This window comes from Novosphingobium marinum (assembly GCF_013408095.1).
Taxonomy (GTDB): Bacteria; Pseudomonadota; Alphaproteobacteria; order Sphingomonadales; family Sphingomonadaceae; genus Novosphingobium; species Novosphingobium marinum.
Map to the genome: position 1 here is coordinate 339,060 of NZ_JACBZF010000002.1, position 54,296 is coordinate 393,355.

The following is a 54,296-nucleotide window of genomic DNA, read 5'->3' on the forward strand; positions in this document are numbered from 1 at the left end:
ACCAAAGGATAGCAATCATCGAGCGGCCGGCCCTGCCATTCGGTCACCGTTTCCAGCACGGCGTCGGTGATCGTGGAGATCAGATCCGGCGACACGTTAATGCCGTACAGCTCTTCCAGGTGCCCCCGGATCTCACGCACCGTCATGCCGCGTGCGTACATCGAGATGATCTTCGTATCGAAGTCCGGGAAGCGGCGCTGATACCTGGCGATCAGCTTGGGATCGAATGTACCCGAACGGTCGCGCGGAATATCCAGCGTCACTTTCGACGTGCCGGTCAGCATCGTCTTCTTCGAGCTGCCGTTGCGCCGATTGGCGACGCCGGCCTCCGCTTCCGATTCGAGATGATCGTCCAGTTCTGCCCTCAGCATCCGTTCCGACAGCGCCTTCTTCAACTCGTCAATCAGTCCGTCCCGGGCGAATAACTCTTGCGGGTCACGTCCGTCCAGCTGGTCCAGTAACTCCTTGTCGATTGCCATATCGATGGTCCTTTCCATTCCATCTATATGACCTCGCGCACAAAATTACTGACAGTCCCCGACCGGAACGCCGGCACGCTTGCCGCTGTTCACCTCGGCATTCTTCACCCACTCCAGCAGCGTGTGACCCGAGCAGCCAATCATGGCCGCTTTGGATGTGATCGCTGCCCAACGGGAGGGATGCTCGCTCTCTTGATCCAGCGCCAGGCGAACAGCCCGTTCACGCACCTCAGGTGAAAACTTGTTCGTTGTCTTGCTCATCGTAGACCCTTCCTCTCAGGAGTTAGGGCCTCCGGCAATCCCGCAGCGGTTCAAGAACGTATGGCCCGCCCCGTCTGCAAGGACTATTTTGAGGCTGGCAACTGACTGGTCTGCATCAACGTATACGGCATATCAGCGTTGCGCTGTCGCCAAGATGGAGCTTCGCACGCTCTGAACCTCATAATGGGGGTGGCAGCAAAGTGCCGTTCTTGGTACCAGGCTTTCAGGGCGTCGATTTACCGTCAGGCCATCTTCAAAATTCCTCCCGCAGACATCGTGGTCACACAACCGGTCGAGGACCGGTGACCAGGATACTCAGATCGGCATTGCAGCACGGTCGATCGAGAACGTGTCTCCGCGACGCAGTGTGACCCAAGCGATCCGGGCCAGCTTGTTGGCCAGTGCCACCGTCACCGTGTTGTAGTGGCATCTGGCAAGCAAGCCGAGCAGCCAGCTCCCCAGCGGCGTCTCGCTCTTGGCAAGCGATGGCAGTGCAGCTCTTGCACCATGGATCAAAAGGGTTCGCGGGTACCTGTTTCCGCGTTTGCTTATTCCTCGAATCTTCGGTTTCCCGCCTGTCGTGTATTGCTTCGGTACCAAGCCCAGCCAAGCGCTGAGATCACGGCTCCGTTCAAAGGTCGACGCATCTCCGACTGCGGCTGCCAGGGCTGTCGCATTGAGCGAACCGATCCCTGGGATCGTCAAAAGCCTGCGCGCCAGTTCATCGGTTCGGGTGAGTTCTAGAAACTCCATATCAAGCGCCGCGATCCTGTCGTCCAGCGTCTTCCACTCCTCGCGTGTTTCCATCATGAACCGACGGATCCGACCCTCGGGAAGACGATCCGTATCGGCTAGCATCGCATCGAGTGCCCTCTCGAACTTCTGGCGGCCTTGGGGCACTACGATCCCGCGTTCCATTAGGATCGCTCGCGCCTGATTTATCAGGTTCGTACGCGCTCCCACGAGCCGCGACCGCACGCGATGGAGCGACTGAACATCGAGCTGATCCTGGGTCTTCATCTCGACGAACCGCATGGTCGGTCGCGTTGCGGCTTCCGCGATCGCCTCTGCGTCGCGATCATCGTTCTTTTGCGCCTTTACGTAGGGACGGACATATTCCGGCGACATCAACCAGACGGTATGGCCTTGAGCCGCCAGCAACCGACCCAGATGATGCGCCCCGTAACAGGCCTCCATCGCGATCACGCATGGCGCCAGCTTCGCTGTGAAGCCTGGAATTGTGGACGGGCGCATGAGTCTGCGCAGCACGACTTTGCCAGTCGTATCAAGCCCGGCAGCACTGCAGCTGTTCTCGCCCAGATCGACTCCAAGTGTACAAATAGTCATGGCTCGCTCCTTTCCTTTTCACCAACAACCGCATCCTATCAGATGCTGGAAAAGGGGCGGGCCATTCCATAATTGGTGGCGGGAAACGAGAATGAAGATAGTGTATATCGATGGCTCGATGTCGGCGTTCACAAGCCGAACTCGTTTTCGCGGGACATGTTCCGCAAAGGTCATGACAAAGCTGACGCAGGTTTATCCCGATGCGGAAATTGTCTACCGCGACCTCGCTGCTGATCCGCTTCCGCATCTTAGCGCGCATACGCTTCCGGCTATTTTCGGGCAGGCTGAAAGCGAAGACTGAGACACGGCGATCGAGCCTGGTCTGAGCAAGGAAGCTCTTGCGCAGTTCATGGATGCCGACGTTGAATAGCCCCTAGATTTGTGGACGCCTTCTTTCCTAAATTTGAGGACAGGAGGCGACGATGGGGAAAGCTAATTTCAGTGACGAGTTCAAGCGTGATGCGGTGGCCCAGATCACCGAGCGCGGCTACCGGGTGGCGGAGGTTTCCGAGCGGCTCGGGGTCAGCCAGCATTCGCTGTATGCATGGAAGCGGCAGTTCGCACGGCGGCCCGAAGATGGGTCGAAGGATGCCGAGATCCGCCAGCTGAAGCGCGAGCTGCTGCGGGTGACCGAGGAGCGCGACATCCTAAAAAAAGCCACCGCGTATTTGACCTTTGGCCACTTCGTTCCACCAGGGATGCAAAGTGAGATACGCGTTCGTTGCCGAGCATCGCACGCTGTTCCCGGTGCGCGCGATGTGCCGGTGTCTGCGCATCCAGCCCAGCGGCTTCTACGCCTGGTTGAAGAAACCGCTGAGCAGACGGGCGAAGGAAGATGCTCGGCAGACCGAGCTGCTCCGGCAGGCGTGGGAAGACAGCGGCAAGGTCTATGGCTACCGCAAACTGCACGACGACCTGCTCGATCAGGGCGAGACTTGCTGCCCGAACCGCGTGGCGCGTCTCGCCAGTCTGGCGGGTATTAAAGCGAGGATCGGCTACAAGCGCAGGCCGGGCAGCTATGGTGGCAAGCCATCCAGGGTGGTCGACAATACGCTGGCCCGCCAGTTCGATGTCGCGGCACCCGACAAGACATGGGTGACCGACATCACCTACATCAGGACGCAGGAGGGCTTTGCCTATCTGGCGGTGGTGATCGACCTTTACTCCCGCCGAGTGGTGGGCTGGTCGATGCAGAACCGCCAGATGATCCAGACCTGGCGATCAAGGCAGGCAGACACCTATGCGAGGAATTGCTTGTAACATCGGGTGACTGGCGAGACACGGTTGGACCTGTTCTATAGCTTCTCGCGAAGCGCTTCATAAGGCGTTTTTCCTTTGAACGCGCCGTGCGGTCGATGGAAATTGTAGAAGCGCTCCCATTCATCGAGGCGTTCTTCGAGATCGACGTCGCCCTTGTAGGTGAGCAGCTGATAGAACTCCTGGCTGTCGGAGCGATGCGATCGCTCGACCTTGCCGTTGAGCTGAGGTGAACTGGGTTTGATGTAGGCGTGGCGGATTCCGAGGTCCTCGACGTGCCAGTGGAACTTCGCCTGGAACTCATGCCCATTGTCGGTGCGTATTTCCCGGATGCGGAAGGGGAACTTGTCGATGATGTGATTGACGAAGTCGATGGCGTTGGCCTGAGTATGCCGCTTGTAGACTTTGAGGGCGCGCACGCGGGTTGCATCGTCGATGGCAGTGTACTGGAAACGGCGGACCTTCTTGCCGCGCTTCCCGATTAGAGTCAGGAACTTGACATCCATCTGGATGTGGTGGCCCGGCACCTGCTTGTTATACCGCTTGGTATGGATTTTGCGAACGCGCGTGCCGCGTGGAAGTCGGTTCAGGCCGTGACGCCTGAGGATGCGATAGACGGTTGCATCCGACATTCGAACCGCATGATAGCGCGCCATGTACCACATGATCCGCTCGGGCCCGAGATGGTACTTCCTTCGGAGATGAAGAACTTTCTCCTCGACCTCCGGTGGCGTCTGGTTGGGCGACGATTTTGGAATGGGTTTGGCATTGGCCAGTCCAGCTTCCCCGTCTCGCTTATAGGCGCGCTTCCATCTGTAGAAGCTGGCCCGCCCAATGCCAAAGTAGCGGCAGGTCTTCGCCACCTGGCCGGTACGCTCGGCGTGCCGGAGCACCCGCAGCTTGCGTTGGATCTCGCGCTGATCTTCTTTCGTCATTCGAAACACCTCCTGCCCGATTAGGGCGATCATAAAGGTGTCTCGCGAGTCCCGGCATGGCTACAAGCGAGGATCGGCTACAAGCGCAGGCCGGGCAGCTATGGTGGCAAGCCATCCAGGGTGGTCGACAATACGCTGGCCCGCCAGTTCGATGTCGCGGCACCCGACAAGACATGGGTGACCGACATCACCTACATCAGGACGCAGGAGGGCTTTGCCTATCTGGCGGTGGTGATCGACCTTTACTCCCGCCGAGTGGTGGGCTGGTCGATGCAGAACCGCCAGATGATCCAGACCTGGCGATCAAGGCAGGCAGACACCTATGCGAGGAATTGCTCGAACCCCTTCAAGACCATTGGGGCAGGATTGCGATCCGGTCTGCGTATCGCTCGTGTGAGGTAAATGGCTTTTGCAATGCGATGCAGCGCAAGAAGAAGGCCGGCTACACCTGTGCTTCGAACGAGAGCAATTTCGCGGGGCACATCTGGGATCGCCTCGATGTGAACGGACACATGGGGGCGATGGCTTGTGTGGTCGTTCCCAGTTTCTGGGCCAATCACCAAGAGCAAGGCGATTGGCAGATACTCGCTCGATGGATCCACGAGCACCTCCCTTACTCAACGCTCTATTTCTTTCCGACCTATTGGGCATTCAATATCGGCTGGCATGAAAGCCCCAAAAAGAGCATCAAGAGCTACGCAGAGCCTGCCGGAACATTCACTCCCTGACGGAGAAGCAAATCAAGATTCGAGTCCCGAAAAAGGCATCGAACCAATGCATTAGACGGTTTTTGCGGGCCTTTTGCGGGCTCTTTGCATAAACCGAATTACCTAAATACCTGAAAATATTCAGAAAAATAGGCCGAATGTGATGCCTCTTCTGGCACCATTTGTTCTTCTCACGTTCTCCCAAAAAATCTATAAAATCCGCAGAGATCCTAGGGATTTGGCTCTTGGATCGTTCCGGAACGTCCCGCGAAATCTCGGGGGTTCCCGACATTTTTGCGGGCCTTTGCGAAAACTACATTGGGGAAAAGGCCCGCACATGCCTCTGACCGAAACCAGGCTTCGCGCCCTCAAAGCAAAAGACAAGCCCTACAAGGTTGCTGACCAGCGCGGCCTCTATGTCGAGGTTACGCCCGCTGGCAGCAAGCTATGGCGATTCAGATACCGGATCGGCAAGATTGAGAAGAAGCTCTCCATCGGCAGTTACCCCGAAGTCAGCCTCAAGCAAGCGCGAGACGCGACCTACGAGGCGCGTCAGGCTGTCGCTTCAGGTGGCGATCCAGCACTGGAGAAACGCAAGCGGAAGATTCGCGAGGAGTTTCTCACCGCGCAGACGTTTGAGACGGTCGCGCGCGAGTACATCGAACAGTTCATGGTCCAGAATGGTCGTGCCGAAGCCACGATCATCAAGGCCAACTACTTCCTCGATCAGCTGGCGCCTGCCATCGGCAACCGACCGATGAATGATATCGAGCCATTCGAGGTGCTCGCTCCGCTCAAACGGCTCGAAGCCACTGGCAAGCACGAGACTGCCAAGAAGTGCCGCTCATTCGCTGGCCGAGTATTTCGCTACGGTGTCGCCACCACCCGCTGCAAAGCCGACCCGACCAGTATGCTGAAAGGCGCACTCGTCACGCCGAGAGCGACACACTACGCGGCGATCCTTGAACCCAGCGAGCTGGGCGGGCTGCTGCGCGCAATCGACGACTATACCGGCTACATTGTCACGAAGTTCGCCTTGCAGATCGCTCCGCATGTGTTCGTACGTCCCGGCGAACTCCGGCACGCCGAATGGCATGAGTTCGACCTGATCGACGGTGTCTGGAAGATCCCAGCCGGGAAGATGAAGGCGCGCCGACCGCACGCGGTCCCGCTTTCGAAGCAGGTTGTCGGCCATCTCACCGACCTTGCCGAATTGCTCGGCTATGAGGGATACGTGTTACCGTCTGCCAGAAGCTCTAAGCGCCCCATGAGCGAGAACACGCTGAATGCTGCGTTCCGACGCATGGGCTTTTCGAAAGAGGAGGTCACCGCTCATGGTCTGCGGGCGACAGCGTCAACGCTCCTGAACGAGTCTGGCCTTTGGAATCCCGATGCAATCGAGCGGGCCCTTGCGCATGGAGACAGCAATGCAGTGCGCGGCATCTACCACCGCGGCAAGCACTTCGACGAGCGGGTGCGCATGGCCCAGTGGTGGAGTGACCACCTCGATGAGCTCAGGGCGGGAAGCAAGGTTATCAAGGCCAAGTTCGCGTAGGTTAAGGCAATGGTGGCAAGTGGGCTGATGCAACCACTTGTGGTTTAACGGAAGTGCAAAGCGCTTTGTGGGATCACCACCACAATTGATCCCCTGCTCTCCCGAACTGTGATGTGCTGACCTGAAATTGAACGATTTGAAGCGCACATAGAAGGTATCGCCAGATTGTTCGCATTTCCCGTTCGGGAAAATAACGATGCGCGATTGGGCTTTTAGCTAAAAATATCCTGTTCGGGTAAGTTCTCTTGCAATTGATCGGCAATCAGCATAGATTTCCCGTTCGGGAAAGGTAAAGCATATGCTCGACGTTGCCACTATCGGCCAGATCATTCGCGATGAACGCAAGGAGCTTGGACTGCGCCAAGACGAACTGGCTGCAGCAAGCGGAGTGGGCTTGCGCTTCCTTGTCGAGCTGGAGCGAGGAAAACCCACCGTCCAGATGGGCAAGGTGCTTGATGTACTTGCGGCCCTTGGATGCGAACTACAGATCAAGCGGCCCGACGGGATCGTGATCGCCGGTCAAATGGATGAGTCCAAGAAGGACAAAGCAGAGTGACGCTGCCGATCTTGGACACGCTGGCTGTCTGGTGGGGCGAGCGTCAGGCAGGCGAACTCTCCATCGACAAGGGCGGTGCGATGCATTTCGCCTATTCGCCGGACTGGCTGGCTGACGAAAAGGCCCCGGCACTTTCCCAAGCAATGCCAAAGCAGGAAGAGCCATTTGGCGATCATGCCTGCAAGGCTGTTTTTGGCGGTCTGCTTCCCGAAGAAGGCCAGCGCACGGCTATCGCTCGGGCACTTGGGGTTTCGCCCGATAATCCATTTCGTCTGCTTGAGGCCTTGGGCGGAGATGTTGCCGGTGCTCTCGCATTTTTACCTCAAGGAGAAGAACCGCTCCAAGAATTCTCCAAGTCCCCTCCAGAACCACTCCAGAAGGGCGCACTAGCAGAACTGCTCGATCGATTGCCTTCCGTACCCATGCTCGCAGGCGAGGGCGGCGCGAGGCTCAGCCTTGCAGGGGCTCAGAGCAAGCTGCCTGTGGTGCTCACTGCAGAAGGAGGCATCGCGATCCCACGTCCGGGCGAGCCCTCCACCCATCTGATCAAACCCGAGCCGGGCCGCTTTCCCGGCTTGGCCGCGAATGAAGCCTTCTGCCTCGCATTGGCGCGTGCCTTGGGCATTGATGCGGCCCATGCAGAGTGGCGAACTGCTGCGGGGAAGCCGTTCCTGCTGGTTGAACGCTATGATCGGATCTCGGTTGAAGGAAAAGCACGCCGACTGCACCAGGAAGATTTCGCTCAAGCACTCGGCGTGCCCTCGAACCGAAAATACGCTGCAGAAGGCGGCCCGACGTTCCGTGATAGCTTCGCGCTTCTACGCAGCGCGGCCACTCGCCCAGCGCGTGAAGTGCTGAAGCTAGCTGACGCTGCGATCTTCAATCTCATCATCGGCAATGCCGATGCGCACGCCAAGAATTACAGCCTGCTGAGACTTGAGAACGGCGAGGTGGTCCTTGCACCGCTTTATGATCTGGTCGCTACGCACATGTGGAAAGAACTTTCTTCAAAGCTCGCAATGCGATTTGGCCGTGCGGCAACCTTGGAGGGGCTCGACAGCGGGAATGTGGCGCGCTTCGCGGAAGAGGCTGGGCTGGGTGCGCCTTTCATTCGCCGCCGGGTGGCTGACCTTGCTGAAGCGGTGAGGGCGGAGACTGAGAAGGATGTTCAGGTGCCCGGAAATCCGCCTGAGGAAGTGGTCGTGCCGCTCGCAGAGGCATTATCGGCTCGTGCCAACATCGTTGCCTTGAGGCTCTTGGAGACATGAGGGTGCGGATCGGCGGTGCTAGACTGACGTTTCAAAAAACAAGCGGAATGATCGATGCAAATTTTCTCCATTACATTCTTGCTAAATACTTCTCTGTAAATTCAATTAACCGCCATTCAGATGGCAGGGGGCAATCCTGACGTCATTTCAGACCAATCCTTACAAGCTCAGCGACCTCATGCGCGAATGTCATGAGGGCAAACTGCAGCTGCCGGATTTTCAGCGTGGATGGGTTTGGGACCAGGATCGCATCACCGACCTTTTGGCTTCGATTTCCGAGGGCTTCCCCGTTGGTGCGCTCATGGCACCATTTGTTCTTCTCAATTAGCGCGTTTGGCTGGTTCAGGAGTGCACGTAGCTGTCCAGTGTGTCGTGAAGAAACCTGATCCTGCTTTCCTGGTATTCCGATGGCGAGATGCCGGGAGCGCCTCCGGCCTTGAGACCGCGCTGGATCATCGTGAAGTTCTGTTCGTCCTGGTCGAATATTTCTCCCAGCCCGCCAAGCTGCGGGGCCCTGGTCCAGCTATCGCCGGGATCGAGCCAGACGACCTCCGCCGGGTCGGGGCGGGGCTTTTCGTGTGGCGCTGCGTACAGGAGGTAGACTTCGAGGATTGACCGGTCAGGATCGCTGCCGAAGGGACGCAGGCGGTACACGATCGGCGTCCCATGCCCGACCCAGGGCATCAGGTTCGGGAAGACGTGATAGTTGATCGCATCGATGATCTCGCTCTTCGAATAGGCGCTGTAATCGGCACCGGTAAGGTCCGAGAGCATGCCGCGGATCGACTGCGCCATCATCTCCCGGGGGTCGATATCGCCATCGGCGGCTTCTTCGGGGCAGTTTGGCAGGAAGGCACGCAATGCCGCAACGGAGTCCGCCGTCGATGCGTTGGCCATCCGCGGGCTTGGCGCGCCGATGCTGGCGATCATCCTGCTGATATGGGGCGGCCAGACGTCGAGTTGCCCGTTGGTGTCTCCGGTGAAGGGAAGGGCCTGCGGATGGACTTCGGCCACGTGGTAGCCTTCGAGGAAAGCCTCGAGGCCTACCTTCCAGTTGCAGTCGATCACCTTGGCGACGTGCGCCCCGATGAAGCGTCTGGCCAGTTCCTCACCCAGCTTGTGCGACGAAAGGACGCCCAGGAACTGTTCCAGCGGCGGCGCGTCGGGATCCATCGTGATGAATACGAAGCCGCCCCACTTATCGACCTTGACCGGAACGAGCGTGGCCGTGCGCCCCCTGAATTGCGGAAAGTCCCACGAGGACGGCTGATCGACGAGCTTTCCGGACAGGTCGTAGGTCCAGCCGTGATAGGGGCAGCGCAACCGATCCGACGACGTGCATGCGCCAGCCGGAAGCAACTGCGTCCCGCGATGGAGGCAACTGTTGTAGAATGCGCGGATCGAGCCATCGTCGGCACGCAGAACGATGATGGAGTTGTCGACGATGTCGTAAACGATCTGGTCGCCCGGCTCGGAAATTTCCTCTTCGCGGCAGGCCATCTGCCAGACCTTGCGCCAGACTTTCTCGACTTCCCGCAAGTGCCATTCCTGCGAAAAGAAGCGCGCCTTGTCGATCTCGCGAACAGCGGTGTTATAGGGCGATTGCTCGAAAAGGTATTCCGGCGCGCCATCGTCATCTGCCTGCAGGACTTCGCCGACGCTGGGACTTTGTTCGGCATTCAGGTCCATTGTGACCCCCCGCGATTGCAATTGCAGCCAGACAAGGAATATTACCTTATAGTGTAAAGTTCAACCGGGCGGTCCGATGCGGGGTGATTTCGCCTGACAGCTTTCAGCGCGGCAGGGGCATGCTAGACTGGACGCCTGTGCAGCGAATTCTCTCGGAGTACTGACATAGCTTCGGATAGCGCGAAAAGAACGGAAGCCGCCAAGCCGGAAAGCGGACAGGGCCAGACTGGCGGCACGCGCAAGCCATACCGCAGCAGGGCCATCAGCGAGCGACGCGATCGCATCCTGAAAGCGGCGATGGCGCTGATCGCGGCAAGGGGCGTCGACGGCTTCAGCCTCGCCGACCTCAGCAGGCGCGCGCGCGTCGCGCAGAAGACCCTGTACAACAGTTTCGGTAGCAAGGAGGCGCTGATTTGCGCTGCGTTCGACTTTTTCCTGGAAGAGCAGGCCGTGCGCTTTCCCGCCACCGAAAAGCGAACGATGGCAGGGATCCTCGATCAATTGTACGAGCGCTGCTGCGACTTCATGCAAAACCGCGAGTGGGTGCGCGCGTCGAATTTCCTCTACTTCTCGTTCACCGTCGATGAAGAGATATACGGGACGCTGAAGGCGATGGCGTTGATCTATTTCGACCAGTTCCACAAGGTCTATGGCGATCATCCCGATTTCGTGACGAACAATCCGACCGAGTACCTCCGGCTTCAGATGGCCAATGCGGCGCATGGCACCGTCCACGACTGGCTGATGGGTCGCATTTCCGACCGCGTCTTTCCGGACGCGGTGTGCCTCGGCGTAGTCACGGCCATGATGTCGTTCGTTTCCGGAGACCTGCGTCGCGAAGCAGGACGGCTTGTCGAGCGATATGCGGCAAGGCTGCGCGACCAACCGCTACCTTCTCAGGACAGCGAGGCAAGCGCCTCGGGAGAATAGGGGAGCAATCCGGATGTCTCGCCGATCCTTATCTTTTCGACCCAGTTCGGATCGACCAGCATCGCTCGGCCGACGCCGATGAGATCGAAATCGCCGCGATCGAGCATTGCGATCACCCTTTCCAGGCTCTGCGGAGCGCTCGGTTTGCCATAGAGGCTTTCGATGAGTTCACGGTCGAGGCCGACCGAGCCGACGGTCATCACCCCCTTGCCGGTGAGGCGTTTGACCCAGCCGGCAAGGCTCAGTTCGCTGTCCTGAAACTCGGGTTCCCAGAACCGCCTTTGCGAACAGTCGAAGACGTCCACGCCCGCATCGACCAGCGGCGTCAGCAGCGTTTCGAGCTCGCCCGGATCGCTGGCCAGCCGCGCTTCGTAATCCTGTCCTTTCCATTGGGACAACCTCAGGAAGATAGGGAAGTCGGGGGCGGTTCGGCTGCGGCATTGCCGCACGATTTCCTCGCAGAAACGCACGCGTTTTCGCAAACTTCCGCCGAAGGCATCGGTCCTTCGGTTGGTTTCTGCCCAGAGGAACTGGTCGATGAGGTAGCCGTGCGCGCCGTGAATCTCGATACCGTCGAAACCCATTCGCCAGGCCGTTTCGGCTCCTTCGCCAAAGGCTTCGATGACGTCTTCGATCTGGGCGACGGTCATTTCCGGCTTGGCCTTCACCAGCGGCTGGCCCATTCCTCCCGCCAGGCCGGAAGGTCCGACATGACCTTCGTGAAGCGATCCGCTTTCCTGGTAGAGGTTTTCCAGTTCGGCCTTCACGAGCAGCCCCACGTGCCACAGCTGCGGCATCATCCGGCCTCCCGCTGCGTGGACCTGTGCGAGGATATCGGCCCAGCGGGCCAGCGCTGCTTCTCCGTGAAAGTCAGGACAGTCGGGATCGTTGGCCGCGCCCGGATGATTGACGTGGGTGCCCTCGGATATGATGAGGCCGGCGCCGCCTTCCGCACGGCGGCGATAATAGCCTGCCATGCCATCGCCAGGCACCCCGCCCGGAGAAAAGCAGCGAGTCATCGGCGCCATCACGAACCGGTTCGGAACCGTCATCGTACCGACGGTGAAGGGAGAGAAAGGATCGGTCATCGGATTATCGGCGAACGTCGGGGTCCGGCAGGCGAAGGCGCTGCAATGCGGTTCGCATCACACAGAACCTCATCAGGGCAGCCGCGTCCGCACGACAACGGCATCGTGAAATGCATCGAGATCGACCGGACAGTCGGCAAGGTCGCCTTCGATCGTCGCCCTTCCCGAAACGCACAGGTCGGTGATCAGCGTTTCGAGCGCTTCTCCGCTCTGTAGCGTCACCACCTGGCAAGCCGCGGGCCAGTCCATGGCGAACACGCAGTCGGCACTGTCTTCGGGATCGATCCCCCTCTGGACCGTTGCCTCTCCGGTTTCGAAGAACTGGATCCTGAACCCTGGCAGCGGCCCGTCGCGAAGCTGCATCGCGGGAGCATCCGAATATCGCTCGAGAAGCGTGAAGTTACGCGCTTCGCCTCGCCGGGCCGAGGCGGCCGTCGCGTCACGCGCTTCCTTTTCGAGGATGTCGAACCAGTCTTCGGAAAGATACGGTACCGTTTCCACCAGGCCCCCTCCCAACCCTGCAGTGACCCAATATTACCTAGCAATGTAAAAATTGATAGACCCAATCGGACACCGTGTTATCTTCCTGGCAGCGCAACCGACGCCGCTCGTCTGAGCGGGGAATTCCTTCCCCCGAAACGTTGGTTCGGAGGGCAGAGGCCAGATGACACAAGTGCGGACGAAAACGGACCTTGCCCGATCCTACCTCGATGACGGGGTGATTTGCGTGCCCGGACTGCTCGATCCGGAGAGCCTCGATCTGGCCGAAGAGGCATTTGGCTGGAGCCTCGACAATCCCAGTCCCGCCGCGCAGCGTCTGTTTCCCGACGCCGGCACGGTCTTCTACCAGGACCTGTTCAATACCTTGAGCTGGCCGCACTACATGCCACTGGTGCAGCGCGCGGGGCTCGGTCCCCTGATGGCTCGGCTCTGGCAATCGCGCGAAGTGTGGTTCTTCTTCGAACAGGTCTTTCACAAGGTCGGCGCGGGCCGCCGGACCCCATGGCATCAGGACACCTCCTATTTCCCGGTAGAAGGCGAACACCTGTCCGTGGTCTGGATCAGCCTCGACCGCGTTTCGAAGGAGCAGGCGCTCGAATTCGTGAGAGGATCGCACAAGGGCACGATCTTCAACGGTGCGGCTTTCACCGGCGATGACGATACCGCCCCGCTTTACGACGAAGGCGCGATGCCGCGCCTCCCGGACATCGAGGCTTCGCGCGCGGCGTACGACATCGTGTCGTGGGCGACCGAACCGGGCGATGGGATAATCTTCCACCCAAGCGTGCTTCATGGCGGAGGACAGACCGATGCCGGTGAGGAACGCCGGACCGTTTCGCTTCGCTTCTTCGGCGACGATTGTCGCTTCGTATCCCGACCGTCGGTCAGCAAGCAGTCGGCGGTCGGCTTCAACCGCAACGAGACCGGATCGCGCAACGTCGAGGAGTTCTACGAGGGGCTGTCCCCCGGCGACCTCTTCCGACACCCCGATTTCATCGCGCTGGAGGCAGCCTGAAATCTCGCCATCGGTCCTGTTCTCGCGCTGAGCCATGACAGCCCGGCGCGGCGGCGCTATGCGCAGGCCGGCATCAACGGGGAGAATCGCATGACCGTGCCGCAATCAAGGCCGCGCCGCAGTGTCCTGTACCTGCCGGCCTCGAACTCACGCGCGATCGAAAAGGCCCGGACCCTCGATTGCGATTGCGTCATTCTCGACCTTGAGGATGCGGTCGCTCCCGATGCGAAGGCCGAGGCGCGCGAGAGCGCGGTGGGTGCGGTACGCGACGGCGGCTTCGGTCGGCGAGAGCTCGTCGTTCGCGTCAACGGGATCGATTCGGACTGGAGCGCCGAGGACTGCGCGGCGCTCCGCGAGGCCGCACCGGATGCGGTGTTGTTGCCGAAGATCGACGATGGAGAAGCATTGCGGGCCTATCGCGCGATGCTCGGAGGCGACATCGCGTTATGGGCGATGATCGAGACCGCCCGGTCGATGTTGTCGCTCAGGGAAATCGCGCAGGCATCGAACGACTTCGGAGTGACGTGCTGGGTCATGGGGACAAACGACCTGGTAAAGGAGCTCGACGCCGTTCCGCCTGCCGATCGCTCGAGCCTCATGCCGTTCCTCGCCATGTCGGTGGCTGCGGCGCGCGGCTACGGGATCGAGATCATCGACGGGGTCTACAACGCGTTCGACGATATCGCAGGCTTCGAACGCGAATGCGCTCAGGGTGTAGCGCTGGGGTTCGGCGGCAAGACCCTGATCCACCCGCGCCAGATCGATCCGTGCAACCGCGCTTTCTCGCCGTCGGGCGAGGAAGTGGAATGGTCGCGCAAGGTGGTCGCAGCGTTCGACCGGCCCGAAAATGCCGACAAGGGCGCGCTCAAGGTCGAGGGTCGCATGGTCGAGCGGCTGCACCTGGCGCGCGCGCAAAAGGTGCTGGCCGTCACCGGCGAAGCCTGAGCGAACGCTACCTCAGTCTCCGGTAAAGCGCGGTTCGCGCCTTTCGAGCAGGGCGTTGATCCCTTCCATGTGATCGTCGCCGAGGTGCATCAGCGGCTGGGTGGAAGCGGCAAGGTCCAGCGCGGCATCGTATCCCAGCGTCTGGCCCTGCCGCATCATGCGCTTGGTAAGGCGTAACGCGTGCGGGGGCATCCTGGCTATGCGCTCGGCCAGTTCGAATGCCGAGTCCAGCAGCGCGTCCTGGCCGACCACGCGACTGACGAGGCCCCACTCGCAAGCGGTCCGCGCATCGATTATGTCTCCGGTGTAGAGCAGTTCGGCAGCGCGGGACGGACCGACGATCCGGGGCAGGATCCACGTCCCGCCGTCTCCCGGCACCAGGCCGATTTTTAGGAACGTCACGCCGAACCGCGCCTCGTCAGAAGCGATGCGCATGTCGCAAAGGCAGGCGACGTCGCAGCCCAGACCGATCGCCGGGCCGTTGACCGCGGCTATCAGGGGAACGTCGAGCCCGTGGATCGCGCGGGCGATGCGGTGGACGTTGGTTCGATAGAAGTTGCGCAGGTCCACTGCGCTGCCGCCGAACCCTTCGGTCCGGTCGCGCATTGCCTTGACGTTGCCACCGGCGGAGAAGGCGCGGCCCGCTCCGGTAAGGATTGCGCAGCGCACTTCGATATCGTCGTTCAACGCCTCGCAGGCTGCGGCGAATTCGGCTCCATCGCCTTCGGCACCCAGGGCGTTCAGCGTGTCGGGCCGGTCGAGTGTGAGTATCGCGACGTGGCCGCGCTTTTCGATCCTGAGAATAGCCAATTCGGTCTCCCTAGCCGCAAAGCTCCGGCTTAGCGGCAAGAGGAGCGATCAGGAACCGCCGGTTACTCGCCGGCGTCAGGATTTTCGCGCTTCCACTGCTTCTTGATCTTCTTGGCAAGGCTCCACTTGTGGACTTCGGTGGGGCCGTCGTAGATTCGGAAAGCGCGGATTTCGCGGAAAACCTGCTCGACGATGGTTTCCTCGGTCACGCCGGTCCCGCCCATTACCTGCACGCAGTTGTCGGCCACTTCCATCAGGGCTTCGGCAACCCAGGCCTTGGTCATGGAGCTTTCGGTCGTGCCGAGCGATCCGGTGTCCAGGACGCTGGCGCACCAGTCGATCATCAGTTCGGCCTGCTTGAGCAGTATCTTGTTGTCTGCGAGCTTGAAGCCCACGCCCTCATGGTCGATCAGCAGCTTGCCGAAGGCCTTGCGGCGGCAGGTGTAATCGACCGCGATCTCCTGCGCACGAATGCACGCACCAAGCCAGCGCATGCAGTGCGAAAGGCGGGCGGGCGACAGGCGGACCTGTGCGTAAGTGAAACCCTCGCCGCTCTCGCCGAGCATCTGGGTCGCCGGCACGCGCAGGTTGTCGATCGTCACGTTGGCGTGGCCGCCGGGCATCGAATTGTCGATCGTGTTGGGGACCCAGTCGATCCTGATCGCGGGGTCGGGGAGGTCGACAAGGAACATGCACGCGCCCTCGTCCGACTTTGCCATGACGATGCCGACCTTTGCGCCCTGTGCGCCGGTGATGAAGCGCTTTTTGCCGTTGATGACCCAGTGATTGCCGTCAGGCTTGCAGGTGGTGAACATCATCGAGGGGTCGGAACCGGCGCCGCCCTCTTCGGCGGGCTCGGTCATGAAAAAGGCCGAGCGCGCATCGCCGGACACCATCTTCCTCAGGAATTTTTCCTTCAGTTCCGGGCTGCCGACCTTGCCGAGCAGGTACATGTTGCCTTCGTCGGGCGCGCAGGTGTTGCAGGCTAGCGGCCCGAGCGGGGAAAGGCCCGAGCGAATGAGGACGACAGCGGTTTCGCGCTGCGAAAGATGCGAGCCGTCCTCGAGGATGTGCGGGGTGAGGACGCCGGCCGCGCGGGCCTTCTCGCGAAGTTCGGTGACCAGTTCCTCGGTTGGAGCGCCGTGATGGTCGCGACGGGAATCCTTCTCGTAGGGTATCACGACCTCGCGAACGAACCGCTCGACCTTGTCCGCGATCTCAGCGGTCTTCTCGGGGCCCACGCCTTCGTACGGTCCGGCGACTTCCATGATGATACCTTTCTTTTTCGTGTTTGGGCACGGTCGGAGTTGCGCAGCCGATAGGGTCGCGCCGCGCCGGCCGATACTGGTCATTTTGCAAGCCGCCGAACGCGGCCCGGGGCCGACAGGATACGGCCGGCCCAACAAGACTACTCGCGGGGAAGCGCTTTCTTTTCCTTGTCCGAACTCAATTCGGCGAGGATGTCGTCGGCGGGCGAGGATTTCGTCCCGTCCGGGAGTGCTCCGGCATTCGGTCGACGACCGACGATTTCGCCCATGATGTCGTCGGCCGAGGAGGTCCTGCCGCCGATCCCGGCTTCGAGGAGCTGGCGATCGAGGTCGGCGCCCGATTCCAGCGCCTCCAGTTCCTCGCCCGCTTCCAGCCGGGCGGCCATCTGCGCCTGGCGCTCGCGGATGCGGTCGAGCGAATTGACCGCGCTGCCCAGCTTTGAATTCACGCCGGAATGGGTCGAGGCGATCGCTTTCTGCGCCTTCTGCAGCGATTCGGTCGCCTTCACGCTTTCGACTTCGCGCTTCATGGCGGAAATGCGCTGCTCGGTCTCCTTCACCGTGCGCATCATCGCCTGCTGCTGTCTCTGCATCTGGTCGAGATCGGCCTCGTCGCGAGCGAGGTCGGTGCGCGTCGTCGCCACCCGCTCGGCAAGGCCGCGCGCAAGGTCCTCACGCCCGGCGTCCATGGCGGCGCGCGCATTATCGATGTCGCGCGATTCCTTGGAGCGCAGGTCCGCGATCCGCTTCTCGGTTCGCTTGGCGGTGGCCATCATGCCCGCAAGGTCGCTGCGCGCCTTGCGCAGCGCACTGTCGGCATCGCGCAGTTCCTGGTCGAGGATTCGCAGCGCCTGGCTGTCGACGACCGATTCAGCCGCCTCGTTCGCGCCGCCGCGAACGGCGGTGAAAAGCTTGCCCCAAACGCTCATGCCACTTCCCCCATCCGGGCTTCGTCGCCACCGGCTTCGATCCATTCGCCGACCCATTCCGCGGCATCGACCGCATTGGCGGCCAGTACCGCCACTTCCTCGACCAGCGCCTCGGCATCGGAAAGCGCAGAGAGAGAGCCGAACAGCTCGTACCATTCCGCACCGCCGACTTTCGTGAGGCCGAAAGTGGACAGCGGGATCAGCTTGTGGACCGAGAGCAACATCCGCTCGAACGACTCGCGGTTGGGAATATCGGCGGCAGGCGCGATCAGCACGCTCGCGAGGATCTGCTCGCCGCTCGCGGTCAGCAGCACGTCGAGGTCGCCTCGCTCCTTCAAGGTGACGCGAAGCACTTCGCTTTCCCCTTCGACCGTGACGTCCACATCCCCGAGAGCCTCGGGATCGGATGCGAAGAGTTCGGTCATGCCGGAGATGTCCCAGCCATGCGCCGGAACCGGCCAGTCTTCCTTCATCTTTGCTCCCTCGTCATGACAGCCCGCTTGCATGGGCCTTGCATCGCGGCCACTCTCTACATGAGGGCCAATCCTAAGCAAAGCATGACCTGATGCCGATCATCCGAACTATCTGGCAGCGCGTGTACATTGCCTTCGCGGAGCTTTCGTGGGCGGCGCTGGGGGCGGCATTCCTGCTTCACGGCATCGCGACATGGATCCTGCTGGCGGCGACGGGGGAAACCGACCTGACGGGCCATGCCGTCACGTTCCTCTATTACTACGTCACGACCGCGACGACCGTGGGATACGGCGACCTCTCGCCATCGGGGCAAGCGGGGCGCCTCGCGACGCTGATTTTCGTGCTGCCGGGATCGATTGCCCTGTTTACGGCCTTTCTGGGCAAGGCGGTCGCCGATATAGGTGCTTTCTGGAGGCGTAACTTGAACGGACTTGGCGATTTCGGCGACCGCGCGGGCCACACCATCGTTGTTGGATGGCAGGGCATGCGCACGCGCAAGCTGGTAGAGGGACTGCTCGACGATGCGCTTTCCGGAGAGAAGCCGATCCTGCTCGCGCCCGGTCTCGAGCACAACCCGATGCCCCAGCGCATCGATTTCATCCTTGCCGACAACCTGTCCGACGCGCTCAGCTTCAGGCGCGCCGGGGCGGAAGGGGCATCGGTGATCGTCGTGCGCGGGAAGGACGATGACGAGACCCTGGCTGCTACCCTGGCTGCCCGCGCCGCAGCGCCCGATGCCCGGGTGGTTGCGCATTTCGAGGATGAGGGCGCGGCAAAGCTCATTCGGCGGCAAGTCCATGGAGCAGAGGCGATAACCTCCGTATCCACAGATCTTCTCGTCCGCTCGGCGCGCGATCCCGGCGCGTCGCAACTGGCGGACCTCATGTTCTCGTCGCGCACCGCCGATACGGCATACTCGCTGCAAGTTCCCTCCGGCATTGCCCCGGTTGCGTACCTCGATGCGCTGGCGGCGCTCAAGCACGGCCATGACATGACGCTGATCGGGCTCAACAAGGCCGGCTCCGAAAAGGTCGATCTCAATTGCGCGAGCGACTGCACGATCGAAGGCGGCGACACGATCTTCTACATCGCGGACGAACGGTGCGATCCCCGTTCGCTCGACTGGGCCGGGGTGACGAAGCAGGTGGCAGCATGATCCGCAGCCTGTTCGGCGGCCGAAAGAAGGATTCGCTTCCCGAGGAGCGCGGGCCGTTCCGCTGCGCGATCAACGGGGCGTTCCATCTCGACACGCTGGGATTGCAGGCGTCGCTCGCGTCCGGCGAGCCTGCGATGGGCGCGCCGGAGAGCGGCAACTTCGTGGTCACTGCGATCGGCACGGCGCAGCTCGATGCGGGAGCGGAACTGACCCGGTATTACGACGACGAACACCGGATGCTGCAGGTGATCGCCCCGCCCGGCGCAGGACCTGAATCGATCGCGGACGTCAGCTTCTATGCCCCCTGGGACAGCGTCGTCCCGGCCGGACAAGGCGAATGGGACCGCTGGACCGGCGCGCGTGGCCTGATCGGCGCGCCGGAGTACGATGCGGACGGCATCCTGTTCACGCGCTACTGGGGAGAGGGCGAGGACCATGCGGACCTCGTCGAATTCGTCGAGAAGGTGGACGATGGCGAAACCGCGCGTGAAATCCACCAGCGTTGCATGCTCTACGCCCGACCCGTGGGGAAGGGGGAGGAGATGTTGCTCCTCAACATCGAACGGGACCTTGCCGTCACCGCGCGGCAACAAGGTTCTTCCATCGAGTTCCTGATCGGTTACGGTCTGGGCGCGGCCGACGTCCATCGAGTCTGAAAGATGGTCCTGAGGCGGATCGAGCGAGGGGGAAAGACATGTACGGATACGTAGCGGGCCTGCCGGCCTTCCTTGCCTACTTCGGAAGCGGCATTGTCCTCATTGCCTTGTTCGGCGCAATCTATTCGATGGTTACGCCGCACAAGGAATTCGCGTTGATGCGCGGTGGCAATGCGGCGGCGGCGGTTGCCTATGTCGGTGCGCTGATCGGCTTCAGCCTTGCGCTGGGATCGGCGGCTGCCAATTCGGTCTCGATCGTGGATTTCGTGATCTGGGCGGTCATCGGTGCCCTCGTGCAATTGCTGGCCTTTGCAATCGCCGCGCTGACCCAGAAGGGACTTTCGGCGCGCATCGCTGCCGGCGAAATGGCGGCAGGCGTCTGGGCGGGCGGTGTCGCGCTCGTCGTTGGGCTGCTCAATTCCGCCTGCATGACATACTGACCCTTGGCGGAGGAGCCGAAAATGGACCCCAACCGCAATCGCCGCCGCTTCACCAGCCGCAAGCGCCCGCGTCTCGTACTTGGCGGCATCGCCGTGGCGAGCATCGGGCTGTCGGGTTGCGGGCAGGAACCCGAGGTCACCGATGCGCGGTTCACCACGGTCAGCGAATGCACGAAGGCGGGATACCCGTCGGACCTGTGCCAATCGTCCTACAGCGCCGCACTTTCTGAGCATCAGCAGAGCGCGCCCGCCTTCCAGACGCGGGATGAATGCCGCGAAGAGTGGGGCGAGAACTCCTGTCAGCAGGTCTACCGCCCGACCGGCAGCGTCTTCATCCCGGCGCTTGCGGGCTTCGTACTTGGGCGCATGGCCCAGCGCGACTACATGCGCTACGGCTCGGCGAACTACTACGGAGGCGGCTACTACGGCACACCGATCTACCGCAATCGCGGCGGCGGGACAGTCACGGTCGGACGCGGCACCGGCGGGACGATCACCAAGACCCCGGTCAACGTGAACACCACGACGGTGGCGCGAAGCGGTTTCGGCGGGCGCGGCTTTTCGCGCGGCGGTTTCGGCGGCTGATCTGCCCGGCGGCGGCAATGCGGCGTATTCCGGTACCTGCAAGGCCCGACTGGCGGGACAAGGCCGCCGAGGCGGGGTTCGGCTTCCATGAAATGTACGGCGAACCCTATTGGGTCGACGACGCCGCTTATGCCTTCACACTAGCGCAGATCGAAGACGATATCGAGGCGCCCTCGGAAACGCTTCACGAGATGTGCATGGCGCTCGTCGAGGAAGTCGTCGCGGAGCCGAGGCTGCTCGAGCGCCTGAGCATTCCGCCTGACCGGCACGACCTGATCGTCGAGAGCTGGAAGAACGGCGACCGCCACCTCTACGGTCGCTTCGATCTTGCCTATCGCGGGGACGGGCCTGCAAAGCTGCTCGAATACAATGCGGACACGCCGACTTCGATCTTCGAGGCTGCCTATTTCCAGTACAACTGGCTTGTCGACCAGATCGAGGCTGGCGCGCTTCCCGACGGAACGGACCAGTTCAACTACCTGCAGGAAAGCCTCATCGAGGCATTTTCGACCATTCCGGCCGACCGGACATTCCACTTCGCCTGCTGGGAAGCGAACGAGGAGGATCGCGGCACCTGCGGTTACCTGATGGATTGCGCCGCGCAGGCCGGCCATGCGGTCGAGATGATCGATATCCGTGCAATCGGCGTGGACACGCAGGGACGCTTCAGCGACCGGTCCGACAGGACCATCGATCGCTGCTTCAAGCTCTATCCCTGGGAGGACATGCTGCGCGAACCTTTCGCCGCGCACCTGAAGCCGGGCATCTTCATCGAGCCGGCGTGGAAATCCATCCTCTCTAACAAAGCGATCCTGCCTCTGCTTTGGGAACGGCACGAAGGGCACGCGAACCTGCTTCCCGCCTACTTCGAGGGAGACCTCCGCGCCCGTGACCTGCCGCTTGCCGTATCGAAGCCCGTATTCTCACGCGAAGGGGAGAACGTGGTGGTGCTGGAGGACGGCAAGCCGGTGGAAAGCGTGCCCGGCGACTATGGCGACGAACCGCGCATCGTGCAGGCCTTCGAGCCGCTGTTCGAGGCCGAAGGCAATTACGCCGTGCTGGGAAGCTGGATCATCGGCGACCGGGCGGCGGGCCTGGGCATGCGCGAGGATGCCTCGCGCATCACGCGCAACCTGTCGCGCTTCGTGCCGCACGTGATCGAGTCGGAGTGATTTGCTTGCAGGCAGGGCTGCTTCGCGGCAGGATCGGTGAATGCGGCAGGCCTCGACCATCCTCGATTTCGACACGAAAGGCCGCGGCTTTCTTGAAATAACCGGGGCGGTGGGCGGCTGGCTCGACCGCACCGGCATCAGAGAGGGCGTGATCCACCTGCTTTGCCGCCACACCTCGGCGTCGCTCCTCATCCAGGAGAACGCCGCGCGCGCGGTTCGTACCGATCTTGCAGCGTGGTTCGACAAGCTCGCGCCGGAAGGCGACGACTACGCACACGATGACGAGGGACCGGACGACATGCCCGCGCACCTTCGCGCGACGCTTACCGGCGTGAACCTGTCGATCCCGGTCATGGGCGGGCGGATGGCTCTTGGCACGTGGCAGGGTATCTACCTTGCCGAGCATCGCCGGGCGTCACACAGGCGTCATATTGCGCTGAGCATGATTGGCGATTGAACGGGGCGGGAGGGGGACATGTCGGGTCGAGGCGGGGAACTGATAAAGCGACATAGGCTGTCGACGCGCATCTGGCACTGGACCAACGCCGTGACCCTGCTCGTCATGCTGATGAGCGGGCTCATGATCTTCAATGCGCATCCGCGCCTCTACTGGGGCGAATACGGTGCGAACTACGATGCGGCCTGGCTGGAGATTGGTCCGGTCGGGAACGAGGGACGTCTCAAGATCGGCTCGATGGTGGTCGAGACAACCGGTGTACTCGGCCGGTGGGAGGACCAGGACGGCAATATCCAGCGACGCGCCTTTCCCTACTGGTCGACCATTCCCTCGCGATACAGCCTCTCCGATGCACGGCTCTGGCACCTTGCCTTCGCGTGGGTCCTCGCCCTTGGATTGCTCGCCTACCTCCTGTGGTCGCTTTTCAACGGGCACCTGCGCCGCGACATACACATCACGGGCCGCGAGTGGCGGCCGTCGCACATCTGGCACGACGTGAAGGAACACGCGCGGCTGCGCTTTCCAACCGGTGAGGCCACGCTGCGGTACAATGTCCTGCAGAAGCTTGCCTATGCCGGCGTGATCTTCGTCCTGTTGCCGCTCGTCATCGTTACGGGGCTGGCGATGTCGCCAGGGACCGACGCGTGGGCACACTGGATCACCGGGGTGTTCGGGGGAAGGCAGACCGCGCGATCGATCCATTTCATCGTCGCATTCGCGCTCGTCGCCTTCTTTCTCGTCCATATCGCGATGGTCGTGCTTGCCGGTCCTTTCAACGAAGTGCGTTCGATGATCACGGGCCGCTATCGCCTGCCCAAGGAGAAAGGCGAATGAAGCGTCATGAGCTTGTCCTGTCGCGTCGCAAGTTGCTTGGTGCCGGAGCACTGGGAGCGGGCGGCCTCCTCCTTTCGGGATGCGACAGGCTGAATTCCAGTCCCGGCTTCCGTTCGCTGCTGAGCAATGCCGAAGACATGCACATGGGAAGCCAGCGGCTATTCAACCGCAATGCCCTCGCGCGCGAGTATACCGAGGCGGACATGTCCCCGCGCTTTCGCGCCAACGGCAATCGGGGCGTGACCGATGCTGCCTACCGTCAGGCGTTCGCCGGCGATTTCGCTGACTGGGCGCTGGTTGTCGATGGAGCGGTGAGCCGCCCCCTGCAGCTTCCGCTTGCTGCCCTTCAGTCGATGCCGCAACGCGAGCAGATCACCCGGCACGATTGCGTCGAGGGCTGGAGCGCCATCGGCAAGTGGCAGGGTCCGCAACTTGGTCGCGTGCTCGAAATGGCGGGGCTTTTGCCGAGCGCGCGGTACATCGTGTTCCACTGCGCCGATAGCTTCGGCTCGACGCCCTATTACGAGTCGATCGATCTGGTCGATGCCTTCCACCCGCAGACGATCCTGGCCTGGCGCATGAACGGCCAGATGCTGCCCGAGGAGCACGGCGCTCCCGTCCGCGCGCGAATCGAGCGGCAGCTAGGCTACAAGCACGCCAAGTTCGTCATGCGGATCGAGGCGCGCGAAGGCATTTCGGGTCTTTACGGCGGCAAGGGAGGCTACTGGGAAGACGCTTCCGACTACGCCTGGTACGCCGGGATCTAGCTGGCGAGCCGCAGGCCAGGCGAGGCTGCTTCCGCGTCCGCCAGGGGTTGGTCGGGCCAGATGCCGCGCGTATCGTAGACGATCTTGGTCGCGCGCTCGGCGAGCGGTACGACGCGGAAAATATCGTGGTCGACCAGCACGATCATGATCTGGCAACTTTCCAGCGCATCGTCGATGTCGATCAGCTTCGCGCCGGTATCGGTGAACTCGATGGGAAGCTCTGCCGCGTAGGGTTCGACCACGTGGATGCGATCCCCGAAACGGCGGGCGAGCGTTGCGGCGACAAGGCGCGCGGGACTCTCCCTGAAGTCGTCGATGTTGGCCTTGAACGCGAGTCCGAGGCAGGCAACCCGCGCCAGCGGGTTTGCCTCGACCAGCTTTTCGGCGTGGCGGATGACGTGGCGGATCTTGCCGTCGTTTACCCCGCGCGCGGTGCGGATCAGCGGGGTTTCCTCGGGCGCACCGTGGACGATGAACCACGGATCGACCGCGATGCAGTGTCCGCCGACGCCGGGGCCGGGCTGGAGGATATTGACGCGCGGATGCCTGTTAGCGAGGCGGATGACTTCCCAGACGTCTAGTCCCATGCGATCGGCAACGATCGAAAGTTCGTTCGCGAAGGCGATGTTGACGTCGCGATAGGCATTTTCGACGAGCTTGGTCATCTCGGCCGAGCGGGCGTCGGTCGTCACGCATTCTCCGCGGACGAACCGCTTGTAGAAGGCCAGCGCCTTGCGCGCGCAACGCGGAGTGATCCCGCCGATCGACCGGTCGTTGCCGGCGAGTTCTTCGAGGATGCGGCCGGGCAGGACCCGCTCGGGACAATAGGCGATCGAGATATCGGGAATCTCGCTGGTGAGACCCGGGCAGCGCAAGTCGGGCCGAGCCTCGGTGATAAGGTCGCGCAACGCCTCGGTCGTACCGACAGGCGAGGTCGATTCGAGGATAATTACGTCGCCCTGCTTCAGAACGGGGGCGATCTTGCGGCCAGCGTCGAGCACGTAGGAGATGTCGGGGGCGTGGTCCTTGTCGAACGGAGTCGGCACCGCGATCACGAAGACATCGGCTGCGCAAACCTCGGTCGAGGCGGAAAGCAGCCCTCGAGCTACAACGCCCTGCACGAGGCCGTCGAGGTCGACTTCCTCGATATGGATTTCGCCGCGATTGATCGTGTCCACCACCTTTTGCGACACGTCGAGCCCCATGACCCGGCAGCCGGCGCGGGCGATTATGGCGGCGGTGGGAAGTCCGATGTAGCCGAGCCCGACGACGCAGACGTCAGGTTTGGTTTCCGATTTCATTGGCGATGAGCTCCACGATCCGTTCGGAGGCATGGCCGTCCCCGAACGGGTTGTGGGCGCGTGCCATGGCCTCGTAAGCGGCCTTATCGTCGAGCAGGGTTGATATTTCGGTAACGATGGTCTCGGCGCAGGTTCCGACGAGTTTGGCGGTTCCCACGCCAACGCCTTCGGGACGTTCGGTCGTCTCTCGCATGACGAGCACCGGCTTGCCGAGCGCGGGGGCTTCTTCCTGCACGCCGCCCGAATCGGTCAGCATGACTTCGCATAGCGCCAGCAGCCGGGCGAAGTGCGGGTAATCCAGAGGTTCGATCATCGCGACGTTGCCGAGCCCTGCCAGAGCATCGTCCATGACGCGGCGGACGTTAGGGTTGGGGTGAACGGGAAAGATCAGCGCAACGTCATCTCGAGCGGCGATGCGGCGGATCGCATCCGCGATAGCTTCGAGGCCGCCGCCGAAGTTCTCGCGCCGGTGGCTGGTCACGCCCACGATGCGTTTGCCGGCAAAGCGCGTTTCCAGATCGGCGAGGCCTGACGCGAGTTCGGGCGACGCCTCGATCCGCTTCGTCACCCATTGCAGGGCGTCGATCACCGTGTTGCCGGTGACGTGCACTCGTGCCGGATCGACGTTTTCCTGGCGCAGCGCCCTTGCCGAGGTTTCGGTCGGCGCGAAATGCAGATCGGCGATGCCGCCGATGACCTTGCGGTTCACCTCCTCGGGCCAGGGATGGTAGATGTTGCCCGAACGCAACCCGGCCTCGACGTGGTCGACGGGCAGCTTGCGATAATAGGCGGCAAGCGCGCCGGTCATTGCCGTGGCGGTATCGCCCTGCACCATGACGCGGTGGGGCCTGACCTCGTCCATGACCCTGCCCAATCCCGTCAGAAGGTTCGCGGTCAGCGCATCGAGTGTCTGGTCGGGCTGCATCACGTCGAGGTCGAAGTCGGGAACGATCCCGGCGATGTCGATGACCTGGTCGAGCATGTCGCGATGTTGGCCGGATACGCAGACGACACATTCGAAGCGCGGGTCGGCCTTCAGCGCATGGACCACCGGGAACAGCTTGATCGCTTCGGGACGTGTGCCGAAGACGACGAGTATGCGGGTGGAAACGTTCGAAGGGGCCTTGCTCATGGAATCGCGCAATACAGTCCTAACGTTAACCGCGAAATAAGAGGCGGCAGGTAAGCAGGCTCCGACCGGCGCGCGTGGCGCGTTAACCGAAAGGCCTGCCTTGACCTACATGTATTCTCCCGGTGACGCAGCCAGCGCGACTCCCGCCGTCATCGGAGAGGCGACGGCCACACGCGTCGCGGTGATCGGACTGGGCTACGTCGGACTTCCGCTCGCCGTGGCGCTGGCAGGAAAATTCGACACCATCGGCATAGATATCGATGGCAGACGGATCGAGGAACTGGCCGGCGGCCACGACCGCACCGGCGAGATCGAGCGCGAACGCCTCGACGTTTCCGAGCTTGCCCTGCTCGCCGATCCGGTCGGCTGCCCGCCGTGCGATTTCTACATCGTGACAGTGCCGACGCCCATCGATGGCGCCAATCGCCCCGACCTGCGGATGGTGGAAGCGGCATCGCGGACGGTAGGCGCGATGCTTCCCGCAGCCGTGGCGGAAGGCCGGGTACCCGTCGTGGTCTACGAAAGTACGGTCTATCCCGGTGTAACCGAGGAAGTCTGCGGACCGCTTCTGGAAGCGGCGTCCGGCCTCGAATGCGGGACCGACTTCTTCCTCGGCTACAGCCCCGAACGCATCAATCCGGGCGACCGCGAACATACGATCGACAAGATCACCAAGGTCGTGTCGGGTCAGACGCCCGAAGTGCTCGACCGGGTGGCCGACCTCTATGGCGCGATCACCAGCGGCGGCGTGTTCCGTGCCGCTTCGATCAAGGCCGCCGAAGCGGCCAAGGTGATCGAAAATGCACAGCGCGACATCAACATCGCCTTCATGAACGAGATCGCCCAGATCTTCAGCCGGATGGATCTGTCTGTCTGGGATGTCCTCGCCGCGGCACGAACCAAGTGGAACTTCCTTCCTTTCGCGCCCGGACTTGTCGGCGGACATTGCATAGGGGTCGATCCCTACTACCTCTCGCACCGCGCCGAGCAACTGGGGCTCGATCCCCGCGTGATCCTTGCAGGACGCGGCATAAACGACACGATGGCGGGTTGGGTCGGGCGAAAGCTGCACGAGGTACGCGGCGAAAAGGCGGGTTCGGTCCTCGTGCTCGGCCTGACGTTCAAGGAAAATATCCCCGACCTGCGCAACTCCAAGGTCGCGGACCTCGTCTGTACGCTCGGCCGCTTGGGCCATGGCGTGACCGTTCACGATCCGCATGCCGACGCGGACGAAGCGATGCACGAATACGGCATCCCGCTGGTGGCCGATGCGCTTGAACGCAGCTATGACCTTGTCGTGCTGGCAGTCCCTCACGGCGCTTATGTCGGCCTCGACACGGCACAGGTGCGAGCGTTGGTGGCCGAGGGCGGCACGCTGGCCGACCTGAAGGGCGTGATCGAAGGCGCCGACTGGACGCTTTAAAGCAGGAGATTTCGTGAAGGTACTCGTCACCGGCGCGGCCGGCTTCATCGGCTACAGCCTTGCGCAGCGGCTGCTGGCGCGCGGCGACATCGTGATCGGTGTCGACATGGTCAACGACTATTACGATGTCGCGCTCAAGGAAGCGCGCGTGACCGGACTTCGCGAGGCAGGGGGCAACCGGTTCAGCTTCCACCGCCAGGATTTCGCCGACATGGCCGGCCTTTCCGAAGCGCTAGAGGGCGTCGCGTTCGACCGGATTGTTCATCTGGGCGCGCAGGCCGGGGTTCGGTACTCGATCGAGAACCCGCACGCCTATGTGCAGGCCAATCTCGTAGGACACCTCAACCTCCTCGAAGTCGCGCGGCATCGCGAGGTGGAGCACATGGTCTACGCCAGCTCTTCCAGTGTCTACGGTGGCAACACCAAGCTGCCGTTCGCCGTTGAGGACAGGGTCGATCACCCGCTGTCGCTCTACGCCGCCACCAAGAAGGCGGACGAACTGATGAGCGAGACTTACGCGCACCTCTATCGCCTGCCGCTAACGGGGCTGAGGTTCTTCACGGTCTACGGGCCATGGGGGAGGCCGGACATGATGATGTGGATCTTCACTAAGAAGATCATGGCCGGAGAGCCGATCCCCGTCTTCAATCACGGCGACATGTACCGCGACTTCACCTTCATCGACGACATCATTTCGGGCGTCGTCGCCAGTCTCGACAATCCGCCCCACGACGACGGCGAGGAGAAGGCGGGCGGCAGCTTCAAGTCACACCGCCTCTACAACATCGGCAATCACAAGTCCGAGCACCTGATGAAAGTCGTCGAGATCCTCGAGGCCGAATGCGGACGCAAGGCGGACATCGAGTACCTGCCCATGCAGCCGGGCGACGTTCGCCAGTCCTTTGCCGATATCGAGGCGATCCGCCGGGACCTCGGCTACGAGCCCACGACGAGCATCGATGTCGGCGTTCCGAAGTTCGTCGCGTGGTACAAGGAATACCACGGCATCTAGGCACTGGCGCTACATCGACGGGAACAGCTTCAGGCGGCGGGGCGACCCCGTCCAGGGGAACCGCAGTTTCGCGTCGGTCTCCATCCGGTTCCTGCCCTTTGCCTTGGCAAAGAACAGCGCGGTTTCCGCGCGCCGCATCGTCTCGTCGAGCGTCGCTCCGATCAACGCGATGCCGACGCTGGCGGTGATCCGGTAGCTGTTTACATCCGGCGTCCCGCGTGCCGCCGACAGTGCACAGATCGTGCGGTCGCAGATATCCTCCACTTCGATTGCCGAGGTCCGTGGCAACAGGACGCCGAAGGTCTCGCCGCCGACGCGGGAAATGATGTCGTCCGATCGCAGCGATCCGCGAAGGAAGCGAGCGAACTCGCGAAGCGCCGCGTCGCCTGCCGCGTGGCCGTGCTCATCGTTTATGGCGCGCAGGCGATCCACGTCGAACAGTGCCAGACAGCCGCCCGTACGCTTGCCGACAAGGTATTCAAGCATCGAGGTGAAGGCGCCGCGATTCGTGAGGCCCGTTAGGGGATCGGTTAACGATGCTTCGAACAGGCGCTCTTCCAGCGACTTGCGCATGTCGATGCTGCGCATCACTGCGAGGACGCCGTAGATCGAACCGCTCTCGTCGCACAGGCCCTGCATGCGCAGCTCATACCAGAGCCTGCGAGCATCGGACGTGACGACGGGTATTTCGATCCAGTCGCCGGTTCCGGTGTCATGGAGCGCGCCGGCGAGTTCGGCTTCGATCTCCGGACGGGCGGAAGGATGCGCGATATCGCGCACATGTGGCCCTATCAGCATCGACGGGATCGATATCCCGAGTTGTTCGATCGCTGCCGAGGCATGGACGATGTAGCCGTCCAGGTCGGTCTTGAAGATGATGTCGGAGGGAGTTTGCGCCAGCAGCCCATACAGGGCGCTGCTCTCCCTGTGCGTCAATTCGATACCCACGTCGTTTTGCCCCCCAGCAGTAACGACATTGATTTTTCGGACCATGCAGCGCTTGCCCTCGCTGCGAAGTCATCGTCGATATGGCTTAACGTCCCTGTATATTTGAAGACATACAGACGAAAAGGACGTTAAGTCCCGAGTTAGTTTTGTTAGCTACATGTAATAACACCCCAAATTGCTTCTTTACCGCATTAACCATCTTATCGATTCGTGAAAAGATGTTTCGATGTTCGAAGCTTTATTTGGGGGGGTACGGGGGAGTTCCGGGTCAAAGTTCCACCATGATGCGTACGCGATGGGGTTCGACGCCGAAGGCGCGCGCAATCTCTCGCCTGCTCGAAGACAGCACTTCCTCCGGGACCGTGCGGTCGTGGCCGGAAGCGAGCTCTGCCGCAGTGACGCCCAGGAGTTCCGCGAGGGGCTCGATCCGGCTTTCCACCGGACGGCTCCGGCCGTGTTCCCATGCCCAGACCGTCGGCCTGCTGACGCCCAGTTCGCTGGCGATCTGGGAAAGCGACAGGCCGCGATCGCTGCGCAGCTTTCTGAATCGCTCTGCAAAGGGAGCGGCGATGACCGGACCCGCTGGCCCGATGTCGACGTCGGATGCCACCGCGCTTCGCAGCCGTGCGGCGCTGAGGACGGCCGGAGATACGGGTTCGGTGAAACGGCAGCCGTATAGCCGGCCGCTTGCCCACACGATCTCGGCGCGGGTCGGGCCGGCTTCGGGAAGATCGACCTCGATCGATTCGCCCTCGTCCAGCGACACCCTGCTTTCGAGCAGCAACCCTGTTTCCGAAACATTGTGGATCAGGACGCTGGTCGCGGTGCCCGACGGCAATTCGCCGGCCGCTTCCAGATGCAAGGTGCGACGTTCGGCGCGGGGCATCCCGCGCTGATCGTCTTCGTCGTCAAAGTGACCCTGAATTGCCATGCCGTCCTTCGTGAAAACTTTCCCGACGAAGGTCGGCCCGGGACGGTTAAGTTTTCGTTAGCTCACGCGCATGCCAGCCGATGTACGGCGCGCTTCGTCGCTGGGGATAGCCGCTGCGCGTATGCGGGCACTTGCTTGTGCAGCCTGAAGGATCGCGGCAATGACCTGTCATGACCATTCTCAGTGACAGATGGATTCGCAACGAAGCACGTCATACCGGCATGATCGAACCCTTCGTCGAGCGTCAGCAGCGCGAGGGGTGCATCAGCTACGGCCTGTCGTCGTACGGTTACGATGCGCGCGTCGCGGACGAGTTCAAGGTGTTCACGAACGTCGACAACGCCGTCGTCGATCCGAAGAACTTCTCGTCCAACAGTTTCGTGGACCGAAAGACCGATGTCTGCGTCATCCCGCCGAACAGCTTCGTTCTGGCGCGCACCGTCGAATACTTCCGGATACCGCGCGATGTGCTCGTCATCTGCCTCGGCAAGTCGACCTACGCCCGGTGCGGCATCATCGTGAACGTCACGCCGCTCGAACCCGAGTGGGAGGGCCACGTGACGCTCGAATTCTCGAACACGACGCCGCTGCCTGCAAAGATATATGCGAACGAAGGGGCCTGTCAGTTCCTGTTCCTGCGCGGGAACGAGCCATGCCAGATCAGCTATGCCGATCGTGCCGGCAAGTACATGGGCCAGCAGGGCGTTACTTTGCCAAAGCTTTGATACCGGGGAACTGCACCCGGCCCTGAGTATTTCTCTCCTGACCCATTTTCGGGAGAGGAGCACCATGTCGAAATTCGCAGCAATCGTCGGGCGCGTCCTGCTTGCGCTGATTTTCATAGTCTCGGGCGCGAGCAAGCTTTTCGACGTCGCCGGGACAAGCGAGATGATCGCGTCTGCCGGACTGCCCGGCAGTCTCGCCATCCCGGTCGGAGTTTTCGAGCTTCTTGCCGGACTGTGCCTCGCCCTCGGATTCATGGTCAGGCTGGTGGCGCTGCTGTTGATCGCTTTCACGATCGTGGCGACGGTTCTGTTCCACAACGAACTCACTAACCCGGTGCAGTCGGCGATGGCCCTGAAGAATGTCGCGATCATCGGCGGGCTTTGCCTGGCCTTCGCGCACAGCCAGATGTGGCACCACTACTATTCGATCAAGCGGGACCGGGCGGGCGAACTGGCGGTAAGGGACGCCGAACGGCGCGCCCACGAAGCGGAGTTGCGCGCCGCCCGGGCCGAAGGGGCAGCCACCGCTCGCCACACCGGCGAGCACGTTACCGTGCGCGAAGACCTGGATGGCGATGGCATTTCCGAACCCCGCTCGCGGAAGAGGCGCTGGTTCGACTGGTAGGGTGCGAAGTCCGGTTCCCGAGGCGTCAATCCGGGTAAGTACGCAGGTGGTCGGGGTGTAGCAGTCCGGTCCGGTCGCTGCGCCCGGCTTGACCGCGCATGCGATCGTGCCAATGATGCCGATTGGACAGATTGAACCTCGGAGAAGCGACCTTGGAGTCTCCGGACCCGATTGGCAAAGAACGTATCAGTCGCGAACTCCTCGAAGACCTGCTCTATGAAAGCACGATCTCGGGAGAGGACGAGGAGGCTGGGCGCATGGCAGAGGCTGTTCGAATCCTGGCCGGGAGCGAAAGTCGCGATTGTCGTCATATCGATGACATGATTTCGGCGGGCGGCTGCACCAGCGCCGCGATTGCTCTGTTGCCCGGCGATGCCGGCTTCCTGCTCTCGCGCGGAAGGTCAGGTGCCAATCTCGCTTCGGTCTCTTTGGCGCTGGGCGAAGCAGATGTCTCTGCCCAGGCATCCACTCCCGCGCTTGCACTTGTTGCCGCTTACGCTGCGGCGCTGATCGCGGAAACGGCTGGCGGGCGCTGCGGACCGCTTGGCAGAGAAGATCGGCCGACCATAAACTGACCGCCAGGCAGGATCCTCGGCAATTGCCACAGGACATGAAGCCGCTCTTCGAACGTGCGCTCAGTCCACCAGTTCGGCATCGATGGCAATGCGGATCGCCTCGGAGGTGTGGCCGGCACCCATCTTGTTCAGCATGTTTGCGCGGTGGATTTCCACTGTGCGCGGACTGATGCAAAGCCGCTCGCCGATAAGTCTGTTCGAAAGGCCGCTGGCTACCCCCGAAAGGACTTCTCGTTCGCGGCGCGTCAGCTTGTGAACGCGCTTCCTTGCCGACACCTCCCGCCGGCGTACCGCTCCGATCCCGGCTGCTCGCTTCGCTACGAGAGACAGCCTTTCCCCAAGTCGGGTCGCATCGAACGGCCAGGTCATGTAATCCATCGCCCCGGCAAGGATCGTCTCGGCAATCCGCTCGGTCGTCGGATTTTCGGAGTAGGCGATCACAGGCAACCATTCGCCCGCATCGGCTAGTTCGCGCAGGAGGGAGCCGACTAGGTCCTCGGCATCGTTCACGAGGGCTATCGCATCGGGATGAAACGTATTTCCCAGCTCGCCGATACTCTCGAACGGCTCGACATGAATGCCTGTGCCGAGGGCGTGGGATATCTGCGCCCGGCGCCGTGTGTCCGCGTCGATCAGGACAAGGTATGGTTTCTGGTCCATGGGAATGCCCCCTAGTGATGTGTGCCTAGGGATAATTGCGCAGGGAATGATCGAACGCTCTGCCGGACCCTTCCATTTCGGACCGAGCAGGCGATCGTCTCGCCACCATTCCCGGATTGCAGCCGAAAGAACGATCCGGAATGGATGCGCTTCACACGGCGTCGCGCATCGCCGATGCGATCTCGCAGAAGTCGGAGCGGATTTCAGCCATTCGCGCAGCGTCGAAGCGGACGGCGCTGTCGAGGATGCTTCGCCGTGCCGACGCGTAGAACTGGTGCAACGCACCCGCGACCCCGTCCTCGCCGGAAACGCCCATCTGCAAGAGGGTGACTGCCGAAAGCGCACGCGTCAGCGACCGGCTTTTCAAGGCATTGTCCCCGGACTGTGCCGCGTGAATGGCGGCGCCGAGTGCAAGCGTAAGGCGCTCGTAGCACAATCCGACAAGCTCCTGCGGATCGGCGCCCTCGACCCGCGCATCGAAATCGATGCGGGCGTAGGCTTCCGAAGGCGAACGGACCGGCAGCATCAGTTGCTTCCCTGCGCATTCCAGACGGCGATCTGGCTTTCAAGGAACGACAGCGTGGACTTGGCGGTGCCGATGCGAACTTCGGAAACCGCGAAGCGCTTGGCGAGACTGGCGCGCAGGTCCTCCTGCTTCTCGACCAGATCGGCCTGATCCTCGCCGACCTCGCGTAATTCCTTGGTATATTTGCTGATCGATCCGCCAAGCGCACCGGGGTCGGTAAGGCTCGACGCCTTGCGCGATATGCCGTCGATGGTGGCATAGACGCCGTAAAGGCCGGTCGTGAACATGGCCGAGACACCCTCGGGATCGCGCGAGAGCGCGTCTGCAAGTCGCTTCGCATCAAGTGCGAAAGTACCGTCGCGCTGGGTCGAGATGCCTAGGTCGGCAAGCGTGCGTGGCGCCCCCCCCGTGGCTGCCGGCATCATGACGGTTCCGGCCAGTTCGGAGAATTTGCGGCGAAGCGCACGCGCGCCCGGGTCGCGGGCAAGGTCTCCGGTCTGCGGGTCGGTGGCCTCGTTGAGTACGGCTGCGATCTCGTTCAGCGCGGCCGTCAGTTCCTGCATGGCACCGGTGATCGACGCCGTGGGATCGGCGAAGGACAAGGTGGTGGGGACGCCCGGGTTGGCCCCGGCAAGTTTAAGCGTGACGCCGGGAACTGCATCGGCAACCGTGTTGTCGCTCGCCGTCATCGAAAGGCCGTCGATCTTGAATTCGGCGTCCGCGGCGCTTTTCAGCAGTACGCCGGAGGTGGAGCCGGGTGACCACGCGAGCGCGGAGAGGCCCGGCTCCGCCGGATCCTCGGCCGCCTCCATGACGAAGCCGTTCTGCACGCCTTCCTGCCCTTTCACCACAAGTTGCGCGCCGTCCACGGTTTGCGCGACGTAAGCGGTCAGCCCCGCGTTCTTGCCGTTGATCGCGGCGGCAACATCGCCAAGGGTCGAGCCGGTCGCGATCTCGACCGAGAGCGGCGCATGTGCGGTGTTTTCTGCGAAGGTGCCACCCTGCGTCGATCCGAACCGGAAGGTGAGCGTGCCCGATCCTGCAGGAGAGTCGGCTGCGGCGAAAGCGGGGCCCGCGAGGGTTTGCGCCGAAGCGAGAGCTGTGACTTCGAGCGAATAGGTGCCCGAAGGCTGCCGAACGCCCGATAGCGAGGCGCTCGCAACGCTGGCGTTGGCGACCTGCGGTTGCGGGGACAGGTCGCCGACCCTGATCCGGTCGCCCAGCGAAGTGGACAGGCTCAGCAGCATAGATTTCAGGTCCGAGGCTGCGGAGATGCGCCGCTCGAGCGTTTCCGACTTCGCGGTCAGGCGGTCCGCCCGCGCCGCGAATTGCGCGGTGGCGAGGTCGTTGGCCAGAGCCATCATGTCGATCCCGCTGCCCGCGCCCAGCGCAGTGACGAGCGAGCGTGTCGCGGTGGCCGATGTGCTCGAGGTTTCCATGGTTCAAAGGACGGGGCGCGGAGGCACCGATTAAGGGGTATGCGAAGGATCGAGGCGGCCCTCGGTGTCGAAGCGCAGCATCAGCGGCACTTCCACATCGGGCGCAGGGAGATGCTCGCCCCGCTTGAGCGACATCACGAATGCCAGGATCGATGCGACCGCCGCGTAAAGCTCCTCGCGGATGACCTGCCGCTCGCGCGTGGTGTAATAGACCGAACGGGCAAGGGCCGGGTATTCGAGGCTGGGCAATTCCAGTTCGGCGGCCAGTTCGCGCATCGCGAGTGCCTTTTCGCCGCGCCCCCTGGCAAGTACGATCGGTGCAGGTGCCTTCGCGGGATCGTAGGCGAGGGCGACCGCGAAATGCGTGGGGTTCGTGATGACGAATTGCGCCTCCCGCATCGCCCCGGCGATCCCGCCCTTTGCGATCTGGCGCTGGCGATCGCGTTGAGCGGCTTTTTTCTCGGGCGCGCCATCGGTTTCTTTCTGCTCGTCGCGCAGGTCCTGATGGCTCATCTTCAGGCGCTTCTGGCGGCGCAGCCACTGTATCGGGGTATCGACCAGCGCAATGATGGCCAGCCCTGCGCAAAGTGCGAAAAGCAGAGAGACGAGGGCATCCCAGGCGAAGGCAAGCTGCGCTGGCAGATTGCCCCGACCCAGCCCCAGGATCGGCTCGATCCGGCTCTGGCCCCAGCCCCACGCGATGGCGCCCAGAAGCGCGACCTTGGCAAGGCCCTTGCCCATCTCGATGGCGCCGTTCGGTCCGAACATGCGCTTGAGGCCGTTGAGGGGGTTTAGTCGCGAAGGTTTCGGCTGCAGGTTCTTGGCGACCCAGCGACCCTCACCGAAGCCAAGTTGCGAGGCGAGCGAGAGCGCAAGGACTGCCGCGCCGAGGACAAAGACCGGGGGTAGCGCTGCCACGAGGGCAAGCCGCATCATGCGCCCCGGCGCGAAGTCGGCGATGGCCTCGCGATCCCAGGCAAAACCCGAACGGAGCGTGTCCTCGAACGCGCCCAGCACCCAGGGACCGGCGAACTGCAACCAGGTCGCGCCGACAAGCACGGCAGCGGCCGTGGCCAGCTCCCGGCTGCGCAGGACGTCGCCCTTCTTTGCCGCGTCGGCCTTGCGCTTGGCGCTTGGCGCGAAGCTCTTTTCCCCGTTCTCTTCCTTCATGGGCCGAGCACCGCCTCGACTCGCCCGATGGCTGTGGCGGACAGATCGATCATCTGCTCCGTCAGCACCGGAACCGACGCGATCAGCGCGGCAATTCCCGCAAGGACCCCTGCGGGCAGGCCGAGCGCGAAGAGATTGAGCGCGGGGGCCGAGCGGCTGAGCACTCCGGTGACGAGTTGTACGAGGACGAGGACAAGCGTGACCGGAAGCGCGATCGCGACGGCGGTGGCGAACATCGTTCCGGCAAAGCCTGCGACCCGCGCGAAGCGCTCGGGACCGAGCCAGGTCTCGCCGGGCGGAAAGGTGTCGTAGCTCTCGATCACGAGCGCTATCCAGTGAAGGTGCGCACCGAGCGCGAGGAAGATGAGCGTGACGACGACGGTGAGGTATTGCCCCAGCGCGGGCGACTGGGAGCCGCTGTTGGGATCGACCGCGGTCGCCATCGACATGCCCATCGCGCCCGAAATCACTTCCGCACCGATGACCGGCGCGGCGAACGCAAGCTGGAGCACGAAGCCGAGCGAAAGACCGATCAGCACTTCCCCGGCTACGGCGAGGAACCCCTCGGGAGAGAACAGCGCCGCCGGTGGCTCTATCGGCGTCCAGGCTGTCACCAGCACCGCGATCGCCCCGGCCGCGATGACGCGAAGCTGGGACGGCACCGCCCCTGCGCCGAAGAACGGAGCGGCCACCATTGCGGCACCGATACGGGTCATGGCGAATAGCAGAGCCCAGAAGTGGGCCTCGACCGCACCGAACCCGAAATCGAGGCCGATCATCGCGAAATTGCCGCGATATGGGCGAAGATGTCCTGCGTGAAATCGCCGACGAGCGCCATCATCGATGCGCCGAACATGACCAGCACCAGCGCTGTGATCGCCAGTTTGGGCACGAACGTCAGTGTCTGTTCGTTGACCGAGGTCGCTGCCTGCACGAGCCCGATGACGAGGCCGACGGCCAGCGAGGACAGCAGCACCGGTGCCGCGACCAGCGCAGTCACCCATAGCATCCGGTCGGCAAGTGCAAGGAGGGGCATCGCTTCTTCCATTCCGGCTATCCGAAGCTCGCCGCGAGCGATCCCATCAGCAACGCCCAGCCATCGACGAGTACGAAGAGCAGCAGCTTGAACGGCAGGGAAACTATCATCGGGCTCATCATCATCATGCCGAGGCTCATCAGTACCGAGGACACGACGAGGTCGATGACGAGGAACGGCAGGAACAGCATGAAGCCGATCTGGAACGCCGTCTTCAGTTCGCTGGTGACGAAAGCCGGCAGCAGGATCGAGAACGGAACGTCCTGCGCGCGCTCGAACTTCGGGGCATCGGCCATGTCCGCAAACATCGCGAGGTCGTGCTCGCGAGTCTGGCGGATCATGAAGGCGTGAAACTGCTTCCCGGCCTCGCCGATCGCCTGCTCGGCATTGATCGTTCCGGCGGCGTAAGGCTCGATTGCGGTCTGGTTCACCCGCTCGAGCGTCGGCGCCATCACGAAGAGCGAGAGGAACAGCGACAGTCCGATCAGGACCTGGTTGGGGGGCGATTGCTGGAGGCCCAGCGCCTGTCGCAGGATGGCAAGCACCACGAGGATCCGGGTGAAGCTCGTCATCATGAGCACAAGGCTCGGCAGGATCGTGAGCAGCCCCATGACGAGAAGGAGCTGGAGCGACAGGCTGAGCGGCGCGCCTTCGGTGCCGCCGAGCGAGCCGAACGCCCGGTCTAGGGCACCAGGCACGGCGCTTTGCGCATGGGCAATTGCGGGCAGGGCCATGCCCGGCAGCGCGGCGAGGTAGCGTTTCATCGCGCAGGCTCCCGCAGAGGCGCTTCGGCAAGGCGGGTCAGCCCCTGCCGCGATGCAGAAACCAGGATCTCGCGCCCGTGGAATTCGATCACCGCCAATTTCAGCGTCGGGGAGAGCATCGTCGTCTCGATGATGCGCACCGATTTAGCCGCCTGCGGACCAGCAGCCCGCTCCTGCATCTTCTTCGCAAGCTTCAGGCAGGCCCAGGCCAGGCCCGCAATCAGCGGCAAGAGCACCAGAAGCTTGACGACGTACCAGAGCATCAGCGGTTCTCGGCATCTATCGCGGGTGCGACCGCAACTTCGGGCAGAGGAGCGGGCGGTGCGGTTTCTCCGGCCAGTTCGACGATACGAAGGCCGAAGCGTCCGCCCTGCGCAACCACTTCGCCTTTCGCGATGGGCTTCCCGTTGACCATGACATCGAGAAGTTCGTCGGTGAGCCTGTCGAGAACCACGACGCTCTCCTCACCGAGCGCGAGGACGTCCTTCAACTTCATCTCGGTTCGGCCGAGTTCGACCGACAGGCGAACGTCGACATCCTTCAGGAAGTCGAGGCCGCGAGGCTGGAATGTCATGGGGTCGGTTCCTTTGCATTGATGAAGGACTGTGTGATCTGAACGGCTACGCGATCGTCGATTTCGCCGATGGTTCCCTGTGCCGCCGGCTTGCCTGCGATGTGGACCGGGACGTTACGCGCGACCGATACGGGAATGATCTCTCCCGCACGCAGCGCGGCGAGGCGGGAAAAGGGGATCGCCATGTCGACGAGCGTTGCGCGGACTTCGAGCGAGAGGTCGCCGATGGCTGCCGCCGCACAGGCATCGTGGCGACGGGCGCCGCTGTGCGGCCGGGGACGCTGTCCCGCTTCGCCGCAAAGCATGCGCGCCGCCGGAAGCGTGATTGCAAGCGAGATCGTCCAGGCCGTGTCCTCGCCCTCGGCAACCTTCAGGTCGAATGCGATGAGAGGCTGATCCGGCAGGCATGGCATCAGCGCCGGGATTTCGCTGCCGTGACCGCTAGGCTCGACCCGGATCGCTGGCCCGGCGGCGGCTGCGATGGCCTGCCCCACCAGTTGCGACAGGCGCGAAACGAGCAGGCCGGCCGAGAACGGAAGCGCATCGGGCGGCGGATCGGGAACTCTCCCCGTCCCGCCGAATGTCCTGTCCAGCATGCGCAAGATCGCGCTGCCCTCGAACGTGGCCAGAAGGTGCGCATCGCCGCCAAGCGAAAAGGCGCAATGGGCGGCGAGCGGCAGGCTCTGCCCTGCAAGCTTCTCCCCGTTCGTCTCTCGCGCGGGCGAGGGGGAGACAACCGGAGGCGATCCTGCGAACATCACCGCCAGCTCGGTGGAAAGCGCGCGGGCCAGCCGGTCCGCAACACTCGTCAGCGCGGGCAGCAGTTCGGGCGCGCCAGGCCCTTCGCCCAACAACTCCGGGCAGTGCCTAGCAAGGGGCCGTTCGGCGTGAAGGGTTGTCAGGGGCTTCATGCCGTCACTGGATGATGAAGGACTTGAAGTAGACATTGTCGATGCCGCCGAAGCCCTCGCGTTCGGTCAGGACCTTGTTGATCGCGACGGTCAGGCGCTTTTGCAGGCGTTCCTTGCCGGCAAGCGCGTAGACGTCCTCCTCGGGCGTATCGGCTAGAACGCCGAGGATCGCGGACCGGATCGCCAGCTCGTGCTTCTTCGTCCAGAGTAGCACACGTCCGTCGCGGCGGGTGGAGGCCGCCAGGCTTACCTGGATCAGCGCATCCGAATGCGCGAGGTTCGAAGTGAAATCCTCGGTGAAGCTGTAGTAGCTCGTCCGGTATTCGCTGCCGCCTTCCCCGTGGACTTCGCCCAGGCCTTCGGTCTCCTTGTCTTTCGATGCAGGCGCGTAGGGGTCTTCCTCACCCTTGCGCACAAGCTTCGGTTCGTTGTCTTCCTTTTCATGTTCGCCGCCGATGATGCCAGCCTGCATCATCCCGAAGGCCGCGCCTCCGCCCGAACCGACGAGGCCGAGGCCGACGATCGCTTTCACGAGCAGCCCTTTCCCCTTCTTCTTCGTTTTCTTTTCGTCTTTCCCGGTCTCGCTCATGTCATGTCCCCTTGATTCGCGCGTTACGCGTAGATGCCCGAGCCCCGTCCGGCGGAGTTCGCGGTCGGTTTCGTCTGGTTATCCGGTTCTGCCTGCTGCCATTGCCGACCAGCCTCGCCTTCCCGGGACCGGGTATCGTCACGGGAGGGCGATTGCGCTCCCGCGTGAGAAGACCCGCCGCCGTTCTGCTGCGCGGCATGCTGGCCGTAATGATCGTTCCGTGACTGCTGGCCGGCGGCCTGCTCCGCCTCCTGTCGTGCCTGCTGGGACGCCGCTGCGGCCTGGACCGCAGGCGCAAAACCCGGATCGCTGGAGGCGAGGCCGACATTGAGCGATCCTTCCGCGTGACGGAAACTGATCGAAACTCGCCCGAACTCGTCGTGACGCATCGTTGCCGACACGGCTTGAGCACCTGCCGCCTCGCGCGCTTCCACCAGACGGTCGACGAGGGCGGAGAAGTCCGCTGGTTGCTGTACCTGGACAGGCGCGGACAATTCGGCCTTCGCGAGTGCAGGAGTGGCGACCGAAAGGTTTCTTGCAAGCGGCAAGGCGTGCGCCGTGGTATCCGCTACGCGCGGAGAGCCGACCGGATCGGACGAAGCGACGTCCCGGATCGGTGCCACGGTGTCGAATTGCGCATCGGCCGCTTCCGCGACAGCGCGCTGCACGGACGGGGGTGCTGCCGTCGTTCGCCGTGGACCGGCGACGCCTGTTTCGGACTTCGCGGGATCAGTTGTGCGATCCGCAAGGACATCGTCCCTGCTTGTCGGCGTAGCGGTTCCAGACAGGGTCGAGGTGCGTGTGCCGACGATTTCCGGGCCGGCGTGCGCGATGCGCAAGGTTGCGATTGGGTCCGGAGCATCAGCGATGGGGGCTGTTGATGTGCTCTTGGCAGCTTTCGACGAGGTATTGCCGGGCTCGGCTTCGAGCGCGCCGTTTCTTTCCGGTGCGGGCGGTTCGCTCTCCTGAAGCATCGCAGCAGCGATTTGCGGCCTCGTCGTTTCGGGGACGAGCCGTATCGATCCATCGATAGCCGAAGGGGCGCCTACGTTACCGGTTGCAATCGGCTCATGCCGCGGTGCCGCGAACTCCGCGACCGCATTCTTCGGCGCAAGGCCTGGCGTTGTCCGGAGGTTCGCTCCTTCGTCACCTATGACAGTGGGTTGCTCCCGCCTTTCGAGGCCACTTGCCGGTAGCGGCAGGACGAGGGACGCGAATTCCGGCAGTTCCGTTCCGGGCGGCAGGTCCGGACCGGCAATCCCTTGCCGGCCCTTGTCGGCTGCCTTGCCGGAACCGAGTTCTTCGGCCGTTTCCGTACTGCCGAGACCGAAGGCGAGGATCGACGCAAAACCGCCGGAAAGCGACATGTCCCCCGCCGAACCCGGCGTGGCCGCCACCGCTGGCCCGGCAGGCGCAACAGGATTGCCGTTGACCGACAAAAGCACTCGAGAGGATCCTTGCAGCATCATGCAAGGGACTATTCAAGAGGCGTGCCAATCGGCTTGCGCGCCGCGATGACGGGCGTCGATCTGGATTCCGCAATGGACCGGGCCTCGCGTGCCGCACGGTCTTCGGCGGCCGCACGCCGGCGCTCGGCTTCGGCAAGGAGCACCTGTTTCGTGTCAGCCATCGATTGCGCGCGTTCGGCATCCGCTTCAGTCACCGATCCGAGATCTTGCAGACCGGACATGAAGCTCGCGATCTGGCGGAGGCCCGACGCGTCGACAATGTCGCGCCTGTCGGCGTAGTCCCTGGCGAGCCCTCTCGTTCGCTCTGCCAGTCCGCGAAGCTGGGCAAGCGTTCCCTCAGCTTCCGCCGCTTCTCGCGCAGCGCCCTGCCTTGCGATGGCGCGAAACCTCTCGAGCCGCTGCAGGCGCTTCAGCCTTTTCGGATCCGCCCTCATGCCTGCGGTGCGAGTAACCGGTCCAGATCGGCGACGCTGTCAGGCAGCGAAATGCAGCGGTCCGAATCCTGCGAGACGAAGCCCGCCAGCGCAGAGTTCAGGGAAATCGCCCTGTCGAGTTCGGGATCCGCGCCGGCTCGATACGCCCCCATCAGGACCAGGTCGCGGTTGGATTCATAGGCGGCGCTCAGGGCGCGGAATTCTCGGGCCAGCGCCTTGTGTTCGGGCGTCACGATGTCGTTCATCACGCGGCTCAGCGATGCCGCGACATCGATCGCAGGGTACTGGCCACGCTGCGCCAGCTCGCGCGACAGCACGACGTGCCCGTCGAGGATCGAGCGGGCGGTATCGACGACCGGGTCGTCCTGGCTGTCGCCATCGGCAAGTACCGTGTAGAGGCCGGTTATCGAACCACCGGATTGCGCCGAGTTGCCGGCACGCTCGACCAGCTTCGTGATGGTCGCAAGCGCGGATGGCGGGTAACCCCGAGCAGCCCCGGGTTCGCCTAGCAGCAGCGCGATCTCCCGTGCGGCGTGGGCGACGCGGGTAAGGCTGTCCATGATGAGAAGCACGCGGCTGCCGCCCTGCCTGAAATGCTCGGCGATCGAGGTGGCCAGCATTGCTCCGCGAAGCCGCAGGTTCGGGGCATGGTCGGCGGGCACCGCGACGACGACGCTGCGCTCGCGCTTGTCGCCCGCCATGTGCCGCTCGACGAAGTCGGAAACTTCGCGCGCGCGCTCGCCGATAAGGCCGACGACAACGATATCCGCGCTGGCGCCGCGCGCGATCATGTCGATCAGGACCGACTTGCCCACGCCCGATCCGGCCATGACGCCGATTCTCTGGCCGACCCCGAAGGTTGTCAGCGCATTGAGCGCTCGCACGCCTGTATCGAACGGTGTTCGGACCGGGCTGCGGTCGAGCGCTCCCGACCTGATGCCGCCCGAAGGCCACTCCTGCCGGGCGTGAACGGGTCCAAGGCCGTCGATCGGCAGTCCTTCTCCGTCAACTGCCCTTCCAAGGAATGCCGGCCCGACGGGCAGCATGCCGGGTCGTCCTTCGGGCCTGACCTTCGCTCCGGGCCGGAGCATGACGGTGTCGCCAAGCAGCATCATGAGCGTGCGTCCGTTGCGAAAACCGATGACTTCGGCGCACAGCGTCAGGTTGCGACCGTGTTCCACACGGGCGAGCGCGCCGACCGGAATCGCGAGGCCGCTGACCTCGAGAAGACCGCCGTCGCAGGCTTCGACCAGGCCATAACGGCGCGGTTCCAGCGAAACCGTTTCCGCGGCGAGATCGGCCAGCACGGGTTCGTAGAGCCTCAGCACAGATGGAGCGCCTCGGCGATTGCCTGCCGCCATGTCGCCGGACCGTCCTCGACACCGCCGCTGGCTCCCTCGACGCGAATGTCGCCGCGATCCAGCGATGGATCAGGCCGCACTTCCCACTGTTGCATCATTTCGGGCGACAGGAGCGCGATGTCATCGGGATTGAGGCGGATCACGCGCTCGTCGTCGGCGCGCGCGAGCATCGCGACGCACCTGGCAACGCGCTCCGCCAGAGCCTCTCGGTCGAGCGCGACGGGGGCGATGGCGCTTTCGCAGAGTGCCGCAACCGTGTCGCGCAGGCGCAGGCGAAGCTCTTCCTCAAGGCTTGCGTCCAGCCGAGCGAACCTGAGTGTCAGGGCTTGATGAGCGCGCTCGTCGGCTTCGCGCCTGCCAAGCGACTGCGCTTCGGCCTCGGCGGTTCCTGCGGCAAAGCCGTCGGCATAGGCCCGGGCCATCGCATCCTCGGCGACGGTGGGGTGCTCCGGGTGCGGAGCACCCGCGAAGCGCCTGTCGATCCGGAATCCCGTCGCGGCCCCCAGGCCCGACAGCGGAACCCGCTCGGCGGTGGACACGTCAGACATATTCGTCGTCCCCCGATCCGAAGACGATTACGCCTTCGGCGGCAAGGCGACGCGCCGATGCCACGACGTCCTTCTGCGCCGAGACCACCGCCGCGAGCTTCACCCGCCCGCGCGCGGCGATTTCGTCACGCACGCCGTCGGCGGCGCGGCTCGACATCGCACGGAAGAAGCACTCGCGTTCCTCTTCGGCAATGCCCTTCAGCGCGTCGATGAGGGTCTCGTTGTCGACTTCGCGGAGCAGCGCGCCCATCGATTGCGGATCGAGCTCGAACAGGTGCTCGAACTTGAACATCTCCGCCTCGATCTCCCGAGCAAGGGCGCGGTCGAGCTTGGCGATCTCGGGCATGACCCGCTTTTCGACCGCCTTTGCCGAGTTGTTGATAATTTCGGCTGCTTCGCGAGGTCCGCCCAGCTTGAGCGGTTCATTCCCGTGGTGTTCGCCTATCCGCCTTGCGATCATGTCGTCGAGCATCGCGATGGCATCGGGCGCGACCGGTCCCAGGGTGGCGATGCGATGCACGATCTCGGGCTGGATGTCCTGCGGCAGCGCGTGCAGCACTTCGGCGGCTACTTCGGGGTCCAGCTGGACCAGAAGGACCGCCAGCGCCTGCGGATGTTCGTCGCCGACAAGCGGCACGAGCGCTTCCGGCGTCAGCCAGCGTGCAATTTCGAGGGCCGATGGAGCCGGAGCGTCTGGCAAGATGCGTCGCATCAGGTTGTCGGCCTTTATGTCGCCGACCGCCCGCGTCATCAGCGAGCGGACCTGTCCGACGCGATCGTGCGCGACCAGGCCCAGCTTCTCCGTTTTTGCAACGAACCCGGCGATCGCCCTGGCAATGACATCTGGCCCGATCTCGCCGAGCGCGCACATCTTTTCGCCGAGTAGTCGCAATTCCTGAGGTTCGAGCCGGGAAAGGATGGTCGCGGCCTGATCATCTTCGAGGAGCATAACCATGACCGCGGCATTCCCGGCTCCGTCGAGCGCAGCTGCATTGTTAGCCGCGCTGCTTTCCAAAAGTTCGCTCATGCCGCGTGCGCCTCCGTTTCGTCGGGAGTGTCCTTCAGCATCTGGCGCAGCGCGGCCAGCGCGCTGTCCGGCTGTTCGGTGACGAGCCGCTGGGCCAGTCCCACCTTTTCTGTCAGCAATGCCTGATCGTCCGGTTTCGACCGTGACGGCGTTGCAGGTGTCTCGGCCACTTCGCTACTTCCTGCAGCCGCCGCCGGCAGTGCAGGCGCTTCTGCGTCGCGCTCGCGGCGCAGCGACTTGAGCAGCGGGCGTACGCCCAGCAACAGGACGAGAAGCACTGCCAGCAGCGCGACGCCGTTGCGCACGACGGTTGCAAACCAGGGGGCTTCCCAGAACGCCGTTTCCTCGATGACGACCGGCTCGAAATTCCGCGCGATCACGGCCACGCGGTCGCCGCGTCCGGCATCTGCACCGACAGCGGCGGCAACGAGATCCTCGATCTGCTTCAGTTCGGCGGGCTTGGTGCCCTTCACTGCATCCGCACTGAGCGCGACCGCAACCGAAAGACGCCGGATGCCGCCGGGGCTCCTGTTGGAAACCGATACCTCGCGGCCCAGCTCGTAGGTGCGCGAAGAACTCGATTCGCCGTTGGTCGCTGCTGCATCACCTGCCGGTCGCGTGCCTTCGGGCGGGCGTTCCTCGGCTTGCGCAGCCGGCGGAGGCGTGTTGGCGAGGACTCCGGGTACGCCGCCGGCGGCCGGAGCTCCGGTCGTTTGCGACCTGGCCTCCGTCTCGGATCTGACAACGCCGTCCTTGTCGTAGCTTTCGCGCGCGGAGGTAACCTCGTCCATGTCGAGTTCGACCTGGATCTCACTGGTGAAATTGCCTGCACCGAACATCGGGCCGAGCAGCTGCGCAACCTGGCGGCGCAGCTTCTCTTCCATGCGTGCCTGCAGGTCGAGCCGGTCGCCTTCGCGCGTGGTGGTATCGGAAACGAGCCTTCCGTGCTGGTCGACGATGCGCACCGCGTCGGGAACAAGGCCCGGAACCGATGCGGCGACGAGATTGACGATCGCACCCACCTGCTCGCCGGTCAGCTGGCGGCCACGGGCAAGTCGCACCATGACCGATGCAGACGGGGCAACGCTATCGCGCACGAACACCGACTTTTCTGCCTCGGCAAGGTGGACCCGAACAGTTTCGACCCCGTCGATCTCGCGAATGGTGAGTTCGAGGTCGCGCTCGCGCGCTGCACGAAGCCTTTCGCCCTCGAGCATGCGGCTTGCCCCCATCGGCAGGCTGTCGAGCATCTGCGAGCCGGTCTCGGGCGTGGCCAGCGCACCGTCGGACGCCACCAGCATTCGTGCCCGGTAGAAGTCGCTCTCGGCAACGCTCAGCGATCCGGTAGCCGGGTCCATGTCGTAGGCGATGCCCGCCTGGTCTAGACTTTCGACAACCCCGGCGCGCTCGGCGTCGCCAAGCTGGGAATAGAGCGTGCGCTGCGAACCCGGCGCAAGCGCCGCCCATGTCAGTGCGACGCTGCCGAGTGCGGCTACTCCGAGAAACCACGGAAGGACCTTGCGGACAGGCGGCTGTCCTGCCAGCGCGCCAAGGCGCGAAAGCATCGGTCCGCCCCCGGGATCGAGAAGCGCGGTCGTCAACGAAGGGCCTTGACCGCCTGCAGGTACGAGATCGGCCATTCAATCACACTCCCATCCGCATGATGTCCTGATAGGCGCTGAGCAGGCGGTTCCTCACCTGCAGCGTCGCCTCGAATGCGACGCCCGCTTCCTGCCGCGCCAGCATGACGCTGGCGACGTCGGTCACTTCGCCGCGCTGGTATGCGTCGGTCATCGCGCTCGACCTGGCCTGCGTTTCGCTGACGATGTCGATGGCGGTCTTCAGTGCATCGGTGAAGCTGCCTGCCGGTCCCTCGGGCGCGGCGGCCGCTTCGGTGCCCTGCGGCTTGTGAAGGTCCTGAAGGATTTGCGAGCGGTCTATGATCTGCTGGCGCATCGCGATGATCTGCTGGACGCCGCCTCCGCCGCCGATGCCGCCGATCCCGCTCATCGTGCGCCTCCGACGGCGGTCCGTCCGTCGATCTCGAAGCCGGCCTCGCGCATCGAGGCGAGGCGGTAGCGCAATGTGCGCTCCGAAATGCCGAGTTCGCGGGCAGTACGCACGCGGCTGCCGTTGCAGGCCTCCAGCGTCTCAAGAATGGCGCGTGCTTCCGAAATCTGCACGATGTTCGAAAGCTTGCCGCCACGCTGGATCGCGGGGCTCTCGATGACAGGTTCGACCTGCATCGCTTCGAGGCCCCCAGGTGCCTGTGCGACGAGCCGGGCTGGCTGGTCGAAAACGATGTGCTCGGCGCCGATTTCCGGAGCCTTGCCTGCAAGCAGCAGCCCCCTGCGAACGACGTTCTCAAGTTCGCGCACGTTGCCCGGCCACCCGTGCGCCTTCAGCATGGCAAGAGCTTCGGCGGAAAACCACGGCGTCGGGTGGCCCGGCGCGGTATGGCGAAGAGCCAGCGCAAATGCGAGGGGCGCGATGTCGTCGCTGCGTTCGCGCAGCGCCTTCAGTGCCAGCGGGAAAACATTGAGGCGATAATAGAGGTCGGCACGAAAGCGGCCTTCGGACACTTCGGTCGGCAGGTCGCGGTTGGCACAGGCGATGATGCGAACGTCGACAGGTATCGGCTGCGTCGCGCCGATCGGGACGACTTCGCCTTCCTGCAGGGCGCGCAGCAGCTTCGCCTGAAGCGTAACCGGCATTTCGGCGATTTCGTCGAGCAGCAGCGTTCCGCCGTCGGCGGCGCGGAAGAAGCCCTCGCTCGCCTGCGTCGCGCCCGTGAACGCCCCCTTTTGATGACCGAACAGCATCGCCTCGAGCATGGCTTCGGGCATCGCCGCGCAATTGACCGCAATGAAGGGCTTGTCGCGGCGCGGGCTCGCCGAATGGATGAAGCGTGACAGCACTTCCTTGCCGGTGCCGGTGGGTCCGTTGATCAGGACGGGAATATCGCTCGCTGCCAGCCTTTCCGCGAGGGCGATGACCGACAGGCTTTCCGGATCGGCCGCGATCGGCGCGCCTGGCTTTGCGCACGCGGCGAGCAGCGCGGCCAGAGCAGCCTCCGAAGCGGCGTCCGCGTAAGTGAGGTGGAAGCGGGCTGCGCCTTCGCGTCGAAGGTTGCTCTCGCTTCCCCTTTCCAGAGCGACGGTATGCGCTGCCGATGCGGTGATGCGCTCGGCAGCGTCGTTGATGGCGACGCTGCCCAGCGCCGGATGTGCCTGCGCGATCGACGCGGCCCTGATGACCAGTCCGGCGTGCGCCTTCCTGGCGGCGCTCGAGAATTCCACTCCATCCATTTTTCGTAACCCCCCGGTTAACCATCTTGCGACGGGAGGTCCTTTTGCGTGCGAAACGTCCAAGGCTTCGAAAATTTAAGCCCCCGTATTCTCCCGTATTGTCGATTGGCGTCGTCGATGCCGGTCGAGAAGCCCTGCTTGCGCCGCAGCCCTTAAAGTTCCGCCGGACCTGCCGCTCTTCCTCATGTCAGTCGCGCCGGATGGGCCGGCAGGCTCGACCGGATCACCAAGGATTAGCTATCAGGGGAATTTAACAATGTCGGTTATCAATACGAACATTTCGGCCATGAAGGCCTCGAACGGCTCGATCTCGGCCAACAAGATGCTCGGCACCGCGATGGAGCGCCTCTCTTCGGGCAAGCGCATCAACAGTGCCAAGGACGACGCGGCGGGCCTCGCCATCGCCACCAGCATGACCGCTCAGGTTCGCGGCATGAGCCAGGGCATCCGCAACGCCAACGACGGCATCAGCCTCGCGCAGACGGCGGAAGGCGCGCTTTCGGAAGTCACCAACATGCTGCAGCGCGTCCGCGAACTTGCCGTGCAGTCCTCGTCGGGCACTTACCAGGACGCCACCGACCGCGCGTACATGCAGACCGAAGTCGACGAGCTGACCGCCCAGATCGACCAGGTCATCACCAACAGCGAGTTCAACGGTGTCACGCTTTTTGACGGCTCGACCGCCTCGGTCACCGTGCAGGCCGGCGCCAATGCCGCCGATACGGTCGACCTGACGATGGCCGACCTGACCTCGCTTTCGGCGAGCGGCGGTGCGGCAGGCTCGTACGACGTTTCAACCGCTGCGGCGGCCAACGGCCTGCTGGCGACGCTCGATACAGAACTCGATTCGATCTCGAGCGCGCGTGCCGGGCTCGGTGCCGGCCAGAACCGCCTCGAATCCGCGGTCAACAACCTGACGAACAACGTCACCAACCTGTCCGACGCGCGCTCGCGCATCGAGGACACCGACTACTCGAGCGAGACGACGGCCATGGCCAAGGCGCAAATCCTGAGCCAGGCCTCGACCGCGATGCTCTCGCAGGCGAACCAGAGCCAGCAGAACGTGCTTTCGCTGCTGCGTTAACTCGCCTTTCGAATATCGCCCGTTTCCCTCCCGCGGGCGCAATCCGGGCCCGGTGGCTTCAGAGCTGCCGGGCCTTTCTTGCTATCCGATGAAAATGCAGCGTTCCATCGGTTTTATCGATTACATTCAGGAGAGCAGACCGTTTCGCCCGACTCGCAGCTTCGCGGTAGGATCATCAATCAGTGATCTTGCCGAGAGGAGAGGACGATGGACGCGAAGACCGGATCGATTGCAGGGGGCGGGTGCCCCTTCGGAGGAGACGGCGGCGTACGGAGCCTGTTGGGGCGCACCAATCGCGACTGGTGGCCGGACGCCCTGCAACTGGAAATCCTCCACCAGGGTGGCGTTTCGCCGGACCCGATGGGAGAAGACTTCGACTACGTCGAGGCTTTCAGGCAACTTGATTACGATGCGCTCAAGCAAGACCTCCATGCCCTGATGACCGACAGCCAGCCGTGGTGGCCGGCTGATTACGGGCATTACGGGCCATTCTTCATCCGCATGGCATGGCACGCAGCGGGCACCTATCGCACGGCGGACGGGCGCGGCGGAGCGAGCAGCGGGCAGCAGCGTTTTGCACCGCTCAATTCATGGCCGGACAACGCCAACCTCGACAAGGCGCGGCGCCTGCTCTGGCCGATCAAGAAGAAGTACGGAAAGCACATTTCCTGGGCCGACCTTTTCATCCTGACCGGCAACGTGGCCATTGAATCGATGGGCGGCCCCGTCTTCGGCTTCGGCGGCGGCCGGGCCGACGTGTTCGAGCCCGAGACCGACGTTTATTGGGGCACCGAGGAAGAGTGGGTGAACACCGGCGCGGAAACGCGCATCCAGCCCGACAAGGAAATGGCGCTCGAAAACCCGCTAGCCGCGATCCAGATGGGGCTCATCTACGTCAATCCCGAGGGACCGGGCGGCCAGCCCGATATCGAGGGTTCGGCCCGCGACATTCGCGAGACCTTCGCCCGCATGGCGATGAACGACGAGGAAACCGTGGCTCTGACGGCCGGCGGCCACACCTTCGGCAAATGCCACGGTGCCGGCGACGCCAGCCTTGTCGGTGCCGATCCCGAAGGAGCGGACATCGCCTTCCAGGGACTCGGCTGGACGAGCGGCTACGAGACCGGAATGGGCGAACACACGATCACCAGCGGCCTTGAAGGTTCGTGGACGAACACACCGATCGAATGGACGATGAACTACTTCCGGCTCCTGCTCGACTACGAGTACGAGCTGGTGAAAAGTCCCGCCGGGGCACACCAGTGGCAACCGGTCGACCAGAAGGAGGAGGACATGGCGCCCGATGCGCACGATCCTTCGAGGAAGGTGCCAACGATGATGACCACCGCCGACATGGCGATGAAGGTCGATCCCGAGTATCGCAAAATCTCGGAGCGCTTCCGCGACAATCCCGACCAGTTCGCCGATGCCTTCGCGCGTGCCTGGTTCAAGTTGACCCACCGCGACATGGGTCCCAAGGCCCGCTACCATGGCCCGGAAGTCCCCGAGGAAGACCTGATCTGGCAGGACCCCGTCCCTGCCGGCTACAGGCCTTCCGCCTCGGAAGTTGCCGACCTCAAGAAGGCGATCCTCGACAGCGGGCTGAGCACGAGCGAACTGGTCAAGGCAGCGTGGGCTTCGGCATCGACCTATCGCAAATCGGACCATCGCGGCGGAGCGAACGGCGCTCGGATCCGCCTCGCGCCACAAAAGGACTGGGCGGTCAACGAACCGTTCGAACTGGCAAGGGTGCTAGCGAAACTCGATGAGCTTCGCGGTGACAGCCATGTCTCGCTGGCCGACATGATCGTGCTTGGCGGAACCGCTGCCGTCGAAAAGGCCGCTCGGGACGCGGGTTTCGAAGTAGAGGTGCCCTTTGCGGGCGGTCGCGGCGACGCGAGCGAGGAATGGACCGATGCCGAAAGCTTCGAACCGCTCGAGCCCAGGGCCGATGGGTTCCGCAACTACCTGTCGACCAAGCACTCGGTGAAGACCGAGGAACTTCTCCTTGATCGCGCCCAGCTACTCGGGCTCTCCGCGCCCGAAATGACCGTCCTTGTTGGTGGTCTCAGGGTGCTCGGCGCGAACCACTCGAGCAATCCGACCGAGGGTGTCTTCACCGACAGGCCGGGTGTCCTGACCAACGATTTCTTCGTCAACCTGCTCGACATGAAGACCGCATGGAAAGTCGTCGACGAAAGCTCCGACGAGGAATTCATCGGGAGCGATCGGGCCAGCGGTGAGGAGCGCTGGCGCGCGACGCGGACCGACCTGATCTTCGGTTCGAACTCGCAATTGCGGGCCATCGCGGAAGTCTATGCCGAGGATGGTAATGAGGAGAAGTTCGTTCGGGACTTCGTGGCGGCGTGGACCAAGGTCATGAATGCAGGCCGCTTCGACCTCGACTGATCGGCTAGAACAAGCGCCGGTCCAAACAAAAGCGGACCGGCGCGATCTGCGCGCGGCGCGATCGGCCCAGGTCGTGCAAGGCAACCTGGCCTAGTTCAGGACCACTATCGAGATGCGGCGATTGCGCGGGTCCGACGGATCGTCGCGAACGAGCAGCTCCCGATCGGCGACGCCTTCGATCCGGCGGAAGCGGTTCTCGCCGATTCCCTGGAGCATGAGCGCCTGGCGCGTAGCTTCGGCACGGCCGGCGGACAGCGACCAGTTGTTTCCCTTGATGCCCGGCCTCCAGGGGAGCGCATCGGTATGGCCCCGTATGGCAATGCCGCTGGCATCGCTTTGCACGCCCTCGGCAATCGCGCCGAGCAATTCGCGTGCGTCCGTCGTCAAGACCGTGGTGCCGAGGCGGAACATCGAGAAATCGGCATCGTCGACTAGGTCGATCCTGACACCCTCGGTCGTGTCCACCATGCGGACTTGCCTGGCGAGGCGGCGAAGCCGCGCGGAAGCCTGCAGCTTCTCCTCGATGCGCTGCCTGGTGCGCTCGACCCGCTTGATGTTGCCCGATCCCTCGCGCGGTCCGCCGGTCATGTCGCGCGGAATGGTGAGTGAACGGGTGCCCGTCTGCCCCGCACGATGGGGATAGCTGTCGACGTCCGTGATCGACGATCCCCCCAGAAGGCCGCCAGCCCCTGCCGATTCCTGCTTTGTCTTGACCAGCGTTGGCGTGAAGTAATCGGCGAGACCCTTGCGCTGGTTCTCGGTGGTCGCGCCAAGCAGCCAGAGCAGCAGGAAGAACGCCATCATCGCGGTCACGAAGTCGGCATAGGCCACCTTCCAGGCTCCCCCGTGATGCCCGCCTTCGACCACGGTCACCTTCTTGACGATGATCGGCGTCGGCGGCGGTTCGTTGCGACCGCGCTGCTTCTTCGCGGCCATGTCAGCGGCCTCTCAGCGCGTCGAGCATTTCGGACAGGCCTGGCCGGAACGCATGGCCGAGGCCGGACCGGGCGCTTTCGACGACAAGCGGCTGGGGCCATCCGTGAAGGCTGGCGATCACGACCTGCTTCACTGCGTGAAATATCTGTTCGTCCTGTTCGAGCACCTGCTTCAGGCGTCCGGCCATCGGCGCGACGATACCGTAGGCCAGCAGCACGCCCAGGAAGGTCCCGACGAGCGCCGAGCCGATCATGCCGCCAAGCACCGAAGGAGGCTCGTCGATCGAACCCATCGTCTTCACCACGCCGAGGACCGCCGCCACGATGCCGAGCGCCGGCAAGGCGTCGGCAAGCCCCTGCAGCGCATGCTGGGGTTCGTGCATTTCGTGGAAGTGCGTTTTCATCGCATTGTCCATGACCTCCTCGACCGCATGAACTTCCAGCGTGCCCGACGAGACGACGATGAGAGTCAGCGTATCGCAGATCAGCGCGACGAGCGGCTTGTTGGAGAGAATGCGCGGGAACTCGGCGAAAATTGCAGAGTTTTGCGGCTCCTGCACATGCGCTTCGAGTGCGACAGGCCCTTCGGAGCGAAGCAGCTTCATGAGCCGGGTAACCAGGAGGATCGCGTCGACGTGATCCTGCTTGGTGTGCTTCGGCCCCTTGAATGTTTTTGCGATCGAGCCTCCCAGCGCTTTCAGTTCGTGCATCGAGTTGCCGGTAACGATGGCGCCCACTGCCGCACCGCCGATGATCAGCATTTCGTGCGGGATCGCGTGCATTACGGGACCAAGCGCCCCGCCGGTGAGCGCGAAGCCGCCGAAAACCATGACGAGGAGGATGATGACACCGATGGCTACGAACATGGAATGGGGTCCTTCCGGGCAGGGTTCAGCGGATCGCGTCGAACAGGCTGAGCGACGAGAGGCGTGCGAAGCTCGCCTGGCTGGCTTCGAGCACGAGCATCGTCTCCTGCAGGCGCGCGACGGTGGTCGCGATGTCAGTCCCGCCGATGTCGGCCTGTTCGCTGGCGCGAAGCTCGGACATTTCGACGCGCCGCTCGGCTGCAAGATCGATCCAGGCAAGTCGCGTGCCCACGATGGTCTGGCCCGTCGTGACCTTCTCGAGCCCGGCATCGAGCCCGCCGAGCGCGTCGCGCGCGTACTGCGCGGGATCAGCCACCGCACCTTTCAATGCGCCCGCGAGGTCCTTGACGAACGCCATCAGGTCGGTCGGCATGCCGGCGACATCGAATTCGAGCACCTCGGGTCCGGTCAGGCCTCTTGTGACGGTTTGTCC

Annotated in this window: 59 protein-coding genes and 4 pseudogenes (2 of these 63 cut by a window edge); 26 read left to right on the forward strand and 37 right to left on the reverse strand. The window is 63.3% G+C overall.

Annotated features, from left to right (window positions below; translation table 11 throughout):
- The 3 genes and pseudogenes from FHS75_RS06270 to FHS75_RS06280 all read right to left on the reverse strand — a co-directional run.
- Window positions 1–479, reverse strand: a pseudogene (locus FHS75_RS06270) (IS256 family transposase); its annotated part reaches 100 nt to the left of the window's first position; the annotation flags it as partial.
- Window positions 480–542: 63 nt separating this feature from the next.
- Window positions 543–740, reverse strand: a pseudogene (locus tag FHS75_RS06275) (transposase); the annotation flags it as partial.
- 315 nt (window positions 741–1,055) lie between these two features.
- A complete protein-coding gene (locus tag FHS75_RS06280) occupies window positions 1,056–2,087 on the reverse strand; it encodes an IS110 family RNA-guided transposase (protein ID WP_179406846.1) in 1,032 nt (343 codons plus the stop codon).
- A gap of 172 nt (window positions 2,088–2,259) precedes the next feature.
- On the opposite strand from FHS75_RS06280, the gene FHS75_RS18080 reads away from it, so the two are divergent.
- Together FHS75_RS18080 and FHS75_RS06285 are read left to right on the forward strand one after the other, a co-directional pair.
- A complete protein-coding gene (locus tag FHS75_RS18080; RefSeq protein ID WP_268234555.1) occupies window positions 2,260–2,388 on the forward strand; it encodes a hypothetical protein in 129 nt (42 codons plus the stop codon).
- Between the two features lie 121 nt (window positions 2,389–2,509).
- Window positions 2,510–3,290, forward strand: a pseudogene (locus tag FHS75_RS06285) (IS3 family transposase); the annotation flags it as partial.
- Between the two features lie 92 nt (window positions 3,291–3,382).
- Here the strand turns inward: FHS75_RS06285 and FHS75_RS06290 are convergent.
- The gene (locus FHS75_RS06290) at window positions 3,383–4,279 is read right to left on the reverse strand and encodes an IS481 family transposase (protein ID WP_179406847.1); all 897 of its coding nucleotides are present in this window, start codon (window positions 4,277–4,279) and stop codon (window positions 3,383–3,385) included.
- Between the two features lie 60 nt (window positions 4,280–4,339).
- On the opposite strand from FHS75_RS06290, the pseudogene FHS75_RS06295 reads away from it, so the two are divergent.
- The 6 genes and pseudogenes from FHS75_RS06295 to FHS75_RS06320 form a co-directional block, all read left to right on the forward strand.
- A pseudogene (locus tag FHS75_RS06295) lies at window positions 4,340–4,561 on the forward strand (DDE-type integrase/transposase/recombinase); the annotation flags it as partial.
- Between the two features lie 137 nt (window positions 4,562–4,698).
- Window positions 4,699–5,007: a hypothetical protein gene (locus FHS75_RS06300; protein WP_179406848.1), complete on the forward strand. Its 309-nt coding sequence runs from the start codon at window positions 4,699–4,701 to the stop codon at window positions 5,005–5,007.
- 316 nt (window positions 5,008–5,323) lie between these two features.
- Window positions 5,324–6,541 carry a tyrosine-type recombinase/integrase gene (locus FHS75_RS06305; protein WP_179406849.1) on the forward strand — a complete coding sequence of 406 codons (1,218 nt, stop codon included), beginning with the start codon at window positions 5,324–5,326 and terminating at the stop codon, window positions 6,539–6,541.
- Window positions 6,542–6,839: 298 nt separating this feature from the next.
- Complete coding sequence (locus FHS75_RS06310) at window positions 6,840–7,097, forward strand: helix-turn-helix transcriptional regulator (RefSeq protein WP_179406850.1); 258 nt, start codon at window positions 6,840–6,842, stop codon at window positions 7,095–7,097.
- Complete coding sequence (locus tag FHS75_RS06315) at window positions 7,094–8,365, forward strand: type II toxin-antitoxin system HipA family toxin (protein WP_179406851.1); 1,272 nt, start codon at window positions 7,094–7,096, stop codon at window positions 8,363–8,365. Before FHS75_RS06310 ends, FHS75_RS06315 begins: the two co-directional genes overlap by 4 nt.
- 178 nt (window positions 8,366–8,543) lie before the next feature.
- On the forward strand, window positions 8,544–8,693 hold the full coding sequence (locus FHS75_RS06320) for a DUF262 domain-containing protein (protein ID WP_179406852.1): 150 nt from the start codon (window positions 8,544–8,546) through the stop codon (window positions 8,691–8,693).
- A 14-nt stretch (window positions 8,694–8,707) separates the two neighbouring features.
- Here FHS75_RS06320 and FHS75_RS06325 read toward each other — a convergent pair whose 3' ends face one another.
- Window positions 8,708–10,054, reverse strand: a complete 1,347-nt coding sequence (locus FHS75_RS06325; protein ID WP_179406853.1) for an aromatic ring-hydroxylating oxygenase subunit alpha — start codon at window positions 10,052–10,054, stop codon at window positions 8,708–8,710.
- Window positions 10,055–10,339: 285 nt separating this feature from the next.
- On the opposite strand from FHS75_RS06325, the gene FHS75_RS06330 reads away from it, so the two are divergent.
- Complete coding sequence (locus FHS75_RS06330; protein WP_268234556.1) at window positions 10,340–10,984, forward strand: TetR/AcrR family transcriptional regulator; 645 nt, start codon at window positions 10,340–10,342, stop codon at window positions 10,982–10,984.
- Here the strand turns inward: FHS75_RS06330 and FHS75_RS06335 are convergent.
- On the reverse strand, window positions 10,951–12,072 hold the full coding sequence (locus FHS75_RS06335; protein ID WP_179406855.1) for an NADH:flavin oxidoreductase: 1,122 nt from the start codon (window positions 12,070–12,072) through the stop codon (window positions 10,951–10,953). The two genes, FHS75_RS06330 and FHS75_RS06335, sit on opposite strands and share 34 nt — an antisense overlap.
- A 72-nt stretch (window positions 12,073–12,144) precedes the next feature.
- The gene (locus FHS75_RS06340) at window positions 12,145–12,573 is read right to left on the reverse strand and encodes a hypothetical protein (protein WP_179406856.1); all 429 of its coding nucleotides are present in this window, start codon (window positions 12,571–12,573) and stop codon (window positions 12,145–12,147) included.
- Between the two features lie 163 nt (window positions 12,574–12,736).
- On the opposite strand from FHS75_RS06340, the gene FHS75_RS06345 reads away from it, so the two are divergent.
- Together FHS75_RS06345 and FHS75_RS06350 are read left to right on the forward strand one after the other, a co-directional pair.
- On the forward strand, window positions 12,737–13,588 hold the full coding sequence (locus FHS75_RS06345; protein WP_179406857.1) for a phytanoyl-CoA dioxygenase family protein: 852 nt from the start codon (window positions 12,737–12,739) through the stop codon (window positions 13,586–13,588).
- A 90-nt stretch (window positions 13,589–13,678) separates the two neighbouring features.
- Window positions 13,679–14,533, forward strand: a complete 855-nt coding sequence (locus FHS75_RS06350; RefSeq protein WP_179406858.1) for an HpcH/HpaI aldolase/citrate lyase family protein — start codon at window positions 13,679–13,681, stop codon at window positions 14,531–14,533.
- Between the two features lie 12 nt (window positions 14,534–14,545).
- Here the strand turns inward: FHS75_RS06350 and FHS75_RS06355 are convergent, their stop codons facing one another.
- From FHS75_RS06355 to FHS75_RS06370, 4 genes are all read right to left on the reverse strand, one after another.
- Complete coding sequence (locus FHS75_RS06355) at window positions 14,546–15,343, reverse strand: crotonase/enoyl-CoA hydratase family protein (protein WP_179406859.1); 798 nt, start codon at window positions 15,341–15,343, stop codon at window positions 14,546–14,548.
- A gap of 62 nt (window positions 15,344–15,405) precedes the next feature.
- Complete coding sequence (locus FHS75_RS06360; RefSeq protein WP_179406860.1) at window positions 15,406–16,611, reverse strand: acyl-CoA dehydrogenase family protein; 1,206 nt, start codon at window positions 16,609–16,611, stop codon at window positions 15,406–15,408.
- Window positions 16,612–16,751: 140 nt separating this feature from the next.
- On the reverse strand, window positions 16,752–17,540 hold the full coding sequence (locus FHS75_RS06365) for a PspA/IM30 family protein (protein ID WP_179406861.1): 789 nt from the start codon (window positions 17,538–17,540) through the stop codon (window positions 16,752–16,754).
- Entirely contained in the window at window positions 17,537–18,013 is a 477-nt protein-coding gene (locus tag FHS75_RS06370) for a DUF2170 family protein (RefSeq protein ID WP_179406862.1), read from the reverse strand. Before FHS75_RS06370 ends, FHS75_RS06365 begins: the two co-directional genes overlap by 4 nt.
- Before the next feature lie 92 nt (window positions 18,014–18,105).
- Between FHS75_RS06370 and FHS75_RS06375 the strand changes: the two genes are divergently transcribed.
- From FHS75_RS06375 to FHS75_RS06410, 8 genes are read left to right on the forward strand one after another with little or no spacing between them, the layout of a single operon-like run.
- Entirely contained in the window at window positions 18,106–19,170 is a 1,065-nt protein-coding gene (locus FHS75_RS06375) for a potassium channel family protein (protein WP_179406863.1), read from the forward strand.
- The gene (locus FHS75_RS06380; protein WP_179406864.1) at window positions 19,167–19,826 is read left to right on the forward strand and encodes a DUF2491 family protein; all 660 of its coding nucleotides are present in this window, start codon (window positions 19,167–19,169) and stop codon (window positions 19,824–19,826) included. Before FHS75_RS06375 ends, FHS75_RS06380 begins: the two co-directional genes overlap by 4 nt.
- Before the next feature lie 38 nt (window positions 19,827–19,864).
- Complete coding sequence (locus FHS75_RS06385) at window positions 19,865–20,266, forward strand: DUF350 domain-containing protein (RefSeq protein ID WP_179406865.1); 402 nt, start codon at window positions 19,865–19,867, stop codon at window positions 20,264–20,266.
- A gap of 21 nt (window positions 20,267–20,287) precedes the next feature.
- Window positions 20,288–20,851, forward strand: a complete 564-nt coding sequence (locus tag FHS75_RS06390) for a DUF1190 domain-containing protein (protein ID WP_179406866.1) — start codon at window positions 20,288–20,290, stop codon at window positions 20,849–20,851.
- 17 nt (window positions 20,852–20,868) lie between these two features.
- On the forward strand, window positions 20,869–22,023 hold the full coding sequence (locus tag FHS75_RS06395) for a glutathionylspermidine synthase family protein (RefSeq protein ID WP_179406867.1): 1,155 nt from the start codon (window positions 20,869–20,871) through the stop codon (window positions 22,021–22,023).
- Window positions 22,024–22,063: 40 nt separating this feature from the next.
- Window positions 22,064–22,480 (forward strand): secondary thiamine-phosphate synthase enzyme YjbQ, encoded by a 417-nt coding sequence (locus FHS75_RS06400; protein WP_179406868.1) that lies wholly within the window; start codon window positions 22,064–22,066, stop codon window positions 22,478–22,480.
- Window positions 22,481–22,498: 18 nt separating this feature from the next.
- Window positions 22,499–23,314 (forward strand): cytochrome b/b6 domain-containing protein, encoded by an 816-nt coding sequence (locus tag FHS75_RS06405; RefSeq protein ID WP_179406869.1) that lies wholly within the window; start codon window positions 22,499–22,501, stop codon window positions 23,312–23,314.
- Complete coding sequence (locus FHS75_RS06410) at window positions 23,311–24,081, forward strand: molybdopterin-dependent oxidoreductase (RefSeq protein ID WP_179406870.1); 771 nt, start codon at window positions 23,311–23,313, stop codon at window positions 24,079–24,081. Before FHS75_RS06405 ends, FHS75_RS06410 begins: the two co-directional genes overlap by 4 nt.
- Here the strand turns inward: FHS75_RS06410 and wecC are convergent.
- Both wecC and wecB read right to left on the reverse strand, forming a co-directional pair.
- A complete protein-coding gene (gene wecC, locus FHS75_RS06415; protein WP_179406871.1) occupies window positions 24,078–25,382 on the reverse strand; it encodes a UDP-N-acetyl-D-mannosamine dehydrogenase in 1,305 nt (434 codons plus the stop codon). The genes FHS75_RS06410 and wecC overlap by 4 nt on opposite strands.
- Window positions 25,360–26,514, reverse strand: a complete 1,155-nt coding sequence (gene wecB / locus FHS75_RS06420; RefSeq protein WP_179406872.1) for a non-hydrolyzing UDP-N-acetylglucosamine 2-epimerase — start codon at window positions 26,512–26,514, stop codon at window positions 25,360–25,362. The genes wecC and wecB overlap by 23 nt, the downstream gene beginning before the upstream one ends.
- Before the next feature lie 109 nt (window positions 26,515–26,623).
- On the opposite strand from wecB, the gene FHS75_RS06425 reads away from it, so the two are divergent.
- Together FHS75_RS06425 and FHS75_RS06430 are read left to right on the forward strand one after the other, a co-directional pair.
- A complete protein-coding gene (locus tag FHS75_RS06425) occupies window positions 26,624–27,937 on the forward strand; it encodes a nucleotide sugar dehydrogenase (RefSeq protein ID WP_179407405.1) in 1,314 nt (437 codons plus the stop codon).
- 13 nt (window positions 27,938–27,950) lie between these two features.
- The gene (locus FHS75_RS06430; RefSeq protein WP_179406873.1) at window positions 27,951–28,949 is read left to right on the forward strand and encodes a GDP-mannose 4,6-dehydratase; all 999 of its coding nucleotides are present in this window, start codon (window positions 27,951–27,953) and stop codon (window positions 28,947–28,949) included.
- Window positions 28,950–28,958: 9 nt separating this feature from the next.
- Here FHS75_RS06430 and FHS75_RS06435 read toward each other — a convergent pair whose 3' ends face one another.
- Both FHS75_RS06435 and FHS75_RS06440 read right to left on the reverse strand, forming a co-directional pair.
- On the reverse strand, window positions 28,959–29,897 hold the full coding sequence (locus tag FHS75_RS06435) for a GGDEF domain-containing protein (RefSeq protein ID WP_179406874.1): 939 nt from the start codon (window positions 29,895–29,897) through the stop codon (window positions 28,959–28,961).
- A gap of 268 nt (window positions 29,898–30,165) precedes the next feature.
- The gene (locus FHS75_RS06440; RefSeq protein ID WP_179406875.1) at window positions 30,166–30,828 is read right to left on the reverse strand and encodes a helix-turn-helix domain-containing protein; all 663 of its coding nucleotides are present in this window, start codon (window positions 30,826–30,828) and stop codon (window positions 30,166–30,168) included.
- Window positions 30,829–30,998: 170 nt separating this feature from the next.
- On the opposite strand from FHS75_RS06440, the gene dcd reads away from it, so the two are divergent.
- The 3 genes from dcd to FHS75_RS06455 all read left to right on the forward strand — a co-directional run bounded on the left by dcd (window position 30,999) and on the right by FHS75_RS06455 (window position 32,753).
- Window positions 30,999–31,553: a dCTP deaminase gene (dcd, locus tag FHS75_RS06445; RefSeq protein WP_179406876.1), complete on the forward strand. Its 555-nt coding sequence runs from the start codon at window positions 30,999–31,001 to the stop codon at window positions 31,551–31,553.
- Window positions 31,554–31,617: 64 nt separating this feature from the next.
- Window positions 31,618–32,178, forward strand: coding sequence for a DoxX family protein (locus FHS75_RS06450; RefSeq protein WP_179406877.1), 561 nt, complete (start codon window positions 31,618–31,620; stop codon window positions 32,176–32,178).
- 122 nt (window positions 32,179–32,300) lie between these two features.
- Window positions 32,301–32,753, forward strand: a complete 453-nt coding sequence (locus tag FHS75_RS06455) for a hypothetical protein (protein WP_179406878.1) — start codon at window positions 32,301–32,303, stop codon at window positions 32,751–32,753.
- Window positions 32,754–32,813: 60 nt separating this feature from the next.
- On the opposite strand, the gene FHS75_RS06460 is transcribed toward FHS75_RS06455, so the two are convergent.
- From FHS75_RS06460 to FHS75_RS06550, 19 genes are all read right to left on the reverse strand, one after another.
- On the reverse strand, window positions 32,814–33,413 hold the full coding sequence (locus FHS75_RS06460; RefSeq protein WP_179406879.1) for a response regulator transcription factor: 600 nt from the start codon (window positions 33,411–33,413) through the stop codon (window positions 32,814–32,816).
- 151 nt (window positions 33,414–33,564) lie between these two features.
- Window positions 33,565–33,939, reverse strand: coding sequence for a flagellar export chaperone FliS (locus tag FHS75_RS06465; RefSeq protein WP_179406880.1), 375 nt, complete (start codon window positions 33,937–33,939; stop codon window positions 33,565–33,567).
- Window positions 33,939–35,378 (reverse strand): flagellar filament capping protein FliD, encoded by a 1,440-nt coding sequence (fliD, locus tag FHS75_RS06470; RefSeq protein WP_179406881.1) that lies wholly within the window; start codon window positions 35,376–35,378, stop codon window positions 33,939–33,941. The genes FHS75_RS06465 and fliD overlap by 1 nt, the downstream gene beginning before the upstream one ends.
- A gap of 30 nt (window positions 35,379–35,408) precedes the next feature.
- Entirely contained in the window at window positions 35,409–36,548 is a 1,140-nt protein-coding gene (locus tag FHS75_RS06475) for an EscU/YscU/HrcU family type III secretion system export apparatus switch protein (protein ID WP_179406882.1), read from the reverse strand.
- Entirely contained in the window at window positions 36,545–37,327 is a 783-nt protein-coding gene (gene fliR, locus FHS75_RS06480; protein ID WP_179406883.1) for a flagellar biosynthetic protein FliR, read from the reverse strand. Before fliR ends, FHS75_RS06475 begins: the two co-directional genes overlap by 4 nt.
- Window positions 37,324–37,596 (reverse strand): flagellar biosynthetic protein FliQ, encoded by a 273-nt coding sequence (locus tag FHS75_RS06485; protein ID WP_179406884.1) that lies wholly within the window; start codon window positions 37,594–37,596, stop codon window positions 37,324–37,326. Before FHS75_RS06485 ends, fliR begins: the two co-directional genes overlap by 4 nt.
- A 5-nt stretch (window positions 37,597–37,601) precedes the next feature.
- Window positions 37,602–38,348, reverse strand: coding sequence for a flagellar type III secretion system pore protein FliP (gene fliP, locus FHS75_RS06490; protein ID WP_179406885.1), 747 nt, complete (start codon window positions 38,346–38,348; stop codon window positions 37,602–37,604).
- A complete protein-coding gene (locus FHS75_RS06495) occupies window positions 38,345–38,611 on the reverse strand; it encodes a flagellar biosynthetic protein FliO (protein ID WP_179406886.1) in 267 nt (88 codons plus the stop codon). Before FHS75_RS06495 ends, fliP begins: the two co-directional genes overlap by 4 nt.
- Window positions 38,611–38,922 (reverse strand): flagellar motor switch protein FliN, encoded by a 312-nt coding sequence (gene fliN, locus FHS75_RS06500; protein WP_179406887.1) that lies wholly within the window; start codon window positions 38,920–38,922, stop codon window positions 38,611–38,613. The genes FHS75_RS06495 and fliN overlap by 1 nt, the downstream gene beginning before the upstream one ends.
- Window positions 38,919–39,773 carry a FliM/FliN family flagellar motor switch protein gene (locus tag FHS75_RS06505; RefSeq protein WP_179406888.1) on the reverse strand — a complete coding sequence of 285 codons (855 nt, stop codon included), beginning with the start codon at window positions 39,771–39,773 and terminating at the stop codon, window positions 38,919–38,921. The genes fliN and FHS75_RS06505 overlap by 4 nt, the downstream gene beginning before the upstream one ends.
- Before the next feature lie 64 nt (window positions 39,774–39,837).
- A complete protein-coding gene (locus tag FHS75_RS06510; protein WP_179406889.1) occupies window positions 39,838–40,422 on the reverse strand; it encodes a flagellar basal body-associated FliL family protein in 585 nt (194 codons plus the stop codon).
- A gap of 23 nt (window positions 40,423–40,445) precedes the next feature.
- Window positions 40,446–41,867: a hypothetical protein gene (locus tag FHS75_RS06515; protein ID WP_179406890.1), complete on the reverse strand. Its 1,422-nt coding sequence runs from the start codon at window positions 41,865–41,867 to the stop codon at window positions 40,446–40,448.
- A gap of 32 nt (window positions 41,868–41,899) precedes the next feature.
- The gene (locus FHS75_RS06520; protein WP_179406891.1) at window positions 41,900–42,325 is read right to left on the reverse strand and encodes a hypothetical protein; all 426 of its coding nucleotides are present in this window, start codon (window positions 42,323–42,325) and stop codon (window positions 41,900–41,902) included.
- Window positions 42,322–43,653, reverse strand: a complete 1,332-nt coding sequence (locus FHS75_RS06525; RefSeq protein WP_229735689.1) for a FliI/YscN family ATPase — start codon at window positions 43,651–43,653, stop codon at window positions 42,322–42,324. The genes FHS75_RS06520 and FHS75_RS06525 overlap by 4 nt, the downstream gene beginning before the upstream one ends.
- Window positions 43,647–44,234, reverse strand: a complete 588-nt coding sequence (locus FHS75_RS06530) for a FliH/SctL family protein (protein ID WP_179406893.1) — start codon at window positions 44,232–44,234, stop codon at window positions 43,647–43,649. The genes FHS75_RS06525 and FHS75_RS06530 overlap by 7 nt, the downstream gene beginning before the upstream one ends.
- Window positions 44,227–45,261: a flagellar motor switch protein FliG gene (locus FHS75_RS06535; protein ID WP_179406894.1), complete on the reverse strand. Its 1,035-nt coding sequence runs from the start codon at window positions 45,259–45,261 to the stop codon at window positions 44,227–44,229. The genes FHS75_RS06530 and FHS75_RS06535 overlap by 8 nt, the downstream gene beginning before the upstream one ends.
- The gene (gene fliF, locus FHS75_RS06540) at window positions 45,258–46,901 is read right to left on the reverse strand and encodes a flagellar basal-body MS-ring/collar protein FliF (RefSeq protein WP_179406895.1); all 1,644 of its coding nucleotides are present in this window, start codon (window positions 46,899–46,901) and stop codon (window positions 45,258–45,260) included. The genes FHS75_RS06535 and fliF overlap by 4 nt, the downstream gene beginning before the upstream one ends.
- 4 nt (window positions 46,902–46,905) lie before the next feature.
- Complete coding sequence (gene fliE / locus FHS75_RS06545) at window positions 46,906–47,271, reverse strand: flagellar hook-basal body complex protein FliE (protein ID WP_179406896.1); 366 nt, start codon at window positions 47,269–47,271, stop codon at window positions 46,906–46,908.
- Window positions 47,268–48,569, reverse strand: coding sequence for a sigma-54 interaction domain-containing protein (locus tag FHS75_RS06550; RefSeq protein WP_179406897.1), 1,302 nt, complete (start codon window positions 48,567–48,569; stop codon window positions 47,268–47,270). The genes fliE and FHS75_RS06550 overlap by 4 nt, the downstream gene beginning before the upstream one ends.
- A gap of 256 nt (window positions 48,570–48,825) precedes the next feature.
- On the opposite strand from FHS75_RS06550, the gene FHS75_RS06555 reads away from it, so the two are divergent.
- Together FHS75_RS06555 and katG are read left to right on the forward strand one after the other, a co-directional pair.
- A complete protein-coding gene (locus FHS75_RS06555; RefSeq protein WP_179406898.1) occupies window positions 48,826–49,653 on the forward strand; it encodes a flagellin N-terminal helical domain-containing protein in 828 nt (275 codons plus the stop codon).
- Between the two features lie 207 nt (window positions 49,654–49,860).
- On the forward strand, window positions 49,861–52,062 hold the full coding sequence (katG, locus tag FHS75_RS06560) for a catalase/peroxidase HPI (protein ID WP_179406899.1): 2,202 nt from the start codon (window positions 49,861–49,863) through the stop codon (window positions 52,060–52,062).
- A gap of 90 nt (window positions 52,063–52,152) precedes the next feature.
- Here katG and FHS75_RS06565 read toward each other — a convergent pair whose 3' ends face one another.
- The 3 genes in view from FHS75_RS06565 to FHS75_RS06575 are tightly spaced (at most 25 nt apart) and all read right to left on the reverse strand, a layout consistent with a single transcriptional unit that may run on beyond the window.
- On the reverse strand, window positions 52,153–52,998 hold the full coding sequence (locus FHS75_RS06565) for a flagellar motor protein MotB (RefSeq protein WP_179406900.1): 846 nt from the start codon (window positions 52,996–52,998) through the stop codon (window positions 52,153–52,155).
- 1 nt (window position 52,999) lies between these two features.
- Entirely contained in the window at window positions 53,000–53,863 is an 864-nt protein-coding gene (gene motA / locus FHS75_RS06570; protein ID WP_179406901.1) for a flagellar motor stator protein MotA, read from the reverse strand.
- Between the two features lie 25 nt (window positions 53,864–53,888).
- Window positions 53,889–54,296: the 3' end of a flagellin N-terminal helical domain-containing protein gene (locus FHS75_RS06575; protein ID WP_179406902.1), read on the reverse strand. Its footprint extends 507 nt past the window's final position; 408 of the gene's 915 nt are visible here — the last part of the coding sequence; its start codon lies off the right edge, out of view; it ends in the stop codon at window positions 53,889–53,891.

What these genes read in the sequence shown, in the direction of transcription:
- FHS75_RS06280 (WP_179406846.1), bottom strand. Translation starts at nt 2,087, where the DNA reads ATGACTATTTGTACACTTGGAGTCGATCTGGGCGAGAACAGCTGCAGT.
- FHS75_RS18080 (WP_268234555.1), top strand. Translation starts at nt 2,260, where the DNA reads ATGACAAAGCTGACGCAGGTTTATCCCGATGCGGAAATTGTCTACCGC.
- FHS75_RS06290 (WP_179406847.1), bottom strand. Translation starts at nt 4,279, where the DNA reads ATGACGAAAGAAGATCAGCGCGAGATCCAACGCAAGCTGCGGGTGCTC.
- FHS75_RS06300 (WP_179406848.1), top strand. Translation starts at nt 4,699, where the DNA reads ATGCAGCGCAAGAAGAAGGCCGGCTACACCTGTGCTTCGAACGAGAGC.
- FHS75_RS06305 (WP_179406849.1), top strand. Translation starts at nt 5,324, where the DNA reads ATGCCTCTGACCGAAACCAGGCTTCGCGCCCTCAAAGCAAAAGACAAG.
- FHS75_RS06310 (WP_179406850.1), top strand. Translation starts at nt 6,840, where the DNA reads ATGCTCGACGTTGCCACTATCGGCCAGATCATTCGCGATGAACGCAAG.
- FHS75_RS06320 (WP_179406852.1), top strand. Translation starts at nt 8,544, where the DNA reads ATGCGCGAATGTCATGAGGGCAAACTGCAGCTGCCGGATTTTCAGCGT.
- FHS75_RS06325 (WP_179406853.1), bottom strand. Translation starts at nt 10,054, where the DNA reads ATGGACCTGAATGCCGAACAAAGTCCCAGCGTCGGCGAAGTCCTGCAG.
- FHS75_RS06335 (WP_179406855.1), bottom strand. Translation starts at nt 12,072, where the DNA reads ATGACCGATCCTTTCTCTCCCTTCACCGTCGGTACGATGACGGTTCCG.
- FHS75_RS06345 (WP_179406857.1), top strand. Translation starts at nt 12,737, where the DNA reads ATGACACAAGTGCGGACGAAAACGGACCTTGCCCGATCCTACCTCGAT.
- FHS75_RS06350 (WP_179406858.1), top strand. Translation starts at nt 13,679, where the DNA reads ATGACCGTGCCGCAATCAAGGCCGCGCCGCAGTGTCCTGTACCTGCCG.
- FHS75_RS06360 (WP_179406860.1), bottom strand. Translation starts at nt 16,611, where the DNA reads ATGGAAGTCGCCGGACCGTACGAAGGCGTGGGCCCCGAGAAGACCGCT.
- FHS75_RS06365 (WP_179406861.1), bottom strand. Translation starts at nt 17,540, where the DNA reads ATGAGCGTTTGGGGCAAGCTTTTCACCGCCGTTCGCGGCGGCGCGAAC.
- FHS75_RS06370 (WP_179406862.1), bottom strand. Translation starts at nt 18,013, where the DNA reads ATGAAGGAAGACTGGCCGGTTCCGGCGCATGGCTGGGACATCTCCGGC.
- FHS75_RS06375 (WP_179406863.1), top strand. Translation starts at nt 18,106, where the DNA reads ATGCCGATCATCCGAACTATCTGGCAGCGCGTGTACATTGCCTTCGCG.
- FHS75_RS06380 (WP_179406864.1), top strand. Translation starts at nt 19,167, where the DNA reads ATGATCCGCAGCCTGTTCGGCGGCCGAAAGAAGGATTCGCTTCCCGAG.
- FHS75_RS06385 (WP_179406865.1), top strand. Translation starts at nt 19,865, where the DNA reads ATGTACGGATACGTAGCGGGCCTGCCGGCCTTCCTTGCCTACTTCGGA.
- FHS75_RS06390 (WP_179406866.1), top strand. Translation starts at nt 20,288, where the DNA reads ATGGACCCCAACCGCAATCGCCGCCGCTTCACCAGCCGCAAGCGCCCG.
- FHS75_RS06395 (WP_179406867.1), top strand. Translation starts at nt 20,869, where the DNA reads ATGCGGCGTATTCCGGTACCTGCAAGGCCCGACTGGCGGGACAAGGCC.
- FHS75_RS06400 (WP_179406868.1), top strand. Translation starts at nt 22,064, where the DNA reads ATGCGGCAGGCCTCGACCATCCTCGATTTCGACACGAAAGGCCGCGGC.
- FHS75_RS06405 (WP_179406869.1), top strand. Translation starts at nt 22,499, where the DNA reads ATGTCGGGTCGAGGCGGGGAACTGATAAAGCGACATAGGCTGTCGACG.
- FHS75_RS06410 (WP_179406870.1), top strand. Translation starts at nt 23,311, where the DNA reads ATGAAGCGTCATGAGCTTGTCCTGTCGCGTCGCAAGTTGCTTGGTGCC.
- wecC (WP_179406871.1), bottom strand. Translation starts at nt 25,382, where the DNA reads ATGAAATCGGAAACCAAACCTGACGTCTGCGTCGTCGGGCTCGGCTAC.
- wecB (WP_179406872.1), bottom strand. Translation starts at nt 26,514, where the DNA reads ATGAGCAAGGCCCCTTCGAACGTTTCCACCCGCATACTCGTCGTCTTC.
- FHS75_RS06425 (WP_179407405.1), top strand. Translation starts at nt 26,624, where the DNA reads ATGTATTCTCCCGGTGACGCAGCCAGCGCGACTCCCGCCGTCATCGGA.
- FHS75_RS06440 (WP_179406875.1), bottom strand. Translation starts at nt 30,828, where the DNA reads ATGGCAATTCAGGGTCACTTTGACGACGAAGACGATCAGCGCGGGATG.
- dcd (WP_179406876.1), top strand. Translation starts at nt 30,999, where the DNA reads ATGACCATTCTCAGTGACAGATGGATTCGCAACGAAGCACGTCATACC.
- FHS75_RS06450 (WP_179406877.1), top strand. Translation starts at nt 31,618, where the DNA reads ATGTCGAAATTCGCAGCAATCGTCGGGCGCGTCCTGCTTGCGCTGATT.
- FHS75_RS06460 (WP_179406879.1), bottom strand. Translation starts at nt 33,413, where the DNA reads ATGGACCAGAAACCATACCTTGTCCTGATCGACGCGGACACACGGCGC.
- FHS75_RS06465 (WP_179406880.1), bottom strand. Translation starts at nt 33,939, where the DNA reads ATGCTGCCGGTCCGTTCGCCTTCGGAAGCCTACGCCCGCATCGATTTC.
- fliD (WP_179406881.1), bottom strand. Translation starts at nt 35,378, where the DNA reads ATGGAAACCTCGAGCACATCGGCCACCGCGACACGCTCGCTCGTCACT.
- FHS75_RS06475 (WP_179406882.1), bottom strand. Translation starts at nt 36,548, where the DNA reads ATGAAGGAAGAGAACGGGGAAAAGAGCTTCGCGCCAAGCGCCAAGCGC.
- fliR (WP_179406883.1), bottom strand. Translation starts at nt 37,327, where the DNA reads ATGATCGGCCTCGATTTCGGGTTCGGTGCGGTCGAGGCCCACTTCTGG.
- FHS75_RS06485 (WP_179406884.1), bottom strand. Translation starts at nt 37,596, where the DNA reads ATGGAAGAAGCGATGCCCCTCCTTGCACTTGCCGACCGGATGCTATGG.
- fliP (WP_179406885.1), bottom strand. Translation starts at nt 38,348, where the DNA reads ATGAAACGCTACCTCGCCGCGCTGCCGGGCATGGCCCTGCCCGCAATT.
- FHS75_RS06495 (WP_179406886.1), bottom strand. Translation starts at nt 38,611, where the DNA reads ATGCTCTGGTACGTCGTCAAGCTTCTGGTGCTCTTGCCGCTGATTGCG.
- fliN (WP_179406887.1), bottom strand. Translation starts at nt 38,922, where the DNA reads ATGACATTCCAGCCTCGCGGCCTCGACTTCCTGAAGGATGTCGACGTT.
- FHS75_RS06510 (WP_179406889.1), bottom strand. Translation starts at nt 40,422, where the DNA reads ATGAGCGAGACCGGGAAAGACGAAAAGAAAACGAAGAAGAAGGGGAAA.
- FHS75_RS06520 (WP_179406891.1), bottom strand. Translation starts at nt 42,325, where the DNA reads ATGAGGGCGGATCCGAAAAGGCTGAAGCGCCTGCAGCGGCTCGAGAGG.
- FHS75_RS06530 (WP_179406893.1), bottom strand. Translation starts at nt 44,234, where the DNA reads ATGTCTGACGTGTCCACCGCCGAGCGGGTTCCGCTGTCGGGCCTGGGG.
- FHS75_RS06535 (WP_179406894.1), bottom strand. Translation starts at nt 45,261, where the DNA reads ATGAGCGAACTTTTGGAAAGCAGCGCGGCTAACAATGCAGCTGCGCTC.
- fliF (WP_179406895.1), bottom strand. Translation starts at nt 46,901, where the DNA reads ATGGCCGATCTCGTACCTGCAGGCGGTCAAGGCCCTTCGTTGACGACC.
- fliE (WP_179406896.1), bottom strand. Translation starts at nt 47,271, where the DNA reads ATGAGCGGGATCGGCGGCATCGGCGGCGGAGGCGGCGTCCAGCAGATC.
- FHS75_RS06550 (WP_179406897.1), bottom strand. Translation starts at nt 48,569, where the DNA reads ATGGATGGAGTGGAATTCTCGAGCGCCGCCAGGAAGGCGCACGCCGGA.
- FHS75_RS06555 (WP_179406898.1), top strand. Translation starts at nt 48,826, where the DNA reads ATGTCGGTTATCAATACGAACATTTCGGCCATGAAGGCCTCGAACGGC.
- katG (WP_179406899.1), top strand. Translation starts at nt 49,861, where the DNA reads ATGGACGCGAAGACCGGATCGATTGCAGGGGGCGGGTGCCCCTTCGGA.
- FHS75_RS06565 (WP_179406900.1), bottom strand. Translation starts at nt 52,998, where the DNA reads ATGGCCGCGAAGAAGCAGCGCGGTCGCAACGAACCGCCGCCGACGCCG.
- motA (WP_179406901.1), bottom strand. Translation starts at nt 53,863, where the DNA reads ATGTTCGTAGCCATCGGTGTCATCATCCTCCTCGTCATGGTTTTCGGC.